This window comes from Pseudomonas sp. FFUP_PS_473, assembly GCF_002858665.1.
In the GTDB taxonomy this organism is placed as follows: domain Bacteria; phylum Pseudomonadota; class Gammaproteobacteria; order Pseudomonadales; family Pseudomonadaceae; genus Aquipseudomonas; species Aquipseudomonas defluvii.
Genome location: NZ_PJQQ01000010.1, coordinates 1 through 57671 on the forward strand (window position 1 = coordinate 1; position 57671 = coordinate 57671).

At 58.6% G+C, this 57671-nt stretch carries 53 protein-coding genes (1 of these 53 running past the window's edge); 42 read left to right on the forward strand and 11 right to left on the reverse strand.

Translation table 11 applies throughout. The annotated features are described in order from the left end of the window. Window positions 1-214 precede the first annotated feature (214 nt). Complete coding sequence (locus CYD26_RS08750; protein WP_102052386.1) at window positions 215-2425, forward strand: LTA synthase family protein; 2211 nt, start codon at window positions 215-217, stop codon at window positions 2423-2425. Between the two features lie 50 nt (window positions 2426-2475). Here CYD26_RS08750 and CYD26_RS08755 read toward each other — a convergent pair whose 3' ends face one another. Together CYD26_RS08755 and CYD26_RS08760 are read right to left on the reverse strand one after the other, a co-directional pair. Next, a complete protein-coding gene (locus CYD26_RS08755; protein ID WP_102052387.1) occupies window positions 2476-3582 on the reverse strand; it encodes a hypothetical protein in 1107 nt (368 codons plus the stop codon). Beyond that, on the reverse strand, window positions 3582-4754 hold the full coding sequence (locus CYD26_RS08760; RefSeq protein WP_371917206.1) for a DUF2252 domain-containing protein: 1173 nt from the start codon (window positions 4752-4754) through the stop codon (window positions 3582-3584). Before CYD26_RS08760 ends, CYD26_RS08755 begins: the two co-directional genes overlap by 1 nt. 550 nt (window positions 4755-5304) lie before the next feature. Here CYD26_RS08760 and CYD26_RS08765 point away from each other — a divergent pair. Both CYD26_RS08765 and CYD26_RS08770 read left to right on the forward strand, forming a co-directional pair. Continuing rightward, the gene (locus CYD26_RS08765) at window positions 5305-5727 is read left to right on the forward strand and encodes a potassium channel family protein (RefSeq protein ID WP_099773887.1); all 423 of its coding nucleotides are present in this window, start codon (window positions 5305-5307) and stop codon (window positions 5725-5727) included. A gap of 68 nt (window positions 5728-5795) precedes the next feature. After that, window positions 5796-6806 carry a sensor domain-containing diguanylate cyclase gene (locus CYD26_RS08770; protein ID WP_102052389.1) on the forward strand — a complete coding sequence of 337 codons (1011 nt, stop codon included), beginning with the start codon at window positions 5796-5798 and terminating at the stop codon, window positions 6804-6806. 70 nt (window positions 6807-6876) lie between these two features. On the opposite strand, the gene lpdA is transcribed toward CYD26_RS08770, so the two are convergent. From lpdA to CYD26_RS08790, 4 genes are read right to left on the reverse strand one after another with little or no spacing between them, the layout of a single operon-like run. Then, a complete protein-coding gene (lpdA, locus tag CYD26_RS08775; protein WP_102052390.1) occupies window positions 6877-8268 on the reverse strand; it encodes a dihydrolipoyl dehydrogenase in 1392 nt (463 codons plus the stop codon). A gap of 2 nt (window positions 8269-8270) precedes the next feature. Further along, window positions 8271-9554, reverse strand: coding sequence for a dihydrolipoamide acetyltransferase family protein (locus tag CYD26_RS08780; RefSeq protein WP_102052391.1), 1284 nt, complete (start codon window positions 9552-9554; stop codon window positions 8271-8273). Continuing rightward, complete coding sequence (locus CYD26_RS08785) at window positions 9555-10613, reverse strand: alpha-ketoacid dehydrogenase subunit beta (RefSeq protein ID WP_065759703.1); 1059 nt, start codon at window positions 10611-10613, stop codon at window positions 9555-9557. It abuts the gene before it with no gap. A gap of 1 nt (window position 10614) precedes the next feature. After that, on the reverse strand, window positions 10615-11847 hold the full coding sequence (locus CYD26_RS08790; protein ID WP_102052392.1) for a 3-methyl-2-oxobutanoate dehydrogenase (2-methylpropanoyl-transferring) subunit alpha: 1233 nt from the start codon (window positions 11845-11847) through the stop codon (window positions 10615-10617). 199 nt (window positions 11848-12046) lie between these two features. Between CYD26_RS08790 and bkdR the strand changes: the two genes are divergently transcribed. The 3 genes from bkdR (at window position 12047) to CYD26_RS08805 (ending at window position 15548) form a co-directional block, all read left to right on the forward strand. Then, complete coding sequence (bkdR, locus tag CYD26_RS08795; protein WP_065759705.1) at window positions 12047-12532, forward strand: Bkd operon transcriptional regulator BkdR; 486 nt, start codon at window positions 12047-12049, stop codon at window positions 12530-12532. A gap of 267 nt (window positions 12533-12799) precedes the next feature. Continuing rightward, window positions 12800-14041 carry a glutamine synthetase family protein gene (locus CYD26_RS08800; RefSeq protein ID WP_178081701.1) on the forward strand — a complete coding sequence of 414 codons (1242 nt, stop codon included), beginning with the start codon at window positions 12800-12802 and terminating at the stop codon, window positions 14039-14041. Between the two features lie 175 nt (window positions 14042-14216). Next, window positions 14217-15548, forward strand: a complete 1332-nt coding sequence (locus CYD26_RS08805; RefSeq protein WP_102052394.1) for an MFS transporter — start codon at window positions 14217-14219, stop codon at window positions 15546-15548. An 88-nt stretch (window positions 15549-15636) separates the two neighbouring features. On the opposite strand, the gene CYD26_RS08810 is transcribed toward CYD26_RS08805, so the two are convergent. The 4 genes from CYD26_RS08810 to flgA form a co-directional block, all read right to left on the reverse strand. Beyond that, the gene (locus CYD26_RS08810; RefSeq protein WP_099776569.1) at window positions 15637-16329 is read right to left on the reverse strand and encodes a flagellar brake protein; all 693 of its coding nucleotides are present in this window, start codon (window positions 16327-16329) and stop codon (window positions 15637-15639) included. A gap of 131 nt (window positions 16330-16460) precedes the next feature. After that, entirely contained in the window at window positions 16461-16928 is a 468-nt protein-coding gene (locus tag CYD26_RS08815; RefSeq protein WP_065759709.1) for a flagella synthesis protein FlgN, read from the reverse strand. Between the two features lie 46 nt (window positions 16929-16974). Continuing rightward, window positions 16975-17289, reverse strand: coding sequence for a flagellar biosynthesis anti-sigma factor FlgM (flgM, locus tag CYD26_RS08820; protein ID WP_065759710.1), 315 nt, complete (start codon window positions 17287-17289; stop codon window positions 16975-16977). Between the two features lie 167 nt (window positions 17290-17456). Continuing rightward, window positions 17457-18209 (reverse strand): flagellar basal body P-ring formation chaperone FlgA, encoded by a 753-nt coding sequence (gene flgA / locus CYD26_RS08825; protein ID WP_065759711.1) that lies wholly within the window; start codon window positions 18207-18209, stop codon window positions 17457-17459. Between the two features lie 68 nt (window positions 18210-18277). Between flgA and CYD26_RS08830 the strand changes: the two genes are divergently transcribed. Together CYD26_RS08830 and cheR are read left to right on the forward strand one after the other, a co-directional pair. Further along, entirely contained in the window at window positions 18278-19207 is a 930-nt protein-coding gene (locus CYD26_RS08830) for a chemotaxis protein CheV (protein WP_065759712.1), read from the forward strand. Window positions 19208-19257: 50 nt separating this feature from the next. Continuing rightward, window positions 19258-20085 carry a protein-glutamate O-methyltransferase CheR gene (cheR, locus tag CYD26_RS08835; protein ID WP_065759713.1) on the forward strand — a complete coding sequence of 276 codons (828 nt, stop codon included), beginning with the start codon at window positions 19258-19260 and terminating at the stop codon, window positions 20083-20085. A gap of 28 nt (window positions 20086-20113) precedes the next feature. Here cheR and CYD26_RS24985 read toward each other — a convergent pair whose 3' ends face one another. Further along, complete coding sequence (locus CYD26_RS24985; protein ID WP_145991788.1) at window positions 20114-20338, reverse strand: hypothetical protein; 225 nt, start codon at window positions 20336-20338, stop codon at window positions 20114-20116. Window positions 20339-20397: 59 nt separating this feature from the next. Here CYD26_RS24985 and flgB point away from each other — a divergent pair, with 59 nt between their 5' ends. The 34 genes from flgB to CYD26_RS09005 form a co-directional block, all read left to right on the forward strand. Next, window positions 20398-20805 (forward strand): flagellar basal body rod protein FlgB, encoded by a 408-nt coding sequence (gene flgB, locus CYD26_RS08840; RefSeq protein WP_065759714.1) that lies wholly within the window; start codon window positions 20398-20400, stop codon window positions 20803-20805. A 3-nt stretch (window positions 20806-20808) separates the two neighbouring features. Next, on the forward strand, window positions 20809-21252 hold the full coding sequence (gene flgC, locus CYD26_RS08845) for a flagellar basal body rod protein FlgC (protein ID WP_065759715.1): 444 nt from the start codon (window positions 20809-20811) through the stop codon (window positions 21250-21252). A gap of 15 nt (window positions 21253-21267) precedes the next feature. Next, window positions 21268-22002: a flagellar hook assembly protein FlgD gene (gene flgD, locus CYD26_RS08850; protein ID WP_102052395.1), complete on the forward strand. Its 735-nt coding sequence runs from the start codon at window positions 21268-21270 to the stop codon at window positions 22000-22002. Between the two features lie 30 nt (window positions 22003-22032). Beyond that, window positions 22033-23358 carry a flagellar hook protein FlgE gene (gene flgE / locus CYD26_RS08855; RefSeq protein WP_102052396.1) on the forward strand — a complete coding sequence of 442 codons (1326 nt, stop codon included), beginning with the start codon at window positions 22033-22035 and terminating at the stop codon, window positions 23356-23358. Window positions 23359-23430: 72 nt separating this feature from the next. Further along, window positions 23431-23619: a hypothetical protein gene (locus CYD26_RS08860; protein WP_102052397.1), complete on the forward strand. Its 189-nt coding sequence runs from the start codon at window positions 23431-23433 to the stop codon at window positions 23617-23619. 190 nt (window positions 23620-23809) lie between these two features. Beyond that, window positions 23810-24550: a flagellar basal body rod protein FlgF gene (locus CYD26_RS08865; protein WP_102052398.1), complete on the forward strand. Its 741-nt coding sequence runs from the start codon at window positions 23810-23812 to the stop codon at window positions 24548-24550. Window positions 24551-24595: 45 nt separating this feature from the next. After that, a complete protein-coding gene (flgG, locus tag CYD26_RS08870) occupies window positions 24596-25381 on the forward strand; it encodes a flagellar basal-body rod protein FlgG (protein ID WP_038613405.1) in 786 nt (261 codons plus the stop codon). 54 nt (window positions 25382-25435) lie between these two features. After that, complete coding sequence (gene flgH, locus CYD26_RS08875) at window positions 25436-26131, forward strand: flagellar basal body L-ring protein FlgH (RefSeq protein WP_102052399.1); 696 nt, start codon at window positions 25436-25438, stop codon at window positions 26129-26131. 12 nt (window positions 26132-26143) lie between these two features. Continuing rightward, a complete protein-coding gene (locus CYD26_RS08880; protein ID WP_102052448.1) occupies window positions 26144-27253 on the forward strand; it encodes a flagellar basal body P-ring protein FlgI in 1110 nt (369 codons plus the stop codon). A 10-nt stretch (window positions 27254-27263) separates the two neighbouring features. After that, window positions 27264-28466, forward strand: coding sequence for a flagellar assembly peptidoglycan hydrolase FlgJ (gene flgJ / locus CYD26_RS08885; protein WP_102052400.1), 1203 nt, complete (start codon window positions 27264-27266; stop codon window positions 28464-28466). 10 nt (window positions 28467-28476) lie between these two features. Further along, window positions 28477-30513 (forward strand): flagellar hook-associated protein FlgK, encoded by a 2037-nt coding sequence (gene flgK, locus CYD26_RS08890; RefSeq protein ID WP_102052401.1) that lies wholly within the window; start codon window positions 28477-28479, stop codon window positions 30511-30513. 13 nt (window positions 30514-30526) lie between these two features. Beyond that, window positions 30527-32101, forward strand: coding sequence for a flagellar hook-associated protein 3 (locus CYD26_RS08895; RefSeq protein ID WP_102052402.1), 1575 nt, complete (start codon window positions 30527-30529; stop codon window positions 32099-32101). Between the two features lie 79 nt (window positions 32102-32180). After that, the gene (locus CYD26_RS08900) at window positions 32181-35744 is read left to right on the forward strand and encodes a glycosyltransferase (RefSeq protein ID WP_102052403.1); all 3564 of its coding nucleotides are present in this window, start codon (window positions 32181-32183) and stop codon (window positions 35742-35744) included. A 58-nt stretch (window positions 35745-35802) separates the two neighbouring features. Further along, complete coding sequence (locus tag CYD26_RS08905) at window positions 35803-38553, forward strand: glycosyltransferase (protein WP_102052404.1); 2751 nt, start codon at window positions 35803-35805, stop codon at window positions 38551-38553. Window positions 38554-38659: 106 nt separating this feature from the next. After that, the gene (locus tag CYD26_RS25110) at window positions 38660-40042 is read left to right on the forward strand and encodes a bifunctional 2-polyprenyl-6-hydroxyphenol methylase/3-demethylubiquinol 3-O-methyltransferase UbiG (RefSeq protein WP_102052405.1); all 1383 of its coding nucleotides are present in this window, start codon (window positions 38660-38662) and stop codon (window positions 40040-40042) included. A 64-nt stretch (window positions 40043-40106) separates the two neighbouring features. Then, window positions 40107-40403 carry a methyltransferase domain-containing protein gene (locus CYD26_RS25880; RefSeq protein WP_371917207.1) on the forward strand — a complete coding sequence of 99 codons (297 nt, stop codon included), beginning with the start codon at window positions 40107-40109 and terminating at the stop codon, window positions 40401-40403. Between the two features lie 20 nt (window positions 40404-40423). Next, on the forward strand, window positions 40424-40837 hold the full coding sequence (locus CYD26_RS25220) for a hypothetical protein (protein ID WP_178081699.1): 414 nt from the start codon (window positions 40424-40426) through the stop codon (window positions 40835-40837). 486 nt (window positions 40838-41323) lie between these two features. Then, window positions 41324-42259 carry a ketoacyl-ACP synthase III gene (locus CYD26_RS08925; protein ID WP_102052407.1) on the forward strand — a complete coding sequence of 312 codons (936 nt, stop codon included), beginning with the start codon at window positions 41324-41326 and terminating at the stop codon, window positions 42257-42259. A 261-nt stretch (window positions 42260-42520) separates the two neighbouring features. Then, complete coding sequence (locus tag CYD26_RS08930; RefSeq protein ID WP_102052408.1) at window positions 42521-43381, forward strand: flagellin domain-containing protein; 861 nt, start codon at window positions 42521-42523, stop codon at window positions 43379-43381. A 72-nt stretch (window positions 43382-43453) separates the two neighbouring features. Beyond that, window positions 43454-43840 carry a flagellar protein FlaG gene (locus CYD26_RS08935; protein ID WP_102052409.1) on the forward strand — a complete coding sequence of 129 codons (387 nt, stop codon included), beginning with the start codon at window positions 43454-43456 and terminating at the stop codon, window positions 43838-43840. Between the two features lie 69 nt (window positions 43841-43909). Further along, window positions 43910-45298: a flagellar filament capping protein FliD gene (gene fliD, locus CYD26_RS08940; RefSeq protein WP_102052410.1), complete on the forward strand. Its 1389-nt coding sequence runs from the start codon at window positions 43910-43912 to the stop codon at window positions 45296-45298. A gap of 128 nt (window positions 45299-45426) precedes the next feature. Beyond that, window positions 45427-45822, forward strand: a complete 396-nt coding sequence (gene fliS / locus CYD26_RS08945; protein WP_102052411.1) for a flagellar export chaperone FliS — start codon at window positions 45427-45429, stop codon at window positions 45820-45822. Window positions 45823-45831: 9 nt separating this feature from the next. Then, window positions 45832-46128 (forward strand): flagellar protein FliT, encoded by a 297-nt coding sequence (locus CYD26_RS08950; protein WP_102052412.1) that lies wholly within the window; start codon window positions 45832-45834, stop codon window positions 46126-46128. 170 nt (window positions 46129-46298) lie between these two features. Continuing rightward, window positions 46299-47774, forward strand: coding sequence for a transcriptional regulator FleQ (gene fleQ, locus CYD26_RS08955; RefSeq protein ID WP_102052413.1), 1476 nt, complete (start codon window positions 46299-46301; stop codon window positions 47772-47774). 204 nt (window positions 47775-47978) lie between these two features. Next, window positions 47979-49187 (forward strand): PAS domain-containing sensor histidine kinase, encoded by a 1209-nt coding sequence (locus tag CYD26_RS08960; protein ID WP_065759983.1) that lies wholly within the window; start codon window positions 47979-47981, stop codon window positions 49185-49187. Then, complete coding sequence (locus CYD26_RS08965) at window positions 49184-50575, forward strand: sigma-54 dependent transcriptional regulator (protein WP_102052414.1); 1392 nt, start codon at window positions 49184-49186, stop codon at window positions 50573-50575. Before CYD26_RS08960 ends, CYD26_RS08965 begins: the two co-directional genes overlap by 4 nt. A gap of 120 nt (window positions 50576-50695) precedes the next feature. After that, entirely contained in the window at window positions 50696-51025 is a 330-nt protein-coding gene (gene fliE / locus CYD26_RS08970; protein WP_065759985.1) for a flagellar hook-basal body complex protein FliE, read from the forward strand. 15 nt (window positions 51026-51040) lie between these two features. Beyond that, window positions 51041-52819 (forward strand): flagellar basal-body MS-ring/collar protein FliF, encoded by a 1779-nt coding sequence (fliF, locus tag CYD26_RS08975; RefSeq protein WP_065759986.1) that lies wholly within the window; start codon window positions 51041-51043, stop codon window positions 52817-52819. Continuing rightward, on the forward strand, window positions 52812-53831 hold the full coding sequence (gene fliG, locus CYD26_RS08980) for a flagellar motor switch protein FliG (RefSeq protein ID WP_065759987.1): 1020 nt from the start codon (window positions 52812-52814) through the stop codon (window positions 53829-53831). The genes fliF and fliG overlap by 8 nt, the downstream gene beginning before the upstream one ends. Window positions 53832-53966: 135 nt before the next feature. Continuing rightward, on the forward strand, window positions 53967-54728 hold the full coding sequence (fliH, locus tag CYD26_RS08985) for a flagellar assembly protein FliH (protein ID WP_065759988.1): 762 nt from the start codon (window positions 53967-53969) through the stop codon (window positions 54726-54728). After that, window positions 54718-56076 carry a flagellar protein export ATPase FliI gene (gene fliI, locus CYD26_RS08990; protein WP_102052415.1) on the forward strand — a complete coding sequence of 453 codons (1359 nt, stop codon included), beginning with the start codon at window positions 54718-54720 and terminating at the stop codon, window positions 56074-56076. Before fliH ends, fliI begins: the two co-directional genes overlap by 11 nt. Window positions 56077-56082: 6 nt before the next feature. Then, complete coding sequence (fliJ, locus tag CYD26_RS08995; protein ID WP_065759990.1) at window positions 56083-56535, forward strand: flagellar export protein FliJ; 453 nt, start codon at window positions 56083-56085, stop codon at window positions 56533-56535. An 88-nt stretch (window positions 56536-56623) separates the two neighbouring features. Then, window positions 56624-56926, forward strand: a complete 303-nt coding sequence (locus tag CYD26_RS09000; protein ID WP_065759991.1) for an STAS domain-containing protein — start codon at window positions 56624-56626, stop codon at window positions 56924-56926. Window positions 56927-56934: 8 nt separating this feature from the next. Next, a protein-coding gene (locus CYD26_RS09005; protein WP_065759992.1) for a fused response regulator/phosphatase crosses the window boundary here: on the forward strand, window positions 56935-57671 show its start. Its footprint extends 967 nt past the window's final position; only the first 737 of its 1704 coding nucleotides appear in the window; it begins with the start codon at window positions 56935-56937; its stop codon lies off the right edge, out of view.

Consider the following 57671-nt stretch of genomic DNA (forward strand, 5'->3'; position numbering starts at 1 on the left):
GCCGATGGTAGTGTGGGGTTTCCCCATGTGAGAGTAGGTCATCGTCAAGATTAAATTCCGAAACCCCTATCTGCACACGCAGGTAGGGGTTTTGTCTTTATTGCCCGGAAACGTCGCCAGTGATGTCGCCTCCTGTAGTTGCTCCCCCTTTCTTGCCTTTCGCTTGGTACCATTCAGCACATGTTTATGACGCTTTGATGGCTGGAAGGTTTTTGTGAATGTTATACGTCGCTGGCTACAGCACCCGCATGCTCGTCTAACTGCTCTGGTCGGACTGGTGCTGCTCATGCCGTTGTGCCTGCGTGCAGCGTTAGGTTGGTCTGATGTATTTGGATACCTGTCCGACATGGCCATCGGCAGTCTACTCATTGTGTTGCTGCATCAGCGGCCGTGGTGGTTGGCGCTTCCGGTGTTGCTGGTGTGGAGCCTGTTGACACTGGCTGCTGCCGAGCTGGTCAGTGCAGTGGGGCGGCTGCCGAACATTACAGACCTGCACTACCTGGTAGATCCTCAGTTCCTGGAGAATTCCACCGGAGGCGGTTTCGCTCAACCCTGGCTTGCTGCCGCGTTGTTGATCGGCCTTACGGTATGGCTCATCACCCAATGGGCAGCACCTTCGGCGTTGTCCCCTCGTTGGTCTGGCAAAGCCTGGGCTGCACCAGTATTGCTATTGGTTACCCACTGGGGGGGACAGCACCTGCATGCCTCCGATGCAGACCAATGGCATCTGTTCAATCTGCCGCATCAGCTTTTGGCTGCCAGTGCTGGTGATCTTCAGACGCGAACGCAAGAGTGGTGGGAGGGCGAGGTTACCGAGGTTGCTCCCCAGATGGCAGGGCTTACGCAGTTGGATCTGAATGGCGAAAGGTTGCTGCCAGCCGCGGGGCGCGCACGCAACGTGCTGATTATCGCGCTGGAAGGTATTCCTGGCGCCTATGTTGGGGTCAATCGTCAGGCGTTGCACAGCCGCTATCAGGAAAACCTGATGCCTAATTTGACGCGCTGGTCAGAGCGCGGCATGAACACGCCGGACTATGTGCTGCACAGCCACCAGACGATTCGGGGTCTGTACGCCATGCTGTGCGGTGATTACGACAAGCTCGACAACGGTACGCCGAAGGGAGTCGAGATGCTGACTCAGAGCGAGCGTAACCAGGCGTGCCTGCCTGCTCAGCTACGCAAGCACGGTTTTGCCACGCACTACCTGCAAGGTGCAGGTCTGCGTTTCATGGCTAAAGACAAGATCATGCCGCACATCGGCTTCGAGACTACGCTGGGCCTCGATTGGTTTACCAACGCCTCGTACCTGGATTTTCCGTGGGGCAAGGATGACAAGGCGTTTTTCGAGGGAGCACTGGATTACGTTGGGCAGTTACAGAAACAGCCGAAGCCCTGGATGCTCACCCTGCTGACCGTTGGAACACACCAGCCGTACTCCGCGCCAGAGGACTACCTACAGCGTTATGACACACCCAAGCAGGCTGCCGTGGGTTATCTGGATGATGCGCTTGGGCAGTTCCTCGCGGGCCTTGAGCGCCAGGGCATCTTGAAAGACACACTGGTGGTTATCACCTCGGACGAATCCCACGGTATCGATGGGGTGCGGCTGGCTTCATCCTGGGGGTTCAACCTGATGCTGGCACCTGAACAGGAGCAACTGCCCAAGGTGAACACCGGTGTTTATGGGCATGTCGACCTGACTGCCTCGATACTCGACTATTTTGCGTTGCCTGTACCGGAGGCCCTGAGTGGTCGCTCGCTGTTTCGAAACTATGAAACGGGTCGCGAGATCATGTCATTCACCAATGGCAAGCTTCGTTATCACGATGGTCAGGGGACGTTGACCGAGTGTGATTTTCAACAGCACTGTCGGTACTACGCCAGCCCAGGCTTCATTGAGGACCGGGTGACCCTGCTTGGGCAGTACGGCGGCCAGCGTGCACGACAGATCGCGGCACGGGCTGCTGCCCTGGATCAGACGTTGCTGCGCACACCATTGAACCAGCACTACCAGTTCGGCAGTGCAGCCATCATCCCGCTTAAAGCACAGATCGACGATGATTGGGCAGATAACCTGATCGGTGCCCAGTATCTGGAAATGCCGAAGGGGTCACATACGCGTGTGCGCCTGACTGTGCGCTCTGCGGACCCACAGCACAACGCCTACATCCTGCTCAAGGCCAAGCAGTTGGAGCAGGATGTGCCACTGGCGCTGCCTGCGGAAATGCTCGTTACACCGGATCAACCGCTGGAGATGGATTTCAGTTTCTACAACCCGGAACCGCGCAAGGCATTTTCCTTCCATCTTCTGGGGTACGGGCAGGGGGCTGTTGAGGTGAGCGACTTCACTGTTGTCACTGAGTCAACGGCGCAGCAGGAGGGGCTGGATGAGGTTTCGGAGGAGAGCATTGCTCAATCCAGTTAGACCTTGCCACCTACAGACAGCAGGTTTGCTTACCTTGTATCGCAACCCTATCAGTTAGCCGGCACGGTTATGACAGGCGCCTGTGGTGCTACCCCCGTCTCGGCCAACGAGAACAGGACGAGGATAAACAGGAACTCTGATTTGGAACGCATGTCTCGGTCGTCGATCCAGAACCAATAGCCGCGATAGGGTACGGCGGCATAGGCATCTGCTGGGCGGGTCGCACTTGAATGGATACGTACCAGTGGCTGGTCCCACAGGCTATTCGGGTCTGGCTCGGGAGGCGCCGGGTTCGCCCGGCCCTCCTGCAAATGAATCGGCGGTACTTCGGCTGTTGCGGCGAGCTCCACGAATATTTCCGACATGGAGCGGGTGAGCAACGCTACCTCGGTGTCGTTGCGTTGCACCATGCCGAAGGTCAGTGCCAGCTCAGTCGCATCGGGACGCAAATTCAGGATTTCCCGTACGGCACGACTGTCGTTGCTGACTGCGTCAGGCACGCCACGGTTGACAATGATCAGCGTATTTTCTTTGTCACCAGGCTGGTTGATTCGCATCCCCAAGGCTTCTGAGCGTTGTATTCGCCTGAGGGTTTCAAGCATCTGATAAAAGCGTGGATCTGCTGCGCGTGCGCGGACAGTGGAGGCCGACCGGTTGTATACACCGTTCACCGCTCGTGTGGTCAGTTGCAATACCCGATCAATGGGGTAGCCCGCCTGGATCAGAGAAAATACTGCGGCAGGGGAAAGGGGTTGTAACAGGTAGCGGGAGAACTTCTCCCCTGAGATGGGTGTGTAGCTGATGGTTGGGCGATCGGTATAACGGCCATAGGCACCGATTGCCTGGCTGTTTCCGTCATTGGGCCATCCGGAAAACCAATTGGCACCCAGGCTGACCTGGCTCTCCATGGCGCTGGAGCTGATGACCGATGACACATCCAGATAGACCGGAGCATCGCCATAGCGCAGCTTGACGATGTTGAGCAGCGTCTGCTCCTTCCAGGTCGTGGCCAGTGCACCACCATAGTCGGTTCGATCGCGTTGCACCGAGGCCGGCCCCAGGGTGGTGCACCCCGCGATGTAGCACGCTGCGGCGAGCAGCGTAGCGATACGAGTGGGGCTCAGTAAGCACTTGATCTTCGGTACAGAGGAGGGCATTACTCCTCCTCGACCAGCGCTTTGATCCGCCCGGATCTTTCTGCCGCCACCAGCGCGGCATGGTCTTTGGCGTTTTGATTGGCATAGGCCACGGCAAACTTGCCGATGGCTTTGTCGAACTCATCCGATTTGCCCAGATAGCCGCTGATCATTGCGGCATCGCCCGATTTGGCATGTGATCGGGCCAGTGTCATACCGCACATCTCTGCGTACATCTTCAGCTGTGCTGCTGTCGTGCGTTCAATAGGTGCCGACATTTTCATGTCCCGCAACTGCCGAACAAAAAAGTGACGGCCTTTTTTGCCTCGAGTCCAACCCAGAAATATATCGCTGGAAGACTGCATCAAGCGCTGCCCGGTAACCACGCGCTGCCCGTGGTTTTCGTAGAGGCTCTTGCCCGCATAAGGTTCAAGGACGGAAGGGCTCGCTTCCTTGAACTGCAGGAGCAGTGGGTGGTTTTCCGCAGAAAAGAACAGGCTGACAAAACAGTAGGTACCGACACTGCCAATGCCAACGGCTTTGATCGCAATGTCTTCCATGCGGTAACGATCGAAAAGCACCCGGCGTTCATGGGGTAGAGAAATCCTGTAATCCTCCAGTGCCATTTTGACGTTCTGTTCAAAGTCCTTTTCATAAACGTGAAACAGTATGGGCGGTTGATCGATCAGGCGTCGCCGCCCGCCGACCTCGCCGCTGATGGTCGGATAGAGGTAGTCGCCGACACGGGTCTTGGCTTTTGCAATCAACTCTTCCCGATTCTTTCTGATTTTTGAGTTGGGTGACATCTCAAGAATCGTTTGGGCATCGAGACGGTCATACCAGACTTCCAGCGGGCTCATCTTTGAACATTCACGCAGGCGCTCACGGTAAGCACGAACACATTCGACTGCGCAGGCTTCAGCTTCCTTGGTGCTGAACTGGTTATCGAGTGCTGCTACCACAAAGCTGATCGCCAGACGTTTCACATCCCACTCCCATGGTGCAGGAAGTGTTTCGTCGAAGTCGTTGATGTCGAAAATCAGGTTGCGCTCGGGCGTCGCAAACAGTCCGAAATTCAATAGATGACAATCGCCGCAAGCCTGGACGTGGATGCCGGTACTCGGGGTCATGGCCAGGTCGTGGGCCATCAGGCCGGCCGAGCCACGCAGGAAGGTAAACGCGCTGCGTAGCATGCGTCCATAACGAATGGGTACCAGGCTGGCAAGGCGGTAGCGGTTGGAGGTTTCGAGAATGTCGATAGGGTTGCGGTGCTTGCGTGGTGGCTTCCATACCGCATGGCTGGACAGCGGTACTTTCTCACGCAGGCTTTCGCCCTGGTGAAGGCGTTCTTTGCGTGAGCGGAAGCTGTGCTCCAATACATGGGTTTCCGACTTTTTCGCTGCGCGTTTGGTCGATGATTTCTTGTTGGAAGGCATTTTTACTCCTGTGCGCAACACTCTTGAAGTCACCTGTCGGCCTGGCTTGTTACCCCTGAATCAACCTTCCAGTATGGTAAATGCGGCATCGCGAGGAGCCGTTTGGGGGGAGCCTCACTCAAGCGTAGCAGCTTGGATCGGGTGCGTAGGATGCGCATCGGGGCGTGTGCACTGCACCTGTTTTCCATGTTGCCCTGCTGTCACCGTGTTCGTGCAGAACCTGTTTGAAAAGCTAAAATCACGGTGCCATGCGGTTGTATGGATCAGTTGCAAGGGGCAGCAGGTTTGCCATTCTTGGGGCATCACTATGTTGCACAACATGCTGACAGGCTTACCGGTAATGCTGTTGTGCCTGATTCTGCAGGCACTGTTTGTTGTGCTCACGCTACGCCTTTACCTACGCCTGCGGCCGCAGAGTGGCAAAATCGGCCCTGTGACCAGCATCATGTTGTTGTCGCTGGTGATGTCGCTGATGCTGTTTGGCAACTTCATCCAGATGGCCCTGTGGGCCGTGCTGTATCTGCTGCTAGGCGAGTTCACCGACTTTTCTACAGCGGTTTATTTCTCTGGCGTAACCTTTTCCACGGTCGGTTATGGCGATGTGGTGTTGTCAGAACATTGGCGCCTGCTCAGCCCGCTGGAGGCTGGTAACGGCATTCTGATGTTCGGTGTCTCGACGGCAATGATGACCGCCACACTGGCAGACATTATCAAGCGCCATAACCGTTGATCCCGTACCAGCGTCGATACTGTGCTTTAGTCTATTCAGTTCAGTGGAACAAGCGGTAAACAGGGGGAATGGCGGTGAGTCATGAATCCACACACACGAAGGTAGTGCCTGGCGAATTTGCTGAAGAGCAACTGAACACGCTGCTGGATCTGATCAGCGATGGTATCTGGGACTGGAATGCCAACACAGGTCATGTCTACCGCAACCCGGGTTGGTACCGGATGCTTGGCCATGCCAGCCATTCGCTGGACAACACGGTGTTCACCTGGGAACGTCTCATTCACCCGGAGGACTATCCACGGGTGATGGCGCATTTTGAGGCCTACCTGAACCAGCAGGTCTATGAGTACCGCATTGAGTACCGTTGTCGTCGTCGGGATGGCAGTTACCTGTGGGTCGAAGACCGCGGCCGTGTGATCGCACGTAACGCTGACGGTTCGGTTGCGCGGATGCTTGGCGCCCATCGCGATATCGACGATCGCAAGCGCCTGGTGCAGCAACTCGAGCAGAAGAATCACTCACTGGAAGCCCTGGTTGCTGCGCGAACCCGCGAGTTGTCCTGGGTCAATGAGCAACTGCAGCGCCAGCTCGAAGATAATCGCGTTCTGGCCGAGCGCGACGCGCTGACGCTGGTTGCCAACCGTTATCGCCTGGAAAAGGTGCTGCGCCAAGAGTGTGAGCGCTCTCGACGGTTTCGCCAGCCGCTTTCATTGGTCGTCATCGATCTGGATGATTTCAAGCTGATCAATGACCGATATGGTCATGTCCGAGGCGACCGGGTACTCCTTCAGGTGGTCGAGTGCATCAAGACCTGTTTGCGCTCACAGGACCTGCTCGCGCGTTGGGGCGGCGATGAGTTCATGATTGTCATGCCCCACAGCACGCAAGCGCTTGCCCGTGAGCGGGCTGAGTGCATCCTGCAGCAATTGAGTCTGCTTCCCGCTGTGGGGGAGTATCGATTGACTGCCAGTTTCGGTGTGGCTGAATGGGCGAATGAAGAACTGCCAGAGCAATTGGTCAACCGCGCCGATCAAGCGTTGTACAGTGCCAAAGCTGCAGGTAAGAACCGGGTCGGTTGAGCTCGTCGGTATCTGGAACGCAAAACGCCCACCTTGCGGTGGGCGCTAACGCGTGTGGCGCAGTGCCGGGTTACAAATGCAGAGCGTGCCCCAATGCGCGCAATGCTGCTTCCTGTACGGCTTCACCCAAGGTCGGGTGCGCGTGAATGGTGCCAGCGACATCTTCAAGGCAGGCGCCCATCTCCAGTGACTGCGCGAAGGCTGTGGACAGCTCCGAAACGCCCACGCCCACCGCTTGCCAGCCAAGAATCAGGTGGTTGTCGCGGCGCGCAACCACGCGTACGAAGCCACTTTTCGATTCCAGGGTCATGGCGCGACCGTTGGCTGCGAAGGGGAATTGCGCAACGATGCAGTCCAGACCTTCCTGTTGCACGTTCTCCGGCGTTTTGCCGACCACTACCAGCTCCGGATCGGTAAAACACACGGCGGCAATGGCTACCGGCTCGAAGCGGCGTTGCTTGCCTGCAATCAGTTCGGCAACCATTTCACCTTGTGCCATTGCGCGGTGCGCGAGCATCGGCTCACCGCTCAGGTCGCCGATCGCCCAGACATTGCGCATGCTGGTTTGGCAATGTGCATCGATGGCAATGGCGCTGCCGTTCATTTTCAGGTCGAGGGACTCCAGATTGAAGCCCTGCGTCCGTGGACGGCGACCAACAGCCACCAGTACCTGATCGGTAGCCAATGACAGTGGCTCACCGGCCGGGTCGCGCACATTCAGGCTCTGCGTGGCAGCATCAAAGCCTTCGACGCTGTGCTTGAGGTACAGGGTAATACCGAGTTTTTTCAGCGACTCGGCTACCGGTTGTGTGAGCTCGCTGTCGTAGGTGGGCAGGATCCGCTCACGGGCTTCGACCACGCTGACCTCGACGCCCAGTTTGCGGTAAGCAATACCCAGCTCAAGGCCAATGTAGCCGGCCCCGACGACAGTCAGGCGCTTGGGCAGATGAGTGGGCGCCAAGGCTTCGGTGGACGAAACAATCGGGCCGCCCAACGGCAGCATGGGCAGTTCTACGCTGCTGGAACCGGTGGCGAGCAGCAGGTGCTCGCACTGGACGCGCAGGTCCTGGCCATCAACCTCGACCGTTTTGCCGTCAAGGATGCGCGCCCAGCCGTGGATCACCTTCACGCCGTGCTTTTTCAGCAGGGCCGCGACCCCGCTGGTCAGGCGATCGACGATACCGTCTTTCCAGGCAACGCTTTGCGTGATGTCCAGGGTCGGAGCTGAGACATTGATGCCCAGGGCTGAGTGCTGACTGTGGGCGTGGGTCTGGTGGAACTGCTCGGCGACATGGATCAGCGCCTTGGACGGAATGCAGCCGATGTTCAGGCAGGTTCCGCCCAGTGCGTGACCTTCGATCAGTACGGTCGGGATGCCCAACTGGCCGGCACGAATCGCCGCCACATAGCCGCCGGGGCCGCCACCAATGATCAGCAGTGTGGTGTTCAGGGTCTGTTGCATGATCACTCCACAAACAGGCTGGCGGGTTGTTCGAGCAGGCCTCGAATGGCCTGAATGAAGAGCGCTGCGTCCATGCCATCGACCACCCGGTGATCGAACGAGCTGGAGAGGTTCATCATTTTGCGCACAACAATCTGGCCTTTGACGACCATGGGGCGTTCGACAATGCGGTTGACACCGACAATGGCCACCTCTGGGGTGTTGACCACTGGTGTGCTGACAATCCCGCCTAATGCGCCGAGGCTGGTCAGGGTGATGGTTGAGCCGGAAAGCTCCTCACGGCTGGCCTTGTTGGTGCGCGCAGCGGTAGCCAGCCGAACGATTTCGCTGGCATTGCCCCACAGGCTGCCGGCTTCTGCGTGGCGTAACACTGGCACCATCAGGCCGTTGTCGCCCTGGGTCGCGATGCCAACATGCACGGCGCCGTGGCGGGTAATGACCTGTGCCTCATCGTCGTAGTGCGCATTGATTTGTGGGAAATCACGCAAGGCCACGACCATGGCGCGGACCAGGAACGGCAGTAGAGTCAGTTTGCCGCGGCTGTCACCCCATTTTTCATTGAGATGGACGCGCAGTTCTTCCAGCGCTGTGACGTCGATTTCCTCGACGTAGCTGAAGTGTGCTACCCGACGCTTGGCATCCTGCATGCGCTGGGCGATCTTGCGGCGCAGGCCGATCACCGGAATTTGTTCGGCATCGGTGCGCTTGGCGTAGCCGCCAGGTACGGAGGTGGACGTTGTGGTCGGCTGCGCCAAAAACGCATCCAGGTCTTCATGCAGGATACGTCCGGCAGGGCCACTGCCCTGCACGTAGCGCAGCTCGATACCGGCATCCAGCGCGCGTTTGCGTACGGCGGGTGATGCGAGTGGCCGCTCGTTGGCCTCACGCGCAACAAACGGCGCCGGTTCGTACGATGCCGCTGTAGCAGTCGGGGCTTTGGGAGCTGTAGCTGCTGCTTCAGGGGCAGGGGCTGGCACAGCAGGGGCCACGGTTGCCTGGGGCGCCGCAGCAGGTGCCGAAGTGGCTTCTTGCAGGTTGCCGGCCCCCTCGACTTCGATGCGTATCAGCTCGCTGCCCACGGCCATGACTTCACCGGGCTGACCGCCAAGGGCCAGCACCTTGCCGCTGACAGGAGAGGGAATCTCCACTGTCGCCTTGTCGGTCATGACGTCAGCGACGACCTGATCTTCGGTGATGGTGTCGCCGACTTTGACGAACCACTCCACCAGCTCAACTTGTGCGATGCCTTCGCCGATGTCCGGCATCTTGATGACGTGCGTGCCCATTCAGACCTCCATGACCCGTTTCAATGCCGCGCCCACTCGTGATGGGCCGGGGAAGTACGCCCACTCCTGTGCGTGCGGGTAGGGGGTGTCCCAACCGGTGACGCGTTCGATCGGCGCTTCAAGGTAATGGAAGCAATGCTCCTGGATCAGGGCGACCAGCTCGGCGCCAAAACCACAGGTGCGGGTGGCTTCATGCACGACTACGCAGCGACCGGTCTTCTTCACGGAGTTGACGATAGTCTCCAGGTCCAGCGGCCATAGGCTGCGCAGGTCGATGACCTCGGCGTCGATCCCCACTTCTTCGGCGGCCACCTGGGACACATACACCGTGGTGCCATAGGTCAGTACGGTAACGGCTTTGCCTGGGCGGGTGATGGCGGCCTTGTCCAGCGGCACGGTGTAGTAACCGTCCGGCACGGCGCTGGCCGGGTGTTTTGACCACGGGGTTACCGGACGGTCGTGATGGCCGTCGAACGGGCCGTTGTACAGACGCTTGGGCTCGAGGAAAATCACCGGATCATCGTTCTCGATCGAGGCGATCAACAGGCCCTTGGCGTCGTAAGGGTTGGATGGCATGACGGTGCGCAGGCCACACACCTGAGTGAACATCGCCTCAGGGCTCTGACTGTGGGTCTGGCCGCCATAGATACCGCCACCACAGGGCATGCGCAGGGTCAGTGGGGCGATGAACTCGCCGGCTGACCGGTAGCGCAGGCGGGCCATTTCCGACACGATCTGGTCGGAGGCGGGGTAGAAGTAGTCGGCGAACTGAATCTCCACGACCGGGCGCAGGCCATAGGCACCCATGCCCACGGCGGTACCGACGATGCCGCTCTCGGAGATCGGCGCATCAAAAACGCGGGATTTGCCGTACTTGTTCTGCAGGCCTTCGGTACAGCGGAACACGCCGCCGAAGTAGCCCACGTCCTGGCCGTAGATCACCACGTTGTCATCGCGCTCTAGCATGATGTCCATGGCCGAGCGCAGGGCCTGGATCATGGTCATTGTGGTCGTCGCCATGGCCGTTTCCAACTGGATATTGTTGTTGTGATCGTTCATGTCAGATCCCCAGTTCCTGGCGTTGCCGACGCAGGTGCTCAGGCATTTCCTTATAGACGTCCTCGAAGATGGACGCCGGGCTTGGCATCTGGCCGCCCGCAAGGGTGCCATACTGCTCAGCCTCTTTCTGCGCGGCGATGATCTCGGCTTCCAGTTCGGCGCTGACTTCCTGATGTTCTTTCTCGGACCACTGGCCGATGGCAATCAGGTGTTGTTTCAGGCGCATGATCGGGTCGCCCAGCGGGAAGTGGCTCCAGTCGTCGGCCGGACGGTACTTGGAGGGATCGTCCGACGTCGAGTGTGGGCCGGCACGGTAGGTCACCCATTCGATCAGGCTCGGTCCCATGCCGCGCCGTGCGCGTTCTGCGGCCCATTGCGAGGCCGCGTAGACAGCAATGAAGTCGTTACCGTCGACCCGCAGTGAGGCAATCCCGCAACCCACGCCGCGGCCGGCGAAAGTGGTGGATTCGCCCCCGGCGATGGCCTGGAAGGTCGAGATAGCCCACTGATTGTTCACCACGTTGAGGATCACGGGTGCACGGTAGACGTGGGCAAAGGTCAAGGCCGTGTGGAAATCCGACTCGGCGGTAGCCCCGTCGCCGATCCAGGCGGATGCGATCTTGGTGTCGCCCTTGATGGCCGACGCCATGGCCCAGCCTACGGCCTGCACGAACTGGGTCGCGAGGTTGCCGCTGATGCTGAAGAAGCCGGCGTCACGCACCGAGTACATGATCGGCAGTTGACGGCCCTTGAGCGGGTCGCGCTCGTTGGACAGCAACTGGCAGATCATCTCCACCAGCGATACATCACGCGCCATCAGGATGCTTTGCTGACGGTAGGTCGGAAAGCACATGTCGGTGCGGTTCAAGGCCAGGGCCTGGGCGCTGCCGATGGCTTCCTCGCCGAGGCTCTGCATATAAAAGGACATTTTCTTCTGGCGTTGGGCAACCACCATGCGGTTGTCGAACAACCGCGTCTTGAGCATGGTCCGCATGCCTTGGCGCAAGACCTGCGGCTCAATGCCTTCGGCCCATGGGCCGAGCGCGTTACCTTGGTCGTCGAGCACGCGGATCAGGCTATACGCCAGGTCTGCAGTGTCAGCGGCTTCAACATCGATAGGGGGTTTGCGAACCTTTCCGGCGTCGTTCAGGCGCAGGTAGGAAAAGTCGGTCTGGCAGCCTGGCCGGCCTGTAGGCTCGGGCACATGCAAACGCAGGGGGGCGTACTCGTTCATGCTTTTTTACGCTCGCTCTGTCTTGTGTTTTTGTGAGCTTTGAAGCGGTCGCTACTGACGTTGGCTTGTGACCAGGCAGTCAGTCTTGTCCTACATCATATTCCCGAGCCTGAAGAATATTTTTCTGATGTTCATTGCCTTTACGATAGCTTGCGGATAAATATTCTTTATAAAGATAAAAATCAGGTGAGTTTTTCTCATGCGTAAACTGGATCGCACCGATATCGGCATTCTCAACAGCCTCCAGGAAAATGCTCGTATCACCAACGCCGAGCTTGCCCGCTCGGTGAATCTCTCCCCGACACCCTGCTTCAACCGGGTCAAGGCGATGGAAGAGTTGGGGGTGATTCGCCAGCAGGTGACCTTGCTGGCGCCCGAGGTGTTGGGGCTGGATGTCAATGTGTTCATCCACGTCAGCCTGGAGAAGCAGGTGGAGCAGGCGCTGCATCGCTTTGAAGAGGAGATCGCCGAGCGCCCGGAGGTCATGGAGTGCTACTTGATGACCGGCGATCCTGACTATCTATTGCGGGTGTTGTTGCCCAGCATCCAGGCGCTGGAGCGCTTTCTCGATTACCTGACGCGCCTGCCGGGCGTGGCCAACATTCGCTCCAGCTTTGCCCTCAAGCAGGTGCGCTACAAAACCGCCTTGCCATTGCCTGCCAACGGCCTGACCCTGCGCGGGTAGGTGTAGTGTAATAATTGACACTTCGTCGATTTGATCAAAGGCAATGCCGCTTTTTATAGCTATTGCTTAAGGCAGCTGCGCTTAAGTGCTTGATATTTTGAACGGCTGGTGCTTATTTTGTACACGTCGCCGTTCGCGGCTTGCTAAAACAATAAGGATCAAGTCATGACGAGCAATGGCCAACGTTCACTCGCCGAGCGATTGACGGGCATTGATGAAATCGAGTGCGTCACTCCGGACCTGAACGGTGTGCCTCGCGGGAAGGTAATGACCGCGGAAGGTTTCCTTGAGGGACGGCGCTTGCAGATGGCTCGCGGGGTGTTGTTGCAGTGCATCATGGGGGGATACCCACCGACCCGTTTCTACGGCAGCGATGATGGTGACCTGGCACTTGTTCCTGATCCTCAGCAGATTCATCGCTTGCCGTGGAGCGATACACCGCGTGCCTTGGCCATTTGTGATGCGGATGACTTGAGCGGCGAAGGCTGCAGATTGTCTACCCGGGCACAACTCAAGGCGGTGATTGCACGTTATGCGGCGCATGGCTTGAAACCCGTGGTTGCGACCGAGCTTGAGTTTTTCGTCTTTGCACCGAGCAGCGACCCGACTCAACCCTTCCAGCCGCCTGTTGGCCTGGATGGTCGACGCGAAGATGGCGCTTCAGCCTTCAGCATCAGCTCCAACAATGGTTTGTGTCCTTTCTTCAATGAGGTGTATCGCTGTATGGAAGCCCTAGGGCTACCGCGCGATACCTTCATGCATGAAATGGGTGTCAGTCAGTTCGAGATCAACCTGTTGCACGGTGACCCGCTGCTGCTGGCCGACCAGACCTTCCTCTTCAAGCACCTGCTCAAGGAAGTCGCACTCAAACGTGGCCTGACGGTCGTTTGCATGGCCAAGCCACTGGCCAAAACCCCAGGCAGTTCCATGCATATCCACCAAAGCCTGGTGGACATCGACAGTGGGCGTAACGTGTTCAGTGACGCCGAGGGTCAAGCGACAGACACCTTCTATCATTTCATTGGCGGCTTGCAGGCATGCATGGCCGACTTTACGGCGCTGTTCGCGCCTAATGTGAACTCCTACCAACGCCTGTGCCATCCGTACGCCTCACCGAACAATGCGTGCTGGTCCGAAGACAACCGTGCTGCCGGCTTGCGTATTCCGGCGAGCGGCCCAGCTGCTCGGCGGGTCGAGAACCGTTTGCCGGGGGCAGATACCAACCCTTACCTGGCACTGGCGGCCAGCCTGGCGGCGGGCCTGCACGGTATCGAGCAACGGTTGGCGCCCGCCCCGGCGATTCAGGGTGAATTTGAGGTGCCGGATAACCTGTCGTTGCCGTGTACCTTGCATGCGGCGCTGGAGCGCCTGAAGCGCAGTGCGCTGGCTCGCGAGCTGTTTGGCAAGGAGTTCATCGAAGGCTATATCGCCTCCAAGACCCTGGAGCTGACCAGCTTCTTCGATGAAATTACCCCGTGGGAGCGCCGAGTGCTGGCAGCCCAGGCGTAAATGGCGCCTTTTAAGGCGCTTGGGGAATAGCAGGTGGCGAAACAATGTTTGACGATTTGTCGGCGGTGTTTCCCACCTGTTTTTGTGTCTACTGTTGTTGCTGCGCCGTCGGTGCTTTTTCACTTATGCTTTCAGCCAGTTTTTTCACCTGCTAAAGGAGCCAACCGGGACGCCGATGCGACAGATCTGGAAGTCTTTCCGCGCGCTGTATTTTGCCGCTCTGATGATGTTGATCGGTTCGGGCCTGTTAAGTACCTACCTGGCCCTGCGCCTGGCGGCCGATCAGGTTGACAGCCTGTGGGTCGGTGCCTTGATGGCGGCGAACTATTTCGGTCTTGCCCTGGGCGGCAAGATCGGTCACCGGCTGATTGCCCGCGTCGGGCATATTCGGGCCTACGCCACGTGCGCCGGTATTGTGGGGGCAGCGGTGCTGGGCCATGGCCTGGTCAGTTGGCTGCCAGCCTGGCTCCTTCTGCGGGTCATCGTCGGTTTGGGGATGATGTGTCAGTACATGGTCATCGAAAGCTGGCTCAATGAGCAGGCCGATGCCAAGCAGCGGGGCGCCGTATTCAGCGGTTACATGATCGCGTCGTACCTGGGGCTGGTGCTGGGGCAGTTGATTCTGGTCGCCCATCCGCAGTTGGGGCTGGAGCTCCTGATGCTGGTGGCGATGTGTTTTGCCCTGTGCCTGGTGCCGGTGGCACTGACCCGGCGCATTCACCCGGCGCCGCTGCGTCCGGCGCCGCTGGACCCGCGCTTTTTCATCAAGCGCGTACCGCAGTCGCTCAGTACCGTGCTGGGGTCAGGCCTGATCGTTGGCTCGTTCTACGGTTTGGCGCCTTTGTATGCGGCCAAGCAGGGCTTGAGTACCGAGCAGGTTGGTATCTTCATGGGGTGCTGTATTTTTGCCGGGTTGCTCGTGCAGTGGCCGCTGGGCTGGTTGTCTGATCGTTATGACCGCGCCGTGCTGATTCGTGGTGTGGCAATCGGCTTGGCGGTAGCGGCGTTGCCGTTGGCGATTTGGCCGAGTGTGCCGATGGTGGTGCTGTTTGCTGCCGGTTTCCTGGTGTCGCTGCTGCAGTTTTGCCTGTACCCACTGGCAGTGGCATTCTCCAATGACCATGTCGAGAGTGAGCGGCGTGTTTCATTGACCGCGATGCTGTTGGTGACCTATGGCGTCGGCGCCAGTATCGGTCCGCTGGTAGCGGGTGTGCTGATGCAACAGTTGGGCGATCAGATGCTCTACGCCTTCTTTACATTCTTCTCGCTGGTACTGGTTTGGCGGATTCGGCCTCAGGCCGTCACCAACCTGCATCAGGTTGATGACGCGCCATTGCTGCACGTAGCGATGCCAGCAGCCAGCTCACCCTTGGCCGCGGCACTTGACCCACGGGTGACTGAGCAGGACGTCCAGGATCAAATGCAGGCGCCTGTAGCGGCAGAAGACACCGAAGCTGAGGAGCAGCAGGCGGAGGAGGGAAGAAGGGAGCCGGCAAAACCTGTATAGGTGCCAGTGTTGCGCGATCCGGGTGTCGAGTACTGAGCTCGCACCCGGTCAATGCCTTTGCCGTAGCACCGGCTTGTGCAAGTGCTACTTAGTAGTCGTCTTTATCGAAACGACGCGCTTCACGCTGCAACTGGTAAACAAAGCTCTCTACCTTGCGTTGCATTTGCCCATTCAGGTTGTGGAAGCGCACGCCTGCAAACGTGGTGTTGAAGCGTTCTTCAAAGTGCAGGTGACGCAGTTCAACCGCCGTTGTAGTGGTGCCAAACAATTGGCTGGCGCTGAACTTTTCGTACACTTGGCCGAGTTGCAGGCGCTCTTCGACATTGCCTTCGAAGCGTAGTTTGCAGCCCGTGGCCGAGATGTCCAAAAGCTTGCCCTTGAGAGCACCTTCACCCTTGAGTTTGTCACCGCTCAGTAATACATCCACCAACTGCGATAGCTTCAGCGCTGCGCGGAAGGCATTGCGACGCTGGTGGTAGGTGACTTCCAACGGCAGGGCGCCGTGATAGCTACGGTGGCCATCAGTCTCCTGGATGGTCAGCGGCGTGCTGGATTCCCAGGCAATACGTACACCGTCATGAAAACCTTCGACACGAAACGGCTCGCCATTTTGCAAAAAGCGTTCGCCGTCACGCGGGATCATTTCGTCCAGCGCCAGTTTATTGGTCTCCCGGTCGACTTCTACCACGTAGCTCTGGAAGCGCTGGCTACGTTCATGAAAAGTAATGATCAGAGGATCATGGCTCTCTTGCAGCTGCCGCAGGTTGGCGGCGATTTCCATTGGGGTGGTCAACACCTTGGGTGGCTGCGGAGCATCTACTTCATTCAACACGGTTGATCAATCTCCAGACTAAAACACACACGCAAGCGCAGGCATTCTGCCAGCATGCTTCGCACCTTGGTATAGGTTAATCACACTTGGCTGAGTGTGCGAGGTTTTGCGAGGGGCGAGGTGGATCCGCGGCTGTCATACAGTGACGGTGATTCGCCACCATTGAGAATTCTAATCTGGTTGGCCGTGGTCGCTTGCTGAATCTGGATGGAGCGACCATTGATCTCGTTGGCAGCCTGGCACTGGGCCATGATCTTTGCCAACTCTTCGAGTTTTTCCAACATCTGCTTGCCGAGCGACGACTGACTGGCAAGGGTCTCGAAACCGCTGCGGTCAGGGCTCAGGCCGAGGTTGGCGAGGGCCTGGCTGCGCCGACGCCCCTGCTGATCAAGCAGCACCACCAGCGATTGCTTGCGGGCCAGGATGTTCTCCAGCAGCGACATATCGCGGCCGTGCAACGCTATCAGCTCGGTTTGCAGTAACTCGAGCAGTTCTTGCGCTGGAGCAATATCGTCTTCGATCAGTTGCAGCAGAGTAATGTCGTGCATGGCTGGCTCTTGGTATTCAGCGTCATGAAGTCAGCGCGCCAGAGGGCTAGCGCTGTGCTTCGAAATTAAGCAGTTTGCTGGCGATACGGTTGCTGTCGATCTTATAGCTGCCGTCGGCAATCGCCTGCTTCAACTCGGCCACTCGGCCGCTGTTGACAACGGGTTGCTCGCGCAGCTTTTCGCTGATCTTCTGCAACTGCTGTGCCTCTTGGCTCAGGTGTACGGTTTCCCCGCTCTGGGTGCTGGCGGCAGGAGCAGTGCTGGCAGATGCAGCGCTTGAACTGTTTTCCTGGCTGCTGCCGGTGCGCGCACCGCCCGTCACGGACGGGGAATTATTCAAACGACTGAAGTCGATGACCATGATTGAAAAACCTCTGGGTATTGGACGCTTGCCTTGTTTTCGGCCAACCCGAAAAAAACTTTAGGCGCAAATGCACTGCGGCATGCGCGGCAAGTCCTTGGCCCTGACAGAGGACAGTTTAGGAAAAGCGCTGTTTGATCGCCAGCGTTGATCTTGCCTCGCTTTCCTTACATGGCGACTTCCACCTGCCCGGGCCCGGTTACCCGGGCTTTTACCACGCGTTTGGAGTTCAGGTTGCGTACCCGGATCTGCTCGCTGAGACCGCCTTTGCTCAGGGCCTCCCCTGGCATGCGTACACTGAGCGTGCCGCTACGTGCGGTAATCACGACATTGTCACCTTTACGTACGACTTCGGCCTGTTCAAGGTGTGCTGGGGTGAGTACCTGGTCGATGACCGCTGGTCGGATAACCTTTTGCCCCACGGCCTGGTCCAGTGAGCTGAGAAAGCCTTGGCTCAGCAAGCCTACATCGCGTTCGCGCAGGGCCACGTCCTCTTCTGAAACGATGCCTTCGCGCTTGAGTGGGCGGGTGGCGGTGACCACGTTGCGAAACAGGCGTACCTGGGCGGGCACGAACACCGTCCACGGTGAGCTGCCGTCACAGCGCACGCGCACGGTCACACGGCCCAGGGGTTGAGCCGGGCTTTCCAGTGTGGCGTTCAGCTGTTGGTCGCATACGGGCATGCGCAGTCTAGGGTCCAGGTTGTTGACCTGGATCTCGTAGCGGCCTTCGGTCTGGCTGGTTGCCAGATAATCTTCCACAGAGAATTCAAGAAAGCCTTGGGTGACACCGATAAGCTGTTCAGGCAAGGTAAAGTTGTCAGCCAGAGGTCGAACGCCAGGGGCCAGTAGGCACAGCACGGCAAGGATGCGGGGCAGGCGGTGGGGCAGGCGTCGGAAAAATGTCGTTTTCGTGTTCATACAGTTAAAAAAAGCAAGGCGCGTGCCGTTTAGGTACGACGCCCCAAGCTTTGGTGAAGGAGTCTGGTATGGCTGGTGTAATGGATTCGGTGAACCAGCGTACTCAACTGGTGGGGCAGAATCGCCTCGAGCTGCTGTTGTTTCGCCTTAATGGCGAGCAGTTGTATGGGATCAACGTGTTCAAGGTGCGGGAAGTGCTGCAATGCCCGAACCTGACCCTGTTGCCCAAATCCAGCCCGGTAGTACGTGGTGTTGCGAATATTCGTGGGGCAACCATCCCGATTCTTGATTTGGCGATGGCGACCGGCTTGCCCGGTCAGAATGACGACATGAGCAACCGTTTCGTGATCATCACGGAGTACAACACCAAGACCCAAGGGTTCCTGGTGCATTCGGTCGAGCGCATCGTCAACATGAACTGGGAAGAGATTCATCCGCCACCCAAGGGGACCGGTCGTGATCACTACCTGACGGCCGTCACTCGGGTCGACAACAAACTAGTGGAGATCATCGACGTAGAGAAGATCCTGGCTGAGGTCGCGCCGACGTCCGAGGCGATTTCCGAAGGTGTTGTCGATGCCGATGTGCAGGACAAGGCGGTCATGCTGCGGGTGCTGACGGTGGATGACTCTTCGGTGGCTCGAAAGCAGGTCAGTCGTTGCTTGCAGACGGTCGGTGTCGAAGTGGTGGCGCTTAATGATGGTCGTCAGGCGCTCGACTACCTGCGCAAGCTGGTGGACGAAGGCAAGCGTCCGGAAGAAGAGTTCCTGATGATGATTTCCGATATCGAGATGCCGGAAATGGATGGCTATACGCTAACGGCGGAGATTCGTAGCGACCCACGCATGCAAAAATTGCACATCATCCTGCATACTTCACTTTCTGGCGTATTCAACCAGGCCATGGTGAAGAAAGTGGGCGCCGACGATTTTCTTGCCAAGTTCAGGCCGGATGACCTGGCTCAGCGGGTTGTCGACCGGATCAAGGCTACGCATTAACGGCCAGGGGCTTTCCCTGGCAGTACACACGATTGTAAGAGGCGGCATCATTGTCTACGGGTAATTTGGATTTCGAACAATTCCGGGTCTTCCTGGAAAAAGCCTGTGGCATCCTGCTCGGCGAAAATAAGCAGTACCTGGTTTCCAGCCGTCTCAACAAGCTGATGGAGCAGCAAGGTATCAAGAGCCTGGGGGAGCTGGTGCAGCGCATTCAGACTCAACCGCGCAGCGGTTTGCGCGAGCAGGTGGTGGATGCGATGACCACCAACGAGACCCTCTGGTTTCGTGATACCTATCCATTCGAGGTGTTGAAAAACAAAGTACTGCCCGAGCAGATCAAGGCAAACCCTGGTCAGCGTCTGCGTATCTGGTCGGCAGCCTGTTCGTCCGGGCAGGAGCCTTACTCGATTTCAATGGCGATCGACGAGTTCGAGCGTAGCAATATTGGCCAATTGAAAATGGGCGCGCAGATCGTTGCGACCGACTTGTCGGGTTCCATGCTGGCCAACTGCAAGACCGGTGAGTACGACAGCCTGGCTATCGCGCGCGGTCTTTCCCAGGAGCGTCTGCAGCGTTACTTCGACCCGAAAGGGGCGGGGCGTTGGGCGATCAAGGCGCCGATTCGTAGTCGTGTCGAGTTCCGTGCGTTCAACCTGCTGGACAGTTATGCAAGCCTGGGCAAGTTCGATATCGTGTTTTGCCGTAACGTGCTGATCTACTTCTCGGCGCAGGTCAAGAAAGACATCCTGATGCGTATTCATGGCACGCTCAAGCCGGGCGGCTACCTGTTCCTGGGGGCTTCCGAGGCGCTCAACGGTCTGCCGGATCACTACCAGATGGTTCAGTGCAGCCCGGGTATCATTTACCAGGCCAAGTAAGCACCTGGCCAATCAAGCACCAGGCCAATCAAGCAACACGCCCAGCCAGCGGCGACAAAAAACAGGCAAGTTCGGTATCACCTGCGGTGCAGGGGGGGCCGGCCTTGCCTGTTTTCGTTTTTGCCGCACGCGTTCTTCTGCCGTATTGCCGCTTTGCTGGCGCCAAGCGGAAATCCTTTGCCGCTTTTCTGGCATTGCCGCTGCCGGCAATAGGCTGAGGTGCCCGGTTTTGTTGGGTTTTGTTTTTTGGCATGAGACTTGCTCTAGCTCAGGCAACGAACAATCCGGTCAACCTTCGAAGGTTTCCCCGACATGAGCATCAGTTTCGATAAAGCGCTCGGCATTCACGAAAAGGCATTGGGCTTTCGCGCTCAGCGTGCCGAAGTGCTGGCCAACAACATCACCAACGCCGATACCCCAAACTACAAGGCGCGTGATCTGGACTTCTCCGAGGTGTTGGCGGCGCAGGCCGACAAGGCTAAAAACGGCACCTTTTCGTTGGAGCGGACCAACAGTCGCCATATCGATGCTGAAGGTTTGAGCATGGGTGAAGAGGCGCTGAAGTACCGCACCCCAATGCAGCCGTCGGTTGACCAGAACACCGTTGATGCGCAACTGGAGCAATCCAGCTACGCCGAGAACGCGGTGGGTTTCCAGGCTAGCTTCACGCTGCTCAACAGTAAATTCAAAGGGCTGGTATCGGCCCTGCGCGGAGAGTAATCCATGTCCCTTGCCAGTGTATTCAATATCGCCGGTAGCGGCATGAGTGCCCAGACCACTCGGCTCAACACCGTCGCCAGTAACATTGCCAACGCCGAGACCGTCTCGTCGAGCATCGACCAGACTTACCGTGCACGCCATCCGGTGTTTGCCACCACGTTCCAGCAGGCGCAGAGCGGTGTCGGCCAATCGCTGTTCCAGGATCAGGATGCTGCAGGTCAGGGCGTGCAGGTGTTGGGTGTGGTTGAAGACCAGAGCAATCTGGAGGCGCGCTACGAGCCTAATCATCCGGCAGCGAACAAGGATGGCTACGTCTACTACCCGAACGTCAATGTGGTCGAGGAAATGGCTGACATGATTTCCGCCAGCCGTTCGTTCCAGACCAACGCTGAGCTGATGAACACTGCCAAAACCATGATGCAGAAGGTCCTGACCCTGGGTCAGTGATAAAGGACTAAATCAATGGCCAGCATTAACGATACGACCACCGGCGTGAATCTGAACGACGTTCTGAAAGCCTCCGGAGCCAAGACGACCAGCACCAGCAGCAGTAGCGGTATTACTGCGGCTACCAGCAGCAAGACGGGCTCTGGCCAGGCGCTCGGCAAGGATGCGTTCCTGCAGTTGCTGGTGACGCAGATGCAGCACCAGAATCCGCTTGATCCGCAGGACAACAGTGAGTTCGTGGCGCAATTGGCGCAGTTCTCCAGCCTTGAAGGTATTACCTCGCTGAACGATTCGGTGACGGCGATCTCCGGCACCTTCAAATCGTCTCAGGCGTTGCAGGCCTCTTCGCTCGTTGGGCGCTCGGTTATCGTCCAGACCGACAAGTCGGTGGTTGATACCACCAAGAGCTTCACCGGTAGCGTCAGTGTTCCGCAGTCGGTCAGCAACTTGTCGATCAATATCACCGACAAAGACGGCAAGACCATCAAGACCATCGAGCTGGGTGAACAGTCGGCGGGCAAGGCCGACTTCGTCTGGGATGGCAAGAATGAAGCGGGTGAAGTGGTTGATCCGGGTACCTACACCTTTGCTGCCAGCAGCAAGATCGACGGTACCGCTACCGCCCTCACGACGTACCTGCCGGCCACGGTCAGCAGTGTCACCTTGAGCCAGACTGGCGGCGAGATGATGCTCAACCTGGCAGGCCTGGGCACCATTGCGCTGTCCAAAGTCCAAACTATCGGTATATAGAGCCGGCGTACACGGCACAAGGAGTGAAAGATGTCATTCAATATCGGCCTTAGCGGTCTCTATGCAGCCAACAAGCAACTGGACGTGACCGGCAACAACATCGCCAACGTCGCCACTACCGGCTTCAAGTCGTCACGCGCGGAGTTCACCGACGTCTACTCGGCCAGCAAGCTGGGCGTCGGCAGTCAGACCGTCGGTAACGGTGTGCGTCTGGAATCGGTATCGCAGCAGTTCACCAATGGTGATATCACCAACACCGGCAACGTGCTGGACATGGGCATCCAGGGGCAGGGCTTTTTCGTTCTGAGCGACAACGGCTCGCTCAGCTACACCCGTGCCGGTGCCTTTCAGACCGATAAAGACAATTACGTGACTACCTCTGATGGCCTGCGTCTGCGTGGCTACGGTGTGGATGAGAATGGCAACATCATCAATGGCGTACTGACCGACCTGAAGATCGATACCTCGGCACTGGCGCCAAAGTCCACCACCTCGATCGATCAGGGTATCAACCTGAATTCGTCGGACAAGGTCATCCCGAGCACCACCACCTTCGATCCGAGCGACGACACTACCTGGAACAAGACCTTCGCCACCAAGATCTATGATAGCCAGGGTAACGAGCACATCATGGATCAGTACTACGTCAAGACTGACACCAACGAGTGGAAGTCTTACACCCTGATCGATGGTCGCAATCCGCTTGATCCTGCCCAGGAACCGCCGCAGGCACTGGAAGCTACAATCACATTCAAGCCTGACGGTAGTGTCGATACCATGACTGCTGGTGCTCCGGGTTCTGGCTACGAGGTGCAGAATCAGGTCTTCAAGCTGACCGGTTGGGTGCCTGCGACCATTACCGATCCGGATGCCAAGCCGCCAGTGTGGGGCAACAATGGTTCTGAGGCTAGTGCGTCGGGTATCGCAATCGATATGTCTGCGACCACCTCGTACAACACCCCGACCACGCGCTTGTCGCAGAGTCAGGACGGTTATGCTACCGGCATTCTGTCGAGCCTGAGTATCGACTCCAGTGGCGTGATGTTCGCCAGCTTCAGCAACCAGCAGTCGCGCGCTATCGGTCAGGTCGCCATTGCCTCCTTCGCCAACGAGCAAGGCCTGCAGCCAGTGGGCGGTACGCGCTGGAAGGAAACCTATTCCTCGGGCATTCCAGGCATTGATGCGCCGAAGACCGGTACCCTGGGCGCCATTGCCTCCAACTCGCTGGAAGCCTCCAACGTCGATCTGACCACGGAGCTGGTCGAGCTGATCAAGGCGCAGAGCAACTACCAGGCGAACGCCAAGACCATCTCGACCCAGAGCACCATCATGCAGACCATGATTCAGATGACTTGATGCTGCTGTGAGGCGATGTTTGTGAACGGACCCCTTTCTCGGAAGGGGTCTTTCATTTCAAAGGTATCGATCATGTTGCAACGATTGGCGTTAGCCTTGTTCGCAGTGCTGCTGATGACTCGGGGCGAGGCCGCTGCCGCGCCTTGGTACCGTTGGGAGAGTCAGGTGGATGGGCGTTTGGTGTGTGCTCAGTTTTCTCCCGGTGATGGCTGGAAGCGCTTTGCCGGTCCTTTCAATAACGCGGCTTGCCGCGACTACTGAAGCTTGCCGCTAGCGGCAAGCGGGCGCCGTAATTTCGACGGCGCTTTTCCCGGCCGTATCCTTGGGCGGCGATCAAGCCCTTGCCTCGCGGGGCTTTTGGCCGCTTTTGCAAAGTTGGTTTGAAACTTGCTTCAAGCACTGCAAAGCAGCGGCGAACGGCAAGTGTTCGCCAGCGCAGGGGAGAGATACTGTGGACAAGATGCTGTACGTGGCCATGACCGGTGCCAGCCAGAACGCGCTGGCGCAGAAGGCGCATGCCAACAACCTGGCGAACATTTCCACTACCGGCTTTCAGCGTGACCTGGAGCAGGCGCGCTCGATGCCGGTGTTTGGTGACAGCTTTCCGGCGCGTGCCTACGCCATGACCGAGCGCCCGGCGACGGATTTCTCGCCAGGCTCGATGCTGGAGACCGGGCGTGACCTGGACGTGGCCATTGGGGGCGACGGCTTTATCGCCGTGCAGGCACCGGATGGCAGCGAAGCCTATGTGCGTACCGCGAGCATGAACATCGATGCCCTGGGTGTGCTGCGTGCCGCCAACGGTATGCCGATCATGGGTAACGGTGGGCCGATTGCGGTACCGCCAGAGCAGAAGGTCGAGGTCGGTGAAGACGGCACCATCACCATCCGCGCCATGGGCGAAGGGCCGGAGGTAATGGCTGAAGTCGACCGGATCAAGATGGTCAATCCTGACCTCAAGTCCATGACCAAAGGTCTGGACGGTTTGATCCATACCAGCAATGGCCAGCCAGCGGTGGCCGATGCCAACGTCAAGCTGGTGTCGGGTTTCCTTGAAAGCAGCAACGTCAATGCCGTCGAGGAAATGACCTCGGTGCTGGCGTTGTCACGTCAATTCGAACTGCACATCAAGATGATGACCACGGCCAAGGAAGGCGACGAAGCCATGGCTCGGGTTTTGCAAATCGGCTAATTACACAGACGTAGCGCCGTAAAACAGGCGCGCGAGGAGAACAGCATGCTTCCGGCTCTTTGGGTCAGTAAAACCGGTCTGTCCGCCCAGGACATGAACCTGACCACCATTTCCAACAACCTGGCCAACGTTTCGACCACCGGCTTCAAGCGCGATCGTGCCGAGTTTCAGGACCTGCTGTACCAGACCCGTCGCCAGGCCGGTGCCCAGTCGACCCAGGACAGCGAGCTGCCTTCGGGTCTGCAGCTGGGTACCGGTGTGCGCATTGTCGGTACCCAGAAGAGCTTCACCGCCGGTAGCCTGCAGACCACCGAGAACCCGCTGGACATGGCCGTTGATGGCCGCGGCTTCTTCCAGATCCTGCAGCCCGATGGCACCGTCTCCTACACTCGTGACGGTACCTTCCACCTGAACTCCGATGGCCAGATAGTCACCGCCAGCGGTTTTGCCCTGGAACCGGCGATCGTCGTGCCGCCTGAGGCGCAGACCTTCACCGTGGGCCGTGACGGCACCGTCTCGATCACCACCGCAGGCAACCCGGCGGCGCAGGTGATCGGCAACATTCAGACTGCCGACTTCATCAACCCGGCCGGCCTGCAGGCAACCGGTGGCAACCTGTTCCTGGAAACCGCCGCCAGCGGCGCGCCGCAAGTCGGTACGCCAGGCCTGAACGGTTTCGGTGTGGTCCAGCAGCAGACCCTGGAAAACTCCAACGTCAGCACCGTGGAAGAACTGGTCAACATGATCACCACCCAGCGTGCCTACGAGATGAACTCCAAGGTCATTTCCACCGCCGACCAGATGCTCTCGTTCGTTACCCAGAACCTGTAAGTGAAGTCTTCGAGGTCGCTTTAACGGCGCCTGTTACACCGTGAGGTCAGAGTCATGAGTCGTTTGTTTTGCGTACTTGCCCTGAGTGGGATCAGCGTGCTGGCCGGCTGCGTTGCGCCGCCGCCCAAGCCCAATGATCCGTACTACGCGCCGGTATTGCCGCGTACGCCACTGCCGGCTGCGGCCAACAACGGCTCGATCTACCAGGCCGGTTTCGATCAGAACCTGTACAGCGACCGCAAGGCGTTCCGGGTCGGTGACATCATCACCATCACCCTCAACGAGCGGACCCAGGCGAGCAAGAACGCTAACTCGCAGATCGCCAAGAACAGTAAGGCCGATATCGGCCTGACCTCGTTGTTCGGCTCTTCGATGACCACCAACAACCCGTTCAGCGATGGCGATCTGAGCCTGAGCGCCGGGTACAGCGGTGACCGTGCAACCAAAGGCGACAGTAAAGCCGGGCAGGGCAACAGCCTGACCGGCTCGATCACCGTGACGGTGGCTGATGTGTTGCCCAACGGCATCATTGCCGTGCGTGGCGAGAAGTGGCTGACCCTCAACACCGGCGACGAGCTGGTGCGCATCGCCGGCATGATCCGCGCCGACGACATTGCCACCGACAACACCGTGCCTTCGACCCGGGTTGCCGATGCGCGCATCACCTACTCGGGAACCGGCTCGTTTGCCGATGCCAGTCAGCCGGGCTGGTTCGACCGTTTCTTCCTCAGCCCGCTTTGGCCTTTCTAGGTTCGGATGACCATGTTCAACTTCAAGCAGCTGATGACCGCCGCGCTTCTGATGTCCGTCGCGTTCGCCGCACAGGCCGAACGCCTGAAAGACATCGCCAGCATTTCCGGCGTGCGTAGCAACCAGCTGATCGGCTACGGCCTGGTGGTGGGGCTCAATGGCACGGGTGACCAGACCACCCAGACGCCGTTCACCCTGCAAACCTTCAACAACATGCTGTCGCAGTTCGGCATCAAGGTGCCGGCGGGCACGGGCAACGTGCAGCTGAAAAACGTCGCGGCGGTCTCGGTGCATGCCGACCTGCCGGCGTTCGCCAAACCGGGGCAGGTAGTGGACATCACCGTGTCCTCGATCGGTAACTCCAAGAGCCTGCGCGGCGGCAGTTTGCTGATGACGCCGCTCAAGGGGATCGACGGCAACGTCTATGCGATCGCTCAGGGCAACCTGGTGGTTGGCGGCTTTGACGCCGAAGGCCGCGATGGCTCGAAGATCACCGTCAACGTACCGTCGGCGGGGCGCATTCCCGGCGGTGCTTCGGTAGAGCGTGCGGTACCGAGCGGATTCAACCAGGGGAACAGCCTGACCCTGAACCTCAATCGTCCGGACTTCACCACCGCCAAGCGCATTGTCGACAAGGTCAACGAACTGCTCGGTCCGGGCGTGGCTCAGGCCCTGGACGGTGGTTCGGTGCGGGTTACCGCGCCGCTCGATCCGAGCCAGCGTGTCGATTACCTGTCGATCCTCGAGAACCTGGAAATCGATCCGGGCCAGGCGGTAGCCAAGGTCATCATCAACTCGCGTACCGGCACCATCGTTATCGGTCAGAACGTCAAAGTGTCGCCTGCGGCGGTTACCCATGGCAGCCTGACCGTGACCATCACCGAAGACCCGATCGTCAGCCAGCCGGGGCCGTTCTCCAATGGCCAGACCGCTGTGGTGCCGCGCTCGCGGGTCAATGCCGAGCAGGAAGCCAAGCCGATGTTCAAGTTCGGCCCGGGCACCACGCTGGATGAAATCGTCCGTGCGGTGAACCAGGTGGGGGCAGCCCCGAGTGACCTGATGGCAATCCTCGAAGCCCTGAAGCAGGCCGGCGCCCTCCAGGCCGACTTGATCGTGATCTGAGGACTGGCGCATGGATATGCCGAAAAACCCGATAGCCAACACGGCTGACAGCGGTGCCTATACCGACCTCAATCGACTCAGTTCGTTGAAGGTCGGCGACCGCGACAGCGACGCCAACCTGCGCAAAGTGGCCCAGGAATTCGAATCGCTGTTTCTCAACGAGATGCTCAAGTCGATGCGTTCGGCCAGCGATGTACTGGCCAAGGACAATCCGCTCAACACCGAAACCACCAAGCAGTACCAGCAGATGTACGACCAGCAGCTGGCGGTGAGCATGTCCCGCGAAGGCGGCGGTATCGGTCTGCAGGAGGTGCTGATGCGTCAGCTGTCCAAGCAGAAAGCTGCCTCGGCGAGCAACAGCAGCCCGTTCCCGCGTTTCGACATTCAGGCGCGGCCACTGGGCGCGACGGCGGTTGGCGTGCCTGAGCGGCCACAGGAAACCGCGGTCACACGCAACGATGTGGCGGCGCTCAATTCCCGTCGTCTGGCGTTGCCGGGCAAGCTCACCGATCGCTTGTTGGCGGGGCTGGTGCCAGCGGCTGGTGCTGTGCCAGCGACTACCAATGCGGCGCCGATTCCCGGGCGTTCAACCCTGGCTGGCGACGCCGTGGTCAAAGGTGACTGGCAACCGGCGCAAGCCTTTGCCGCGCCAGGCAACCTGCGCATTTACGGTCGCGCCATGGCCCAGCCGCCGTTGGCACCGGCCAAGCGCGCCTTCAGTTCTTCGGATGACTTTGTCGCCACCATGTTGCCGATGGCCGAACAGGCCGCCAAGCGCATCGGCGTCGATCCGCGTTACCTGGTGGCGCAGGCCGCACTGGAAACCGGCTGGGGCAAGTCGGTCATGCGTCAGGCCGATGGCCGCAGCAGTCATAACCTGTTTGGTATCAAGGCCACCGGCAACTGGCAGGGCGAACAGGCGCGGGCGATCACCAGCGAGTTTCGCGATGGTCAGTTCGTCAAGGAGACGGCGGCGTTCCGTTCCTACGATTCCTATCAGGACAGCTTCCATGACCTGGTGAGTTTGTTGCAGAACAACGCTCGCTATAAAGAAGCGGTCAAGGCTGCCGATAAACCGGAACAGTTTGTACGCGAGCTGCAGCGGGCCGGTTATGCAACCGATCCGGATTACGCAAGCAAGATCTCGCAGATCGCCAAGCAGATGAAATCCTACGAAAGCTATGCAGCGATTGGCACCACTACGCAACTATAAGGTTTGAACCATGGCGAGTTTGATCAACATCGGAATGTCGGGGCTCGGCGCCAGCCAGTCGGGCCTGTTCACCACGGGTAACAACATTACCAACGCCGATGTCGCTGGTTATTCGCGCCAGCAGAACGTGCAGCGGGCCAACGGCTCGCAGCAGTACGGCAACGTGTTCATTGGCACTGGCACCACCCTGTCCGATGTGCGCCGGGTCTACAACAGCTACCTGGAAAGCCAGTTGCGTACTACCACCTCGCTGAGCAGCGATGCGGCGGCGTACCTTAGTCAGGTGGCACCGATCGACGCTCTGCTTTCCGGCCCCGAGACGGGCATTACCGGTGCGTTGCAGAGTTTCTTCACGGCCATGCAAAGCGCCTCCGCCAAGCCCAACGAGGATGCCTCGCGCCAGTTGCTGCTGACCAGCGCGCAATCGCTGAGCAAGCGTTTCAACACCATTGCCAATCAGCTCAACGAACAGAACAGCAACCTCAATGGCAACCTGTCGTCGATGGTTGACCAGGTCAACAAACTGTCGGCAACCATTGCCCAGTACAACGACCAGATCTCACAGATGCAGGGCACCCCGAACGACCTGCTCGACCAGCGCAATGAGGCAGTACGTCAGCTGACCGAGCTGGTCGGTGCCCAAGTGGTCGAGCGTGACGGCAATCTGGATATCTACCTGGAGAACGGTCAACCGCTGGTGATGGGCAATACCGCCAACTCCCTGCAGACTTCACCAAGCCCGAATGACCCGACCCGGCTCAACATCCAGCTCAACCGTGGCTCTACGGTCATGGACGTCACCTCCAGCCTCAACGGCGGCGAGATCGGCGGCCTGCTGCGCTATCGCAGTGAAGTACTGGACCCGTCGCTCAACGAGCTGGGGCGCGTGGCCATGGTCATGGCTGACCAGATCAACCGTCAGCTGGCCCAGGGTATCGACAAGAACGGTGAGTTCGGTGCTGCGCTGTTCAATGATATCAACAGCGCTGAACTAATCAGCCAGCGCAGCACTGCCAAGGCCGGTAATACCGGCAACGGCATGCTCGATGTGGTCATCAAGGACACCGGCAAGCTGAGCACCAGCGATTACCAGGTGACGTTCACCAGCGCCACCGGCTACAGCGTCAAGAAGCTGCCGGAAGGTACCGACATGGGCACCTTCGACATCAACGACGATCCGGCACCGGTGATCGATGGTTTCAGCCTCCAGCTCAACAGCGGTGGCATGAATGCCGGTGACAGCTTCAAGATCAGCCCGACCCGCAATGGCGCCAGCAACCTCGATACCGTCCTCACCGATCCCAAGCGCCTGGCGCTGGCTTCGCCGCTGACCGCTACCAGCGGCTCGGGCAACCAGGGCACCGGCATCATCGGCCAGCCTGACCTGAAGTCGGCGCTGGACATTTACGACCCGGCCCAGCGCCTGGATCTGCAGAACGGCCTGAAGTATTCGACACCTGTGAAGCTGGTGTTCGGTGATGAGAAGACCAGCCCGCAGACCTACAAGCTGCTCGACGCCCAGGGCGGTACCCTGAGCACGGGTACCATCATCCCGGGCCAGGCCAACAAACTGCAGTTGTCGGTGCCGATGGTCGACTCCACCGGTGCGCCGATCAATGACGCCAATGGCAACCAGAAGACCTTCACCTTCGAGATGGAAGTGTCCGGTTCGCCGAAAGAGGGTGACAGTTACACCGTGTCCCTGACCGGCTCGGGTTCGGACAACAACCGCAACGGCCTGGCAGTAATCGACCTGCAGACCAAAGGGACGGTTGATGTCGGCGCCAACGGCAAGGGCATCAGCCTCACCGACGCCTACGGCAAACTGGTAGAGAACGTCGGCGGCAAGACCGCCCAGGCGCAGATGGACGTCGATTCGACCACGGCCCTGCACACCTCGGCCAAGGCCTCGCGCGATTCGTTGTCGGGTGTCCAGCTCGATGAAGAAGCCGGCAACCTGATCAAGTATCAGCAGTACTACACGGCCTCGTCGCAGATCGTCAAAGCGGCGCAGGAAATCTTCACCACACTGATCAATTCCCTTTAAGGAGTGGTAGACCGTGCGTATTTCTACTTCCCAGTTCTACCAGACCAGCGCCTCGAACTACTCGAACAACTTCTCCAATCTGGTGAAGACCGGGCAGCAGGCCAGTGACAACATCCGTGTGCGTACGGCTGCCGATGATCCGGTGGGCGCGGCGCGCTTGCTGCAACTGCAACAGCAGAGCAATCTGCTCGATCAGTACAACGGTAACATCACCAGTGTGCGTAATAGCCTGGGTACCGCCGAGTCGACGCTGAACTCCATCACCAACGTGCTGGCGCGGGCAAAGGAACTGGCTATCGGTGCCGGCAACGGCAGCTTTACCGATGCTGACCGTAAAGCCAATGCGCAAGAACTGGCCCAGCTCGAAGAGCAGCTCTTCAGCCTGATGAACAGTCGTGACGAGAACGGCAAGTACATTTTCTCTGGCTCGCGTGGCGATACCCCGCCGTACGTGCGTAATGCCGATGGCACCTACAGCTACCAGGGCGACCAAAGCAACCTGAGCCTGCAGGTGGGTGACATGCTCAGCATGGCGACCAATGAAAGCGGCTACGATGCGTTCGAGCAGGCGCTGAACACCAGTCGCAGCCAGACCTCGCTAACCGCGCCAACACCGGACGATGGTCGTGTGCGCCTGTCCGAAGGCCAGGTCTCCGGCAGTACCGTATACAACGACCGTTTCCGCAGCGGCGAACCCTATACCATCAGTTTCACCAGCAGCACCGAATTCAAGATCATCGATGCCAATAACAACGATGTCACGCTGGAGGCAACGGGAGGAGGCACCTTCGATCCGAGTAAGCCTGGCAGTATCAGTTTCCGGGGTGTCGACATGCGCCTGGACATCAACTTCCAGAACGGCGACAGCACCGATCCGGACGCGGCCATCGCTGGCCATACTTTCAGTCTGGCCTCCAAGCCTGACTCGATCAGTGGCTCGCGCAGCCCGGGCAACCCGTCGTCGTCACAGATCACTGGCGCCAACATCGTTGACTCTACTGCTTACAACAACGCGTTTCCGGGCGGTGGTGCAATCATCAAGTTTACCAGCGACACCGCCTATGAAGTCTATGCCCAGCCGATGGGGCCGGATGCCCGCCCTGTTGCCACTGGCAGCCTGACGGGTAACAAGGCGACCATTGCCGGTGTCGAGTTTGACTTTACCGGAGCGCCAAATGCGCCAAAGGGCGGGGATCAGTTCTCGGTCAAAGTTGATACCCACCAGACTCAGAACATCCTCGACACCATCTCGCAGTTCCGCAAGGCGCTGGAAATGCCGGTGGATAACGATCTGGCATCCAAGCAAAAGTATCAAGCCGCACTTGACTCGGCGATCGGTAATCTGGAAAGCGGCGCTAACAAGATCTCCGAATCCATCAGCTCGATTGGTGCCCGGGGTGCCGCGCTGGATGTGCAGGCCGAGACCAACGAAAGCCTGAAGATTGCCAACACTCAGACGCAGGGCTCGATCCGTGATGCCGATCCGGCAGAGGTGATGATTCGACTGAACCTGCAGCAGACTATGTTGCAAGCGTCGCAGCTGGCGTTTTCCAAGATATCCTCGCTGAGCCTGTTCAACCAGCTCTGATTCCCTTCCTCTGCATTATTGGTCCCTGCGCCTTACCTCCAACTGGCTGGCGCATGGGGCCTTTTTCAAGGTTCTTTCGGTGAACGAACAACCCCTCGTCAGCATCGCCATTCCTGCTTTTAATGCTGAGTTTTTTCGCAGCACATTAGCTAGCGCAATAGCCCAGAATTATTCGAACCTGGAAATCGTCATTTGCGATGACAGCAAGGATGGGCAGATCAGGGCGATTTGTGATGAGTTGGGCAAGACGACGTTGGTGCCGCTGCGCTATGTGCGCAACCCGGAGCGCCTCGGCTTTGCCCGGAACCTGGCGGCTTGTTTGAGTCACGCTTGCGGGGAGCTGATCAAGTTCCTCTGTGACGATGATGCCTTGACGAGCCAGTGCATCAGTCTCCAAGCAGAGGTGCTGTGTGAACACGAAGATGTCAGCATAGTGTTCGGTCAGCGGCTGCTTTGCGATGCTGATGACATTTTGCTTCCTTCTCGAGTACTCAACTGCTTGATCTCGCCGACCAGTGCGGTGCTCCATGGTGCCGACCTGCTGGCATGCGTAGCCGACAATACGGTCAACATTTTCGGCGGTATCAGCCATGCCCTGTTTCGCCGCTCCCAGGTAGAAGGGTACCTTGCGACATTGGTGCAGGAAGGGCAGGGCTTTGTCGCGCGCTTGGACATGGCCCTGTATATATGTTTGCTGCGTCGCGGTCATATCGTCAGCCTGAGTCAGGTGTTGAGTCTTGAGCGTATTCATGCGGGCAGGCTCAGCCATCAGGTGAAAATGACCGAGGCGGCTGCAGTTGAGAGTGAGTGGTTGTTGCACATGCTGGCCGCGCGCACTAGTGAACAAGCGCCCGCTGAAGGCTATGTGCGTTTTGTGCCGATGAACGTGTATAGCGACAATGCCGAGCAAGCCTGGCAAGAATTGGATCTGCGGAACTTTCTGACCAGACAGATCGCTTCATTCGGTCAACAAGTTGGTACGCAAAGCCTGGACTTTGCCGAGTTATACGCCGAATGGCTGGAATGCCGCAGTTTATCTGAGGGGCAGTTACAGCTTCTGCCAAAACGAATCGAGCAATGGCCCTGCAGGCCGCGCATCATGCCAGTGGTGTTCTGTGATGAGGCAGATGAAATTGCCCTGCAGGCGACCTTGGATAGCCTGACATCACAGTCGTATGCCGCCAGCCGTATTCTGCTGCTCGGTTCTGGTGATTTGTCGTCATCGACAGGTGCCGGGGTGCAGCATCAGGTTCGCCAGGGTGATGGGTTCGAGCAGATCAACGCTTTCTTGGCCTGCAACGATCAGGTCGACTGGATTTTCCTGCTGCAGGCGGGTGATCGCCTGCATCCCCACGCATTGGTCATCATGGCTGAGCGTATGGCGTTGCGCCCGGACTGTTTATGTGTGTACAGCGACGAGGGGATGCACGATGGACGGGTGGCTTCAAGTCCCATCTTCAAACCGGATTTCAACCTCGATCTGATGCGCAGCGTGCCTTATGTGGGACGCCAGCTGGCATTCAAGTGTGAGGCGTTTTCCGCGGTGGGTGGATTCGACGAACAGTTCGCCGGTTTGGCCCCGCAGGATCTGCTCTGGCGTTTGGTCGAGGCGCGTGGCCTGCACGTGGTCGAGCATATTCCTGAAGTGCTGGTACAGAGTCAGTACAGCTATGCCGACTGGCTGTCTGAGCCGTCCATTCAGGCCCAGGCCGCCCCTGTGGTGCGTGCGCACCTCCAGCGCCTGGGGGTATCTGCACAGGTAGACAGTATTCCGGGTAGCCTGATGACCCGGGTGTGCTATCGCCATGAACAGCCGGCGAGCGTATCGATCCTGATCCACGCCGGCGATGATTTGCCAACACTACAGCGCTGTGTCGAGTCACTGTTCGAGCACACCCGATATGGCCAGTATGAAGTGCTGTTGATCGCCAGTGGTGATGAGCCAAGGGAGGTACAGGGCTGGCTGGCGGCGATGGAAGGGCTCGGCGGTGAGCAGTTGCGGGTGATCCATGTTCACGGCCAAGGCCGTGCGCAGTGCTTGAACCAGGCCAGTGACTACGCTCGTGGCGATTATCTGTTGCTGCTCGATGCCGGTTGCGCACTGTTCGATGGGCAATGGTTGAATGAACTGATGTTCCAGGCCCAGCGTCCGGAAGTCGGAGTGGTCGGGCCAAAGCTGTATGGCCGTGATGGTTCGGTTGCTTCTGGCGCGCTGGTGCTGGGGCTCAGAGGGCCGGCAGGGAATCCTTTTTTGGGTTGTGCAACGGATAGCAGTTACCTGGATCGCCTGTGCCTGGTACAGAACTGGAGTGCGTTAAGCCTGGATTGTCTGTTGGTACGGCGCCAATTGTTCCATGAGTTGCACGGGCTGGACATCGACGCGCTGCAGCAGACCTGGTTCGATGCCGACTTGTGCCTGCGCGCCCGCGAGCTCGGTTATCTTGTGGTTTGGACGCCTTTTTCCAGAGTTGCTCGGCTGGCCGCAGCAGATTCACAGGGCGATGTTCAGGAGGCGGATCAGCAGGCGTTCTACCGGCGTTGGTTGAGCAGTGTTGCCTGTGATCCTGCCTACAACCGAAACCTGAGCCTGACTAACGGAAGTTTCAACCTTGAACCGGGTATGCGTAGTGGTTGGGACCCTTTCATTGCCCGGGCAATGCCTTCGGTGTTGGCCTTGCCAGTGAGTACCAATGCGGTAGGCCATTACCGGGTCATTCAGCCCTTCACCGAATTGGAGCGTGCAGGCTGGATCCAGGGGCAGATCGGTTACAGCTTGCCAAAGCTGGTCGAGGCAGAGCGGGAAAAGCCGGATGTGATGATCTTGCAGCTGCGCTATGCGAGCGACAGCATCAAGCAGATAGCGCAGCTGAAACAGTTTTCCAATGCTCGGCGAATATTCGAAATAGACGATTACATCATTGCCCCACCGAAGAAGAACGACCATGCCCGAAATTGGCCTAGTGATATCGGTGAGCTGCTTCACCAGGCCGTTGGTCTGTGTGACCGTCTGGTAGTTTCCACTGAGCCACTGGCCGATGCGTTGTCGCATATGCATCACGATATTCGTGTGGTGCCCAATATGCTCTGCGCATCGCTTTGGACCGGCCTTACCAGTGAGCGTCAGACTAGCGTCAGGCCACGTGTAGGCTGGGCTGGCGGTACCAGCCACCGAGGTGATCTGGAGCTGATGTTCGAGGTCGTCAAGACGTTGGCGGATCAAGTCGACTGGGTATTCTTTGGCATGTGCCCGGAGATGTTGCGCCCCTATGTGAAAGAGTTCCATAAAAGCGTGCCGCTGGCCCAGTATCCACAGAAGCTCGCCAGCCTCAATCTCGACCTGGCCCTGGCTCCACTCGAACAGAACCTGTTCAACGACTGCAAGAGCAACCTGCGTCTATTGGAATATGGCGTGTGCGGCTTTCCAGTGATCTGTACCGACACCAAAGCCTATGCCGGCTACCTGCCGTGCACCCGGGTGCGGGAAAACTCGGCCGAACAGTGGCTGCAAGCCATTCGTATGCATCTGGCTGATCCGCAAGCCAGCTACCGCCAAGGCGATGCCTTACGCGAAGTAGTGCTGCGTGATTACGTACTTACGGCACGACATCTGCAACATTGGGCAAATGCCTGGCTGGCTGACTGAATCCTGACGTTCGGCGGCAGGGCCGGACGCTGAACCTATCAATTGAAACAGGTGCTCTATGAATGCAATCGCAACCGGGTCGCGCAGTGATGTAACGGTCCTTCTGCTCGGACACGAACACGCCGATCACCGTGCACGGACGCAGCACTTCTACCAGCAGGCCGCTGTGCCATGTTTGGGGTTGGAGTCGTTGCAGGCCAGCAGCACCAGCGCGTTGTGCAGTGAGCGGTTGGCACTGGCGCTGCAACAGGTGACCACGCCCTTGGTGGCCCTGGCTCTGGATGCGGATTTCCTTTTGCCGAACGCTCTGGATAACGCTGCCGCCCATTTGCAGCTGCCTTCACAGGCTATCGGTGCGCAGGGTTATGCCCTGGCCTATGCCGCAGGTGATGGTCAGGTGGCCTACCACAAAGTGGGCGCTGCTTTGGCTCCTCTGGCCGGGGAGGGCGTCCCTGCACGTTTGCAGCAGTATGCTCAGGCGGCTCAATCGGCCTGGCGTGCCGTGCTGCGGGTGCCAGCCTTGCAGGCCGCGCTGGCAGCGTTGCCAGCTGATCTGGATTTCGCTGGCTGGCGTCTGGCGTTGTCTTATGCCCTGCTGGCCCAGGGTGAAATTGAGCTGCTCAACCAAACGGATGTGCTGTGTGAGTACGCGCCTTGCGCGCTACCCATGGCCAGTCGTGAGGAGCGCCTGACCCAGGCTGTGCGCACGATGCTGCAGTGGGATGCTGCCGGGCCGGGCTTGTGCACCGGTGAGGCAGGCTTTGCGCTGCTCAACCGTTTTGTCCGCAGTACATATGCCATGCTCGAAACGCCATTGCTGTTTACCTCCTCCTGGAAGTCGGTAGTCGATGGCCCGGAGCGAGTGTTCGAACCACGTCAATTCGTCGAGCTGCCGTACTATAACGGTGCGCTGTTCGATTGCTTGACCACGCTGGAGTTCCTCTGCCATGCCTGGCCGGCTGGCCAGCAGCAGTACCACGCCTTGGAAGGTGGCTGGGTTCGTCAGCGTGACTTGTTGCAGATCCACCCCAACGATACCCCTGAGAGCCTTCAAGAACGTTATTGGCAGGCATTGGCGTTGGGCCTGTTCAATCGTGAAGTCTGTCAGCGGCTGGCCGCTTCCTTCGCCTCTGATAGTGATGCGGCGATTGTCACTGAGATGAACGGCTGGCTCCAGCGTCTATCTCAGATCCCGCTGCTTGATCCTCACCAGGGCCTGGCCGCAACGAACTCTGGCCAGGTGCTTGCAGAGCTTGCAGCAGTGACTCCGGATGACGTAGCGCGTGAGCAGGTATTGGCACATTTGGCGCGCTCGCCCGCCGCCCGAATTGCCTTCGTGGTGCTGGACCTGGCGAACGATGACAATGCGTTGCAAGCCACTTTCGACAGTCTGCTGGCCAGCGGCTTGCGCAACTTCAAACTGCTGGTGCTTAAAGCAGGCAAGGCGCCGGCGATCACCACGCCACGCGATACCTTGCACTTCATTCAGGTTACCGAAAGCAACTGGGTTGCCCACCTGAACCAAGCCGTGCGTCAGCTGCCGAGTGAGTGGCTGCTGCTGATGCAAGCCGGCGAGCAAGTGATCAGTGGCGGTTTGCTGCATCTGTCACTGGAACTGAGCAGTAGCCCGGCATGCCAGGCCATTTGCGCCAACGAAGTGCAGCGCGATGAACAAGGTCGTTTGCAGCGCGTAGTGCGCCCGGGCGCTGATCTGGATCTACTGCGTAGCCAGCCTGCATTGATGTCTCGTCACTGGGTGGTACGGCGCCAGGCTGTACTCGACCTGGGTGGTTACAGTGAGGCCCAGCGTCAGGCTATCGAGCTCGATCTGTTGCTGCGCTTGGTGGAGGCGCAAGGATTGGCCAGCCTGGCCCACCTGGATGATTACCTGGTACATGGTGAACAAGCGCCAGAGGCGCTGATCACTGATGCCCGGGCGGTTCTTGAGCGGCACCTGAGAGAGCTGGGCTATCTTGGCCAGGTCAGTGATCGTGACGGCTCCGGACTGCAAGTTGATTTTCGCCATGGTGCTACGCCATTGGTGAGCATCCTGGTGGCCAGCGAAGAGGGGCTGGCACCTTTGCAGGCGTGCCTGACCAGTGTGTTGCAGCGCACCCGTTACCCCCGTTACGAAGTGGTGCTCGCTTGCGCTGCCCAGAATGGCGCCAGTGAATCGGCCGAGCGTCAGGGGCTGGGTAACCGAGTGCGGCTGCTGACTGGCGAGCCCGGCGCCTCGCATAACGACTTGCTCAACCTCGCGGCGAGTCAAGCCCGGGGCGAGTATCTGGTGTTGCTCTCCGGGCGTGGGGAGGTGATTACTCCAGCGTGGCTAGAAGGCCTGCTCAACGAGGCCCAGCGTCCGGAAGTCGGTGTCGTAGGGGGGGCTCTGTATGGAGTCGACGCGACCTTGGTCCATGCCGGCTACGGGCTGCTCAGTGGTCCGCAGGTTCATGCACCTTGGCTGGGTACGGGTAATCAGTGGCAGCTGTCAGTGCGTGGTTGTGCGGCAGTTTCTGGTGATTGCCTGATGGTGAGCAAGGCACTGTTCGAACAATGCGGTGGCTTGCAGGCGCAGCCGGGGGCGGATATCGAGCTGTGCCTGCGAGCACAGGAGGCGGGTCTGATGGTTGTGTGGACGCCGCAGGCACAAGTGCAAGCCAAATGCCTGTCGGCGCCGGATGCCGACGTTGCCCAGGCATTGGCCGAACGTTGGCCGCAGGCATTCTGTGGGCGGGCATATGATGTGCAGTCAGGCCCTGGCGCTGGCCTGGATTGGTTGGCTCAGGTCAGGACTGAACCCTCAATCTAGAGGTGTCTTTATAAGACGTTGAAGCCCACTCAGTAATGGGTTGCTCGGGATCCTGCAATGACGGGTGTCCCGGGCACTCGTCAAAAATCAATCGTTAAGTGCCGACATGAAACCAATTCGAATTGTTTGTGGAACGCGTGTATCTGAACAGGATTTCTCGACACAGACTGCCCTTGGCCGTTCCTTGCAGATCCATGCTGCGGCCAACCCTGTAGATGTCATGTTGTTTGCCGAGAACAAACAGGGCCTTTCGACACTGTACAACCGCGCCATTGACGCAGCAAAAGTGGATCCGGCCATTCTTGTGTTCGTTCACGACGATGTGCATCTGTGCGACTTCCACTGGAGCGAGCGGATCCGCGAAGCGGTGGAATCCTTCGATGTGGTTGGTCTTGCGGGTAATACACGGCGTATCGAAGGTCAGCCCGCATGGGCGTTCATCGATGACAAGTTCACCTGGGATCAGAAGTGTTACCTGAGTGGTGTCGTTGGGCACGGCAGTAGTTTCCCTTGTAGCGTCTCGAATTTCGGACCCGTGCCGCAGCCTTGCAAGTTGCTCGATGGGTTGTTGCTGGCTGCGGACAGTGAGCGCCTGTTGCAAGCTGATGTGCGCTTCGATGATCAGTTCGAGTTTCACTTTTATGACATGGACTTCTGCCGTTCGGCCGAATTGAAGGGCTTGAGCATGGGCACCTGGCCATTAAGTGTCGTCCATGAAAGCGGCGGGGCGTTCGGTACCCCAGCCTGGCGCGAGGGCTATCGTCGCTATCTAAGCAAGTATGCCGAGCAAGTCGATCAAAAAGCCCAGGAGGCTAGTGTGCAAAAGCAAACTCCGGTTCATCAGTTTCATAATCCAGACGTGCTCAAGCTGATGCCATTGAACGCAAGGCGGGTGGTGGAGGTTGGCTGCAGTTCGGGCGCGCTTGCACGCGAGTACAAAAAGCTGAACCCGGATGTCCATTACACGGGAATAGAGATTGATCCCGATTATGCGCAGCTTGCGCGTGAACATTGTGATCGGGTTCTGGATATGAACATCGAAACCGCCAGTGCTGAACTGCTTGCTGGCGATCTAGCCGCTGACTGCTGGGTCTTTGGTGATGTACTTGAGCACTTGTACGATCCGTGGCAACTGTTGCAGACGATTCGCGAGGCAAGCGCTCCGGGTAGCTGTGTTGTGGCGTGCATCCCGAATGCCCAGCACTGGAGCGTGCAGGCGCGTCTGAGTGTGGGTGAATTCCGCTATGAGGATTCAGGCCTGCTCGACAGGACGCATATCCGCTGGTTCACGCTGGTCACCATGCTGGAAATGTTCGATAAAGCAGGCTTCACGGTCGAGGCAGGCGTTCCGCGCGTGTTTGACGAGCCGCAACGCGAAAAATTTCTTCCAGCTATCCACGCAATGGCTGTATCGGCGGGTAAAGACCCGCAGGTTGCTATCCAGGACGCGCTGCCATTGCAGTATGTATTCAGGGCAGTGGCCGGTTGAAGTCCGACGTCGACATATTTATCCCACTCAAATTGGAAGTCGGTAGTAAATGCATCCTACAGCAATGCAAAATGGCAAATTGTTCTTCGATACCTACCTGGATAAAGCCTCGGCTTCAAGTGCTACGGTTGTCGTGGAAATAGGCGCGCAAGACGTTAACGGATCGCTTCGAGAGGTCTCGCCACCCGGGGTGCAATACATAGGTGTGGATTTCGTCGTCGGTAAAGGGGTCGATGTTGTACTGACTGACCCGTATCGTCTTCCATTCGAGAGTGAATCTCTCGATGTTGTCGTTACATCGTCGTGCCTTGAACATTCGGAAATGTTCTGGCTATCGTTCACGAATGTTTGCGGGTGCTAAAGCCTGACGGACTGCTGTTCATGAACGTACCGTCCAACGGCGCATTCCATCGCTATCCGGTGGACTGCTGGCGCTTCTATCCTGATGCCGGAAGTGCGCTTGTCACCTGGGCCAAACATCAGGGTATGAATCCGGCGTTGCTTGAGTCCTTTGTCACGCCTCAGCATGCTGATATCTGGAACGATTTTCTGGCGGTTTTCGTAAAGGATGAAACTTATGTGGGCCGCTACCCGAATCGAATGATCAATGCTGTCGAGGCATTTGAGAATGGCAAGGTCAATGGCAGCGATCAGCTTTTCAACTTTACCCAACTCCCGGAAGATTTGCGGCGGCTGAATGAAGCCGTTCAGCGACTGAGTAAGATGGAAGGTCGTGAATCCGTAGTCAATGATGTCCTGGAAAAGCTCTTGGCATTTACTCAGGGGCAGTCGTAAACGGCCGATACGGGTCAGCGGAAATAGCCGTCGCAGTGGCAATTGCGACGGACAAGGCGCCGGGCGCCGGCTGACCCGCTATCGCTGCAGTCTGTGATGGCCTGGGTTATTCAGCACGCCCTGTGGTCAGATAGGATTCCCACGCCTGCTACAGCAAATAGTTCATCTTCCCCTTAGCCGCTCAAGCGGCTTCGTCAACTGTCCCGGATGATGCTGGCCACGAGAAAAAACCATTCAGCACACCGTGCGGTGCGTGCCCAAACCCTGGCGGTGAAAGCGGCATGCGCGGATTTTTTGCTCCCATTGGCAATCGATTCGACAAAAGCGCGTGACTTGGAAGTCACGGCGCGCATCTTCACTGTTATCATTGCCACAACCGGGAACAGCTGAGCCATCGACCAGCGTTGCCAGGGGGGGCGTTGCCTTACCTGGTTTGTGTTCGCGGAGCACAGTGGGCATTTTGCTTTTTCTGAATTGGGAAGCCATATGATTGGCATAAAAAGTATCGCCAGTTACGTGCCTACTGAAGGGCTGGACAACTACGCCCAAGGTGCGAAATTCGGTAAAGACCAGGATTTTATTTTCGGCAAGATCGGTTCTACCTTTTTGCCCCGCAAGGACGCCGCCCAGGAAACCTCCGACCTTTGCGTCGGAGCGGTCCAGGCGTTGTTCGCTGGTAATCCAGAACTGGACCCGGCATCCGTGGATGTCGTCATTGTCGTTACCCAGAATGGTGATGCCGAAGGCCTGCCGCACACTGCAGCCATTGTCCAGCACAAGCTTGGCCTGCCAACTCAGGTGGCCGCCTTTGACATTTCCCTGGGTTGCTCAGGCTATGTTTATGGCATTTATGCCATGAAGGGCTTCATGGAGGCTGCAGGTCTGAAGAACGGCCTGTTGATCACTGCTGACCCTTATTCGAAGATCGTCGACCCTGAAGACCGCAACACGACCATGCTGTTCGGCGACGCGGCAACGGCGACGTGGATGGGGGAGGATGCCGCTTGGCAGCTCGGCAAGTCACTGTTCGGTAGCGATGGCGGCGGCGCCGAGCACCTGCGCACGACCGATGGCAAGTTCTTCATGAACGGGCGTCAGGTGTATAACTTCGCCTTGGTCAAGGTCCCGGCTCATCTGCAACAGCTGCTCGAAGCCAGCCAGCTTCAAGCCGAGGATATCGACCTGTATTGCCTGCATCAGGGTAGTGCGGCAATTGTCGATGCCGTGTCTGCGCGCTTCAAAGATGGTGAGCACAGGGATAAATTCGTCAAGGACATGAGTGAGACCGGTAACACCGTGTCGTCCAGTATCCCGTTGCTGCTGGAAAAGCATGTGCTCGGCTCGCAGCACAAACGCGTCGCCTTGAGTGGCTTTGGTGTGGGGCTGTCGTGGGGCTCTGCGATCATCGAACGACGCGACTGACAGTCGTGTGCAATAAAAACGCCGCCGTTTCCCGGGCGGCGTTTTTATTCGTGGCTCATCTGCAGGACGCTCCTGCAATGAAGAGGTTGGGGGCAGAAGCCCCCGATTTCATTGGAGTGGCAGGATGCCAGTAATTTTTTTTGAAAATCCGCTAAAGCAACCCGCCCTGACGACGATAACTATTACGAAGGTTCTCTGTGCCACCCTCGGCGAATTGCCAAGGCCGGAAGCCGTAGTACCCAATCCAACGAGGAATTCGTCATGGCTTTGACCGTTAACACCAACACCACCTCTCTGGGCGTTCAGAAAAACCTGAACCGTGCTTCCGATGCACTGAGCACCTCGATGACCCGTCTGTCTTCCGGCCTGAAAATCAACAGCGCCAAAGACGACGCCGCCGGCCTGCAGATCGCTACCCGCATGACTTCGCAGATCCGCGGTCAGACCATGGCGATCAAAAACGCCAACGACGGTATCTCCATCGCCCAGACCGCTGAAGGCGCGATGCAAGAGCAGACCAACATTCTGCAGCGTATGCGTGAACTGGCAATTCAGTCGCGTAACGACTCCAACAGCCCGGAAGATCGTTTGGCACTGGACAAAGAGTTCCAGTCGATGCTCGAAGAAATCAACCGTATCGCCGCAAGCACTGAGCTTAACGGCAAGAAACTGCTGGACGGCAGTGCTGACGAAATGGTTTTCCAGGTCGGCTCCAACGCTAACACCAACAACCAGATCAGCATCACGCTGAGTGCTGCGATGGCCACCACCGGCACTAACGCTGCCCTCTCCTCGCTGAACGGCTTGACCATCACTGGTGCTAACAGCGCTGCCGCTGAGGCGACTTTCACTGCAGCGATCAGTGCTATCGACGAGGCTTTGCAGACCATCAACGACACCCGTGCTGATCTGGGTGCTGCACAAAACCGTCTGACCAGCACTGTCAACAACCTGCAGAACATCAACGAAAACGCCGAAGCTGCTCGTGGCCGTGTACAGGACACCGACTTCGCTGCTGAAACTGCCCAGCTGACCAAGCAGCAGACTCTGCAGCAAGCTTCGACTTCGGTTCTGGCTCAGGCCAACCAGCTGCCATCTGCTGTACTGAAACTGCTTCAGTAATCGCCTGATGGTTATTGGCGGGGGAGTGCATCAGTTGCGCTCCTCCGCCTTTTGCATTGAGAGGTGGTAGACATGGATATGAGTGTCAAGCTGAATGCGTCCTATCCGCTCGTGCGTCCGACCGAGCAGGCCGCCGACAAGCCGGCACCTCAGGCAGTCCAGGCAGTCCAGGCATCCAGCGAAGCGCCGACAGCCAGCAGCCGGGATAACCGGGATAGCCGGGATGATGTGTCCGAAACTGAAAAAGTGAAATCCGCCGTCAAGGAAATCGAGAAGTTTCTCGCTTCCAGTCGCCGCAATCTTGAATTTTCCACGGATGAAGAGTCCGGCAGAATTGTCGTCAAAGTGATCGCCAGCGAAACTGGTGAGCTGGTTCGGCAGTTGCCCTCCGAAGAGGCGCTGCGAATTGCCCACAGCCTGAGCGACATGAGCAGCCTGCTGTTCGACGCCAAGGTCTGATACCTTATTGATTCAAATGTTCGCTAGGGTTGTCCGCTAGGGAGCAGTGCAACGGAGAAGGAGTTACTCATGGCAAGCCCAATTTCAGCGAGCATCGGCACCGGTTCAGGAATGGACATTGGCGCTATCGTCAAAGTGCTGGTCGATGCAGACACCGCCGCCAAGGCGAGTCAGATCCAGCGCCAGACGGCCAATAACTCAGCGATGATTTCTGGCGTTGCCTCGCTCAAGAGTGCCTTGTCCACCTATCAGGCTGCCTTGAACAAGCTCAATGACAAGGACGCGCCATCCTTCCTTGCTTATGCAGCCACCAGCGGCAACGAAAGCGCGGTCGGTGCAAAGGCGAACAACTCTGCGGTACCGGGTAGTTACCTGGTTGAGGTGGACAAGCTTGCCACATCCTCCCGGGTTGCCAGTAAAAAGTTCTCCGGCAGCGACGCGCCGATTTCCCCGGGTACGCTGGAAATTACCCAGAACGGCAAGGTCCACAAGGTTGAGATAGGTGCCGATGCGACCCTGCAGTCAGTGCGCGACAGCATCAACAGCACCTTGGGCAAAGAAGGTATTACTGCCAACATCATCAGTGACGGCAATGGGTCGCGGCTGGTGTTCGGTTCGACTACCACGGGTAAAGGCTCGGATATCTCCGTGGGTGGTATCCCTGAACTGGTCATCGATAACAGCGTTGAAATGTCGGGTGATGCGGCTGGTCGAGTCGGTGCCTTGGCTATTGATGCTGAAGTCAGGATTGATGGCATTCTCGTCACCAGCAAGTCAAACCAGCTGGACAATACGATCAGCGGTCTGAGTCTGGATCTGAAGGCCGAAGGCAGCAAGACCACGGTTACTGTAGGGGTTAACCATGAGGGGCTGAAAAAAGACGTACAGACCTTTGTCGACGCCTACAACGCAGTAGTCAAGACGATCAACGACTTGACCTCGACCAGCAAAGATGCCGATGGTAATACAGTTCTGGGCCCGCTGACCGGTGACCCAACTGCGCGTGCGGTGCTGGCGTCGCTGCGTTCGGAGCTTGCAGTTGCCCAGCCTGGCGGCGGTCTTACCTCGCTGGGGCAGTTGGGTATCAACACCACCAAAGACGGCACCCTCGAATTCAACGACGTCAAGTTCACTGCCGCATTGAATGACAAGAAGCTCGGTGGTGAGGTGCAGAAACTGTTTACCAGCGATGACGGCGTGATCGCGCGCATGAACAAGGCCATGGAGCCGTTCCTGAAGTCGGGTGGGTCCCTGGACTCGCGTAACGACGCGCTCAACCGTTCGCAGCGACAGTTGGCAAGCCAGCAAGAAGCGCTGGATTACCGCATCGAAAGCCTGACAACCTCGTTGACCAAGAAGTACATCGCTATGGATATTGCGGTCGGCAAGCTCAAATCTCAGGCTGACGGCATCACGTCGATGTTCGACGCCATGAACGCGCAAGCCAAAAACTCCTGATCGATTGATCGCCAAAAGCCCGGCAGCATCCTTTGGATGCGCCGGGCTTTTTCTTTTCCTCTAAAGTTTTTTGACGCCTAGGCGATATAAGCGGTATACGAAACCTTTTAGTTGTGACGAGGTAGAACATGAATCCTATGTTGGCCCTTCGGCAGTACCAGAAAGTCAACGGCGTGGCGCAGACCTCCGAAGCCAGCCCGCATCGTCTGGTGCAAATGCTGATGCAGGGTGGCCTTGACCGCATTGCCCAGGCCAAGGGTGCTATGGCGCGCAACGATATTGCGCAAAAAGGCATCCTGATCGGCAAGGCCATTGGTATCGTCGGTGGTCTGCGCGAAGGTCTGGATCTGGAAAATCATGCCGACTCGCTGGCTGAGCTGGACAGCTTGTATGCCTTCATGAGCAAGCGCCTGGTCGAAGCCAACGTGCAGAGCAACCCGGAAATCCTCAATGAAGTAGCCCGTTTGCTGATTACTCTCAAGGAAGGTTGGGATGCAATCGGCGATCAACCTGCCGAACTCTAGGAAGCTGTGATGAGTACAGTGCTTGAACGTATCGAACAAACCCGCGAGGCATTGCTGGGTGCCCTGGACAGTCGCGACTGGGAGGTGATCGGCGAGCTCGACATCAACTGCCGGTTGTGTGTCGATGATGTGCTGGCCGAAGCATCGGTCAACGAAGAAGTGTTGCGTAGCAGTCTTGAAGAGTTGCTCAGGGTTTACCGGCAACTAATTGAGGTTGCAAGTGACGAGCGTCAAACAATAGTCGATGAGATGATGCAGATCCGGCAAGCCAAAAACGCGGCAAAGGTATACCATTTGTTCAGCTGAAGCTGGGCAAAACCAGAAACAGGGCGCCATAAATTTGACTCTGTGCGGTTTTTTGACTTAACTAGTGGCTGTTTTCAAATTTCAGACGTCCGAACACTGACCGTTCAGTCGGAATGATGTCGAGCTTGCCCTCAAAAGGGCGCCGAGATGACTAGGGAAGTTGCTATTGCATGTGGCGTGAAACCAAAATTCTGCTGATCGATGACGATAGCGCCCGCCGCCGCGACCTGGCGGTGGTTTTGAATTTTCTTGGCGAAGAAAATCTCTCCTGCTCAAGCCAAGACTGGCAGCAGGTGGTTGAGTCGTTGTCATCCAGTCGTGAAGTACTCTGTGTCCTGATCGGGACCGTGAACGCTCCGGCAAGTCTGATGGGCTTGCTTAAGACAGTGGCAGCCTGGGATGAGTTCCTTCCCGTGTTGCTATTGGGCGAAATTTCTTCGGTCGACTTGCCCGAAGAGTTGCGCCGCCGCGTGCTGTCCAATCTTGAAATGCCGCCCAGCTACAGCAAATTGCTGGACTCGTTGCACCGTGCCCAGGTGTATCGCGAGATGTACGATGCTGCCCGTGAGCGTGGCCGACAGCGTGAGCCGAACCTGTTTCGCAGCCTGGTCGGCACCAGCCGTGCAATCCAGCATGTGCGGCAAATGATGCAGCAGGTGGCCGATACCGACGCCAGTGTATTGATCCTGGGCGAGTCGGGCACCGGCAAGGAAGTGGTTGCACGCAACCTTCATTATCATTCCAAGCGCCGCGAAGCGCCGTTCGTGCCGGTCAACTGCGGTGCGATCCCGGCAGAGCTGCTGGAAAGCGAATTGTTCGGTCATGAGAAGGGTGCTTTCACCGGCGCTATCACCAGTCGCGCCGGGCGTTTCGAATTGGCCAATGGTGGCACCCTGTTCCTTGATGAAATTGGCGACATGCCGCTGCCGATGCAGGTCAAGTTGCTGCGGGTGTTGCAGGAGCGAACTTTCGAACGTGTAGGTAGCAACAAGACCCAGAGCATCGACGTGCGAATCATTGCGGCGACTCACAAGAACCTCGAGAGCATGATCGAGGTGGGCTCTTTTCGCGAAGACCTGTACTACCGGCTTAACGTTTTCCCGATCGAGATGGCTCCCCTGCGAGAGCGTGTCGAAGACATCCCGTTGTTGATGAACGAGTTGATCTCGCGCATGGAGCACGAAAAGCGTGGCTCTATCCGTTTCAACTCGGCGGCGATCATGTCGCTGTGTCGTCATGGTTGGCCGGGCAACGTTCGCGAGCTGGCCAACCTGGTCGAGCGCATGGCGATCATGCACCCTTATGGGGTGATCGGGGTCTCCGAGCTGCCCAAGAAGTTCCGTTATGTCGATGATGAAGACGAGCATCTGGTTGACAGTTTGCGCTCCGATCTTGAGGAGCGCGTGGCAATCAATGGGCACACGCCGAGCTTCTCCCATCACGCCATGCTGCCGCCCGAGGGGTTGGACCTCAAGGATTACCTCGGCAGCCTCGAGCAGGGCTTGATCCAGCAGGCCTTGGATGATGCCAGTGGTGTGGTGGCACGTGCTGCGGAGCGTTTACGTATCCGGCGTACCACCCTGGTCGAAAAAATGCGCAAGTACGGTATGAGTCGGCGTGAGGGGGACGAGCAGGCAGAAGATTGACGCCTGTCGGGTGGTGACACTGGCAGAGCACCTGCTGTCGCCACCAATGCCCCTATTTTTTGCAGGGCTGTGGTGCCCGTTACCGTTGGCTCCTGCCGTTTCTCTCAGGGCTCGTGGTCTTGTCGTGAAAATTATCCGGCACGGCTATTGCTATACCGCTGGCAACATACCGTTTTATGACGGTGAGCCACGCGAGAGAGCACGATGCCCCACGCCGCTACCATCTCCAGTCTCCCTGAGCTGAAGGGAGCGAACACCTCTGAGCAGGACAGTCGTAATGGTCTTGAGCAGGCCTTTGCCCTGTTCGATCAGATGTCGACACAGCTCAGTCAATCCTACAACCTGCTTGAGGCGCGCGTCACCGAACTCAAGGGTGAGTTGGCGGTGGTCAGTGCCCAGCGAATGGCAGAGTTGGCCGAGAAAGAGCGTTTGGCCAATCGCCTGCAGAATCTCCTGGATTTGCTGCCGGGTGGCGTCATTGTCATCGATGGGGCGGGGCGTGTGCGTGAAGCCAACCCGGCCGCACGTGAACTGCTGGGCGAGCCGTTGGACGGTGAGCTATGGCGTCACGTGATCGCTCGCAGCTTCGCGCCGCGTGAAGATGACGGTCACGAGGTATCGTTGCGTGATGGTCGGCGTCTGTCGATCGCCACCCGCTCGCTGGACGCCGAGCCGGGTCAGTTGGTGCTGCTCAACGACCTGACCGAGACTCGCCACCTTCAGGACCAACTTGCACGTCATCAGCGACTGTCATCGCTGGGGCGCATGGTCGCTTCGCTCGCTCATCAGATTCGTACCCCGTTGTCGGCGGCCCTGCTTTACGCCAGCCACTTGGCGGAGCAGACCTTGCCGGCGCAAACCCAGCAGCGCTTCGCCAGTACGCTGAAGGAACGTTTGCACGAGCTTGAGCATCAGGTGCGCGACATGTTGGTGTTCGCGCGGGGCGAGTTGCCGTTAACCGATCGCCTGACACCCAAGGCACTCTTCCAGGCGCTGCAGCAGGCGGCACATCCCCACGTTCAGGGGCATCTCGTACGCTGGCAGTGCGACAGCCATCTGGGCGATCTGTTGTGCAATCGGGACACCTTGGTGGGGGCGTTGCTCAACCTGATTGAAAACGCTGTGCAGGCCAGTGCGGGCCAGGCCCGTTTGAAAATTCACCTGTACCGCCGAGAGCAACTTTTGCATGTGTGCGTGAGTGATGCCGGGGCTGGTATCGATGCGGGGCTGCTCACTCGCTTGGGTGAGCCGTTTCTGACCACCAAGGCGACCGGCACCGGTTTGGGCTTGGCGGTGGTCAAGGCGGTGGCGCGAGCGCACCAGGGTGAGTTGCAGTTGCGCTCTCGTCCCGGGCGAGGCACCTGTGCCCGCGTCAGCTTGCCGTTGATCGGTGCGCAGGAGGGTATGGCGTGACGGCGATCAAGGTGTTGCTGGTTGAGGATGATCGGGTGCTGCGCCAAGCGCTTGGCGATACCCTGATGCTCGGTGGTTTCGACTATCTGGCGGTAGGCTCGGCAGAGGAAGCGCTGGCGGTGGTTGCTGAACAGGCCTTCAGCCTGGTGGTCAGTGATGTGAACATGCCGGGCATGGATGGTCATCAGTTGCTGGAGCTGTTGCGGGCGCGCCATCCGCAGTTGCCCGTACTGTTGATGACCGCGCATGCTGCCGTTGAGCGCGCGGTGCAGGCCATGCGCCAAGGGGCTGTCGATTACCTGGTCAAGCCATTCGAGCCTCGCGCCTTGCTTGATCTGGTGGGGCGCCATGCCGTGGGTGCGTTCGACAAGGCAGAGGGCGATGGCCCTGTGGCGCGTGAACCCGCCAGTGCGCAACTGCTGGAGTTGGCGGCCAAGGTCGCGCGCAGTGATTCTACGGTGCTGATTTCTGGTGAATCCGGTACCGGTAAAGAGGTGCTGGCGCGCTACATTCATCAGCAGTCGCCCCGGGCCAGTCAGCCGTTTGTGGCGATCAACTGTGCGGCGATTCCCGACAACATGCTTGAGGCGACCTTGTTCGGGCATGAGAAGGGATCATTTACCGGGGCCATTGCCGCTCAGGCGGGGAAGTTCGAGCAGGCGGATGGCGGTACTTTGCTGCTCGATGAGATTTCCGAAATGCCGCTTGGCCTGCAGGCCAAGCTTTTGCGTGTGCTGCAGGAGCGCGAGGTGGAGCGTGTTGGCGGGCGTAAGCCGATTGCGCTGGATATTCGCGTAGTTGCAACCACCAACCGTGATTTGGCCGGTGAAGTGGCGGCTGGACGGTTCCGCGAAGACCTCTACTATCGCTTGTCGGTGTTTCCCTTGGCCTGGCGCCCCTTGCGTGAGCGCAGCGCCGATATTCTGCCGCTGGCCGAGCGCTTGCTGGCGCGCCACGTCAATAAAATGAAACACGCTCCGGTGGTGCTGTCGCCCCGGGCGCAAGCGTGCCTGCAAGCGTATCCATGGCCTGGCAACGTTCGGGAACTGGACAATGCCATCCAGCGTGCGCTGATTCTGCAGCAGGGTGGCGTGATTGAGGCTGAGGATTTTTGCCTTGCCGGTGCTTTGCCCGCACTGACGCCAAGTGCAGTCGAGCCGCAGTCGTGCGCGCCTTCGCTGAGCACGCCCGAGGCCACTGGGTTGGGTGATGACTTGCGTCGGCATGAGTTCCAGATGATCATCGACACCCTTCGCGCCGAGCGCGGTCGCCGCAAAGAGGCCGCCGAGCGATTGGGCATCAGCCCGCGAACCCTGCGTTACAAGCTTGCGCAAATGCGTGATGCGGGGATGGATGTCGAGGCCAGCCTGTACGCCTCGGGCGGGTAAAGTCGCGGTTATTTAGAGTTTTTATTCGGCTCGCATACGTAGCTGGCACTCTTGTTGCTAAGTCCAGCGTATCCGCTGCGTGAGTGTCAAAAAAATGCGGGCCGTCGGAGAGAGAAGTCCATGAGCCAAGGTGTTGAATTTAATCGATTGATGTTGGACATGCGCGCCATGCAAATGGACGCGATGTCCATGCCCAAGGCTGCTGCGCCAGCGTCTGAGCTTGGCTCCAGCAATTTTGCCGACATGCTCGGCCAGGCGATCAACAAGGTCAGCGACACCCAGAACGCGTCTACGCAACTGGCCAACGCGTTTGAAGTCGGCAAGAGCGGCGTCGACCTCACCGACGTCATGATCGCTTCGCAGAAAGCCAGTGTTTCCTTTCAAGCCTTGACCCAGGTGCGCAACAAGCTGGTGCAGGCCTATCAAGACATCATGCAGATGCCGGTTTAAGGGCGAGATTGAGTCATGGCCGAAGCAGTCGTCGATAACGTGCCAGCCAACAGCAGGCCACCAGCACCCAAGCCGCCCCTGTTCGGCTTGTCGTTTCTGGAAAATATTTCGCAGATGCCGGTATTGCGTCAGGTCGGCTTGCTGGTCGGCCTTGCCGCGAGCGTTGCGATTGGCTTTGCCGTGGTGCTCTGGTCGCAGCAGCCCGACTACCGTCCGCTGTATGGCAGCCTCACCGGCATGGACACCAAGCAGGTCATGGAAACACTGGCCGCTGCTGACATTCCGTACAACGTCGAGCCCAATTCGGGCGCATTGCTGGTCAAGGCCGAAGACATTTCCCGTGCCCGGATGAAACTGGCTGCTGCGGGCGTAGCGCCGAGCGATGGCAATGTCGGTTTCGAAATTCTCGACAAGGAACAGGGGCTGGGGACTAGCCAGTTCATGGAAGCGACCCGCTACCGTCGCGGCCTGGAAGGTGAGTTGGCGCGGACCATTTCCAGCCTGAGCAACGTCAAGGGTGCGCGGGTCCATCTGGCCATCCCGAAAAGCTCGGTGTTCGTGCGCGATGAGCGCAAGCCCAGTGCCTCGATTCTGGTTGATTTGTACCCAGGGCGTGGCCTGGAGCCTGGCCAGGTGATGGCCATTATCAACTTGGTAGCAACCAGCGTACCGGAGCTGGAAAAGTCTCAGGTCACCGTGGTTGACCAGAAGGGCAACCTGCTCTCCGATCAGGTGCAGAACTCTGAACTGACCATGGCCGGCAAGCAGTTCGATTACAGCCGCCGCATGGAAAGCATGCTGACCCAGCGTGTACACAACATCCTGAACCCAGTGCTGGGCAATGACCGCTACAAGGCTGAAGTGTCCACCGACGTCGACTTCAGTGCTGTCGAGTCGACCTCCGAGCAGTTCAATCCGGACCAGCCCGCCCTGCGCAGCGAGCAGTCGGTCAACGAACAGCGCTCCAGCAGCATGGGCCCGCAAGGTGTGCCTGGGGCGCTGAGCAACCAGCCGCCCGGCCCGGCTTCTGCGCCACAGCAGACCGGCCAGGCACAGGCAGCCGCTGGCATGATTCAGCCAGGGCAGCCGCTGCTTGATGCCAACGGCCAGCAGGTCATGGACCCTGCAACCGGTCAGCCGATGCTCGCGCCTTACCCGGCAGACAAGCGTCAGCAGTCGACCAAGAACTTTGAGCTGGACCGCTCCATCAGCCATACCCGTCAGCAGCAGGGGCGTCTGACGCGCCTATCGGTAGCCGTGGTGGTCGATGATCAGGTCAAGCTCGATCCTGCGACCGGCGAAGCCACGCGTACGCCTTGGGGCGCCGAAGATTTGGCGCGCTTCACCCGACTGGTCCAGGATGCGGTGGGCTTTGATGCCAGCCGTGGTGACAGCGTCAGCGTGATCAACGTGCCGTTCGCTGCCGACCGTGGTGAAGAGGTCGCCGATATTCCGTTTTACTCACAGCCCTGGTTCTGGGACATCGTCAAGCAGGTGCTCGGCGTGCTCTTTATCCTGGTGCTGGTATTTGGTGTGTTGCGCCCTGTGCTCAACAACATCACCGGTAATGGCAAGCAAGCCGCTGGCGATAGCGACATGGAACTGGGCGGTATGATCGGTCTGGATGGCGAACTGGCCAATGACCGGGTAACCCTTGGCGGTCCGCAAAGCATTCTCTTGCCGAGCCCGAGCGAGGGCTATGATGCTCAGCTCAATGCAATCAAGAGCCTGGTGGCCGAAGACCCGGGTCGTGTGGCCCAGGTCGTGAAAGAGTGGATCAACGCCGATGAGTGATAACAGAGCGGTTACCGCCAAACTGACCCGTGTCGACAAGGCCGCTATTCTGCTGTTGTCATTGGGTGAGACTGACGCAGCGCAAGTGTTGCGGCACATGGGCCCCAAAGAGGTCCAGCGGGTCGGTGTGGCCATGGCGCAAATGGGCAACGTGCACCGCGAGCAAGTCGAGCAGGTGATGAGCGAGTTCGTCGAGATCGTCGGCGACCAGACCAGCCTCGGCGTCGGCTCCGACGGCTACATCCGCAAGATGCTCACCCAGGCGTTGGGCGAAGACAAGGCCAACGGCCTGATCGACCGCATTCTGCTGGGCGGCAACACCAGTGGCCTGGACAGCCTGAAGTGGATGGAGCCGCGTGCGGTAGCCGATGTGATCCGTTACGAGCACCCGCAGATTCAAGCCATTGTCGTGGCCTACCTTGACCCTGATCAGGCTGGTGAGGTGCTGAGCAACTTCGACCACAAGGTGCGCCTGGACATCATCTTGCGCGTATCGTCACTGAATACGGTTCAGCCAGCGGCGCTCAAGGAACTGAACCAGATCCTCGAGAAGCAGTTCTCGGGCAACTCCAATGCTGCCCGGACAACGCTGGGTGGTATCAAGCGTGCTGCGGACATCATGAACTTCCTCGACAGCTCCGTCGAAGGCCAGCTCATGGACGCGATCCGCGATGTGGATGGCGACCTGTCCGAGCAGATCGAAGACCTCATGTTCGTCTTCAACAACCTTGCCGACGTCGACGACCGTGGTATCCAGGCGCTGCTGCGCGAAGTGTCCTCCGACGTGCTGGTGGTTTCGCTCAAAGGTGCTGATGAGCGGGTCAAGGACAAGGTCTTCAAGAACATGTCCAAACGTGCCTCGGAGCTGCTGCGTGACGACCTTGAGGCCAAGGGACCGGTTCGCGTCAGCGATGTCGAAGCGGCACAGAAGGAAATCCTCACCATTGCCCGACGCATGGCCGAAGCCGGAGAGATCGTGCTTGGCGGCAAAGGCGCCGAGGAAATGATCTAACGACCCGCACGCCGGTGTCGGCCTTTTTCGGGCCGGCGCCAGCGGTGGGATCAATGCGATGCCGGTAGGTGCGCGGTGTCTGCATCGCTGGCACGCCAGTGCCGATACGGTGCTTTATTTTGAGCGCGTGGAATCATGTCGACCAACGAGCATTTAACTGAACTGATTCGCGCTGGCGACCTGGAAGCATTCGATCGCTGGGCTTTACCTTCGTTCGACCCGGAGCCAGAACCCGAGCCCGAGCCGGAACCCGAGATCGTCGAAGACGAGATCGAGGAAGTGCCGCTGGAGGAGGTCCAGCCGCTGACCCTGGAGGAGTTGGAGAGCATCCGTCAGGAGGCTTACAACGAGGGGTTCGCTACCGGTGAGCGTGAAGGTTTTCACAGTACCCAGCTCAAGGTTCGACAAGAAGCCGAAGTGGCCCTGGCCGCGAAGCTGGCCAGCCTTGAACAACTGATGAGCAACTTGCTTGAGCCGATTGCCGAGCAGGACGTCCAGATCGAAAAGTCCCTGGTGCACCTGGTTGCGCACATCACTCGGCAGGTCGTTGGTCGCGAGCTGCGCACCGACTCCAGTCAAATTACCCATGTATTGCGCGAAGCCCTGAAGCTGCTGCCGATGGGCGCGGAGAACATTCGTATTCACGTCAATCCGCAGGATTTCGAATTGGCCAAGGCGCTGCGCGAGCGCCACGAAGAAAATTGGCGCCTGCTTGAAGATGAAGCGCTGCTGCCAGGGGGGTGCCGCATCGAGACCGCCCAGAGCCGCATTGACGCGACCATGGAAACCCGTATCGAGAAGGCCTTGGCGCAACTGTTCGATCAGTTGCACGATCAGAGCCTGCACCCGGCAGCGCCAGACCTGACCATCGAGTTGGACACCCCCGATGCGCCTTGACCGTACCAGCTTCGGCAAGCGCCTTGGCACCTATGCCGAGGCAATTGCCTTGCCGTCACAGCCGGTCGTCGAAGGGCGCTTGTTGCGCATGGTTGGCCTTACGCTGGAGGCCGAGGGCCTGCGTGCTGCCGTCGGCAGCCGGTGTGTGGTCATCAATGACGACAGCTATCACCCGGTGCAGGTTGAGGCTGAGGTCATGGGCTTTTCCGGCGGCAAGGTGTTTCTGATGCCGGTAGGCAGCGTGGCGGGTATTGCGCCTGGCGCGCGGGTGGTGCCGCTGGCTGAAAGCAGTCGCCTGCCGATGGGCATGAGCATGCTCGGGCGGGTGCTTGATGGGGCCGGTCGTGCGCTGGACGGTAAGGGCGGCATGCGGGCTGAGGATTGGGTGCCGATGGACGGCCCTACTATCAACCCGCTCAACCGCGACCCGATCAGCCAGCCTCTGGATGTCGGCATCCGCAGTATCAATGGCCTGCTCACGGTGGGTCGTGGCCAACGTCTCGGGCTGTTCGCCGGTACCGGCGTGGGCAAGAGTGTGCTGCTGGGCATGATGACCCGCTTTACCGAAGCCGACATCATCGTTGTGGGGCTGATTGGTGAGCGGGGGCGTGAGGTCAAGGAGTTCATCGAGCACATCCTGGGTGCTGAGGGGCTGAAGCGCTCTGTCGTCGTGGCCTCGCCTGCCGATGATGCACCGCTGATGCGCTTGCGGGCTGCCATGTACTGTACGCGTATCGCCGAGTATTTCCGCGACAAGGGCAAGAATGTTCTGTTGCTGATGGATTCGCTGACGCGCTTTGCCCAGGCGCAGCGGGAAATCGCCCTGGCCATTGGCGAGCCTCCGGCGACCAAGGGTTATCCGCCTTCGGTTTTTGCCAAACTGCCTAAATTGGTGGAGCGCGCCGGTAATGGCGAAGCTGGCGGTGGTTCGATTACTGCGTTCTATACCGTGTTGTCCGAAGGTGACGATCAGCAAGACCCGATTGCGGATTCGGCGCGGGGCGTACTCGACGGCCACATCGTGCTGTCCCGGCGGCTGGCTGAAGAAGGGCATTACCCGGCCATTGATATCGAAGCCTCCATCAGTCGAGTGATGCCGCAGGTGGTCAGTCCTGAGCAGATGGGGCAGGCCCAGCAGTTCAAGCAGCTATGGTCGCGCCTTTCGCAAAGCCGCGACTTGATCAGTGTCGGCGCCTACGTTGCCGGGGGCGACCGTGAGACCGACCTGGCGATTTCGCTGCAACCGAAGTTGGTGCAGTTCCTGCGCCAGGGGTTGAACGACAACGTCAGCCTCGTTGCGAGCGGCGAGCAGTTGGCCAGTGTGTTCGCGCCTGTCGCGCCGGGCTGATAGATCATGGCCCAGCCCAGTCGAGCGGCGCGTCTTGCGCCCGTGGTGGAAATGGCCGAGAACAATGAGCGGCAAGCGGCTCAGCGACTCGGTCAGTTTCAGCAGCAGGTGAACATGGCGCAGGCCAAGCTTGCCGAGCTCGATCGTTTTCGCGAAGAGTATCAGCAGCAGTGGCTGCAGCGCGGCGGGCAAGGGGTCACGGGTAACTGGTTGATGGGTTACCAGCGTTTTCTTAGCCAGCTGGACGCGGCCATGGCCCAGCAGCATCAGAGCCTCACCTGGCACAAAAGCAACCTGAACAACGCCCGCGCTACCTGGCAGCAGGCCTATGCGCGGGTTGAAGGGTTGCGCAAGCTGGTGCAGCGCTACATTGACGAAGCGCGGATGGTTGAGGACAAACGCGAGCAGAAATTGCTCGACGAATTGTCCCAGCGCCTGCCTCGACATGATCGTTACTGATCTTTGACCGCGGTTCGGGTTGCCGTTGTAGGGGGCGGCTGCTACACCTTCTTGTGTCTGCAATTGCCATCATCGAAGGAATCGCAAAATGGCTGTGGAATCCGAGCTCTCCCGGGACGGGAAATTGACCATTCGCGTGAAGGGTCGGTTTGACTTCGGCAGGCATAGGGAATTTCGAGAGGCATACGAGCACCTGAACTCCGCTCCGCGCACTGTTGTGGTCGACCTCAAGGAGGCGACCTACCTCGACAGTTCTGCGCTGGGGATGCTGTTGCTGTTGCGCGACCATGTGGGTGGGGACGAATCCCGGGTCAGCATGGTCAATACCAGTTCGGATGTGCGCAAGATCCTGGCGATTTCCAACTTTGACAAGCTGTTCGACATCAGTTGAGCGTTAGTATGCCGAGCCAGGATATCTTGACGGTGCTGATCGCCGAAGACAGTGCGACCGATCGGTTGCTGCTGGCCACTATTGTTCGCAAGCAAGGGCATCAGGTATTGATGGCCGAAGACGGCGCGCAGGCGGTGGCTGTGTTTGCTGCGCAGCGACCGCACCTGGTACTGCTCGATGCGTTGATGCCGGTCATGGATGGCTTTGAGGCGGCGCGCAGGATCAAGCTTCTGGCCGGCGAAACCTTGGTACCTATCATTTTCTTGACCTCGCTGAGTGAAGAGCAGGCGCTGGTGCGTTGCCTGGAGGCGGGTGGGGATGACTTTCTGGCCAAGCCGTATAGCCAGGTGATTCTGGCGGCCAAAATCAAAGCCATGGAGCGCACGCGTCGTTTGCAGGCAACGGTGCTTGAGCAGCGAGACCAGCTTGCCCATCATCACCGTCACTTGCTCAATGAGCAGCGGGTGGCGAAGGCCGTATTCGATAAGGTGGCGCATGCCGGTTGCCTTGGCTCGCCGAACATCCGTTTCCTGCAATCCCCTTATGCGCTGTTCAATGGCGACTTGATGCTGGCTGCCTTTACGCCGTCTGGGGATATGCATGTGCTGCTGGGCGATTTCACGGGCCATGGCTTGCCTGCCGCCGTAGGCGCCATGCCCTTGGCGGAAGTGTTCTACGGCATGACGGCCAAGGGCTACGGCCTGGCGGAAACCTTGCGTGAGATGAATGCCAAGCTCAAGCGCAT

Excerpts from the sequence above, each read along its gene's own strand:
- CYD26_RS08755 (WP_102052387.1), bottom strand. The coding sequence starts at position 3,582 with ATGCCCTCCTCTGTACCGAAGATCAAGTGCTTACTGAGCCCCACTCGT.
- CYD26_RS08760 (WP_371917206.1), bottom strand. The coding sequence starts at position 4,754 with ATGCTACGCAGCGCGTTTACCTTCCTGCGTGGCTCGGCCGGCCTGATG.
- CYD26_RS08765 (WP_099773887.1), top strand. The coding sequence starts at position 5,305 with ATGTTGCACAACATGCTGACAGGCTTACCGGTAATGCTGTTGTGCCTG.
- CYD26_RS08770 (WP_102052389.1), top strand. The coding sequence starts at position 5,796 with ATGGCGGTGAGTCATGAATCCACACACACGAAGGTAGTGCCTGGCGAA.
- lpdA (WP_102052390.1), bottom strand. The coding sequence starts at position 8,268 with ATGCAACAGACCCTGAACACCACACTGCTGATCATTGGTGGCGGCCCC.
- CYD26_RS08780 (WP_102052391.1), bottom strand. The coding sequence starts at position 9,554 with ATGGGCACGCACGTCATCAAGATGCCGGACATCGGCGAAGGCATCGCA.
- CYD26_RS08785 (WP_065759703.1), bottom strand. The coding sequence starts at position 10,613 with ATGAACGATCACAACAACAATATCCAGTTGGAAACGGCCATGGCGACG.
- CYD26_RS08790 (WP_102052392.1), bottom strand. The coding sequence starts at position 11,847 with ATGAACGAGTACGCCCCCCTGCGTTTGCATGTGCCCGAGCCTACAGGC.
- bkdR (WP_065759705.1), top strand. The coding sequence starts at position 12,047 with ATGCGTAAACTGGATCGCACCGATATCGGCATTCTCAACAGCCTCCAG.
- CYD26_RS08800 (WP_178081701.1), top strand. The coding sequence starts at position 12,800 with ATGACCGCGGAAGGTTTCCTTGAGGGACGGCGCTTGCAGATGGCTCGC.
- CYD26_RS08805 (WP_102052394.1), top strand. The coding sequence starts at position 14,217 with ATGCGACAGATCTGGAAGTCTTTCCGCGCGCTGTATTTTGCCGCTCTG.
- CYD26_RS08810 (WP_099776569.1), bottom strand. The coding sequence starts at position 16,329 with ATGGAAATCGCCGCCAACCTGCGGCAGCTGCAAGAGAGCCATGATCCT.
- CYD26_RS08815 (WP_065759709.1), bottom strand. The coding sequence starts at position 16,928 with ATGCACGACATTACTCTGCTGCAACTGATCGAAGACGATATTGCTCCA.
- flgM (WP_065759710.1), bottom strand. The coding sequence starts at position 17,289 with ATGGTCATCGACTTCAGTCGTTTGAATAATTCCCCGTCCGTGACGGGC.
- flgA (WP_065759711.1), bottom strand. The coding sequence starts at position 18,209 with ATGAACACGAAAACGACATTTTTCCGACGCCTGCCCCACCGCCTGCCC.
- CYD26_RS08830 (WP_065759712.1), top strand. The coding sequence starts at position 18,278 with ATGGCTGGTGTAATGGATTCGGTGAACCAGCGTACTCAACTGGTGGGG.
- CYD26_RS24985 (WP_145991788.1), bottom strand. The coding sequence starts at position 20,338 with ATGCCAAAAAACAAAACCCAACAAAACCGGGCACCTCAGCCTATTGCC.
- flgB (WP_065759714.1), top strand. The coding sequence starts at position 20,398 with ATGAGCATCAGTTTCGATAAAGCGCTCGGCATTCACGAAAAGGCATTG.
- flgC (WP_065759715.1), top strand. The coding sequence starts at position 20,809 with ATGTCCCTTGCCAGTGTATTCAATATCGCCGGTAGCGGCATGAGTGCC.
- flgD (WP_102052395.1), top strand. The coding sequence starts at position 21,268 with ATGGCCAGCATTAACGATACGACCACCGGCGTGAATCTGAACGACGTT.
- flgE (WP_102052396.1), top strand. The coding sequence starts at position 22,033 with ATGTCATTCAATATCGGCCTTAGCGGTCTCTATGCAGCCAACAAGCAA.
- CYD26_RS08860 (WP_102052397.1), top strand. The coding sequence starts at position 23,431 with ATGTTGCAACGATTGGCGTTAGCCTTGTTCGCAGTGCTGCTGATGACT.
- flgG (WP_038613405.1), top strand. The coding sequence starts at position 24,596 with ATGCTTCCGGCTCTTTGGGTCAGTAAAACCGGTCTGTCCGCCCAGGAC.
- flgH (WP_102052399.1), top strand. The coding sequence starts at position 25,436 with ATGAGTCGTTTGTTTTGCGTACTTGCCCTGAGTGGGATCAGCGTGCTG.
- CYD26_RS08880 (WP_102052448.1), top strand. The coding sequence starts at position 26,144 with ATGTTCAACTTCAAGCAGCTGATGACCGCCGCGCTTCTGATGTCCGTC.
- flgJ (WP_102052400.1), top strand. The coding sequence starts at position 27,264 with ATGGATATGCCGAAAAACCCGATAGCCAACACGGCTGACAGCGGTGCC.
- flgK (WP_102052401.1), top strand. The coding sequence starts at position 28,477 with ATGGCGAGTTTGATCAACATCGGAATGTCGGGGCTCGGCGCCAGCCAG.
- CYD26_RS08905 (WP_102052404.1), top strand. The coding sequence starts at position 35,803 with ATGAATGCAATCGCAACCGGGTCGCGCAGTGATGTAACGGTCCTTCTG.
- CYD26_RS25110 (WP_102052405.1), top strand. The coding sequence starts at position 38,660 with ATGAAACCAATTCGAATTGTTTGTGGAACGCGTGTATCTGAACAGGAT.
- CYD26_RS25880 (WP_371917207.1), top strand. The coding sequence starts at position 40,107 with ATGCAAAATGGCAAATTGTTCTTCGATACCTACCTGGATAAAGCCTCG.
- CYD26_RS25220 (WP_178081699.1), top strand. The coding sequence starts at position 40,424 with ATGAACGTACCGTCCAACGGCGCATTCCATCGCTATCCGGTGGACTGC.
- CYD26_RS08925 (WP_102052407.1), top strand. The coding sequence starts at position 41,324 with ATGATTGGCATAAAAAGTATCGCCAGTTACGTGCCTACTGAAGGGCTG.
- CYD26_RS08930 (WP_102052408.1), top strand. The coding sequence starts at position 42,521 with ATGGCTTTGACCGTTAACACCAACACCACCTCTCTGGGCGTTCAGAAA.
- CYD26_RS08935 (WP_102052409.1), top strand. The coding sequence starts at position 43,454 with ATGGATATGAGTGTCAAGCTGAATGCGTCCTATCCGCTCGTGCGTCCG.
- fliD (WP_102052410.1), top strand. The coding sequence starts at position 43,910 with ATGGCAAGCCCAATTTCAGCGAGCATCGGCACCGGTTCAGGAATGGAC.
- fliS (WP_102052411.1), top strand. The coding sequence starts at position 45,427 with ATGAATCCTATGTTGGCCCTTCGGCAGTACCAGAAAGTCAACGGCGTG.
- CYD26_RS08950 (WP_102052412.1), top strand. The coding sequence starts at position 45,832 with ATGAGTACAGTGCTTGAACGTATCGAACAAACCCGCGAGGCATTGCTG.
- fleQ (WP_102052413.1), top strand. The coding sequence starts at position 46,299 with ATGTGGCGTGAAACCAAAATTCTGCTGATCGATGACGATAGCGCCCGC.
- CYD26_RS08960 (WP_065759983.1), top strand. The coding sequence starts at position 47,979 with ATGCCCCACGCCGCTACCATCTCCAGTCTCCCTGAGCTGAAGGGAGCG.
- fliE (WP_065759985.1), top strand. The coding sequence starts at position 50,696 with ATGAGCCAAGGTGTTGAATTTAATCGATTGATGTTGGACATGCGCGCC.
- fliF (WP_065759986.1), top strand. The coding sequence starts at position 51,041 with ATGGCCGAAGCAGTCGTCGATAACGTGCCAGCCAACAGCAGGCCACCA.
- fliG (WP_065759987.1), top strand. The coding sequence starts at position 52,812 with ATGAGTGATAACAGAGCGGTTACCGCCAAACTGACCCGTGTCGACAAG.
- fliH (WP_065759988.1), top strand. The coding sequence starts at position 53,967 with ATGTCGACCAACGAGCATTTAACTGAACTGATTCGCGCTGGCGACCTG.
- fliI (WP_102052415.1), top strand. The coding sequence starts at position 54,718 with ATGCGCCTTGACCGTACCAGCTTCGGCAAGCGCCTTGGCACCTATGCC.
- fliJ (WP_065759990.1), top strand. The coding sequence starts at position 56,083 with ATGGCCCAGCCCAGTCGAGCGGCGCGTCTTGCGCCCGTGGTGGAAATG.
- CYD26_RS09000 (WP_065759991.1), top strand. The coding sequence starts at position 56,624 with ATGGCTGTGGAATCCGAGCTCTCCCGGGACGGGAAATTGACCATTCGC.